Origin of the sequence: Vagococcus salmoninarum, assembly GCF_003987495.1 — a bacterium.
Lineage (GTDB): Bacteria > Bacillota > Bacilli > Lactobacillales > Vagococcaceae > Vagococcus_D > Vagococcus_D salmoninarum.
Window position 1 is genome coordinate 57,672 of record NZ_NGJU01000011.1, and the last position, 56,591, is coordinate 114,262.

49 protein-coding genes and 1 riboswitch (1 of these 50 only partly in view) are annotated in these 56,591 nt (G+C 37.0%); of the genes, 11 read left to right on the forward strand and 38 right to left on the reverse strand.

Annotation, left to right across the window (positions count from 1 at the left end; genetic code table 11):
• From CBF35_RS08285 to CBF35_RS08410, 26 genes are all read right to left on the reverse strand, one after another.
• Nucleotides 1-968: the 5' portion of a bifunctional metallophosphatase/5'-nucleotidase gene (locus CBF35_RS08285; RefSeq protein WP_126780014.1), read on the reverse strand. The gene continues 964 nt to the left of window position 1, outside the view; the window shows 968 of its 1,932 coding nt (coding positions 1-968); its start codon is at nt 966-968; its stop codon lies off the left edge, out of view.
• A 241-nt stretch (nt 969-1,209) separates the two neighbouring features.
• Nucleotides 1,210-2,004: a sugar phosphate isomerase/epimerase family protein gene (locus CBF35_RS08290; protein ID WP_126780016.1), complete on the reverse strand. Its 795-nt coding sequence runs from the start codon at nt 2,002-2,004 to the stop codon at nt 1,210-1,212.
• Complete coding sequence (locus CBF35_RS08295; protein ID WP_126780018.1) at nt 1,985-3,097, reverse strand: ABC transporter ATP-binding protein; 1,113 nt, start codon at nt 3,095-3,097, stop codon at nt 1,985-1,987. The genes CBF35_RS08290 and CBF35_RS08295 overlap by 20 nt, the downstream gene beginning before the upstream one ends.
• Before the next feature lie 9 nt (nt 3,098-3,106).
• Entirely contained in the window at nt 3,107-3,931 is an 825-nt protein-coding gene (locus CBF35_RS08300) for a carbohydrate ABC transporter permease (protein WP_126780020.1), read from the reverse strand.
• A complete protein-coding gene (locus CBF35_RS08305; RefSeq protein ID WP_126780022.1) occupies nt 3,921-4,817 on the reverse strand; it encodes a carbohydrate ABC transporter permease in 897 nt (298 codons plus the stop codon). The genes CBF35_RS08300 and CBF35_RS08305 overlap by 11 nt, the downstream gene beginning before the upstream one ends.
• A gap of 87 nt (nt 4,818-4,904) precedes the next feature.
• Nucleotides 4,905-6,230, reverse strand: a complete 1,326-nt coding sequence (locus tag CBF35_RS08310; RefSeq protein WP_126780024.1) for an ABC transporter substrate-binding protein — start codon at nt 6,228-6,230, stop codon at nt 4,905-4,907.
• 157 nt (nt 6,231-6,387) lie between these two features.
• Nucleotides 6,388-7,386 carry a DUF916 domain-containing protein gene (locus CBF35_RS08315; protein ID WP_170174756.1) on the reverse strand — a complete coding sequence of 333 codons (999 nt, stop codon included), beginning with the start codon at nt 7,384-7,386 and terminating at the stop codon, nt 6,388-6,390.
• Between the two features lie 35 nt (nt 7,387-7,421).
• On the reverse strand, nt 7,422-7,979 hold the full coding sequence (gene lepB, locus CBF35_RS08320) for a signal peptidase I (protein WP_126780028.1): 558 nt from the start codon (nt 7,977-7,979) through the stop codon (nt 7,422-7,424).
• A 3-nt stretch (nt 7,980-7,982) separates the two neighbouring features.
• Complete coding sequence (locus CBF35_RS08325; RefSeq protein WP_126780030.1) at nt 7,983-11,879, reverse strand: pectate lyase-like adhesive domain-containing protein; 3,897 nt, start codon at nt 11,877-11,879, stop codon at nt 7,983-7,985.
• A 227-nt stretch (nt 11,880-12,106) separates the two neighbouring features.
• Complete coding sequence (locus CBF35_RS08330) at nt 12,107-12,625, reverse strand: serine integrase family protein (protein ID WP_126780032.1); 519 nt, start codon at nt 12,623-12,625, stop codon at nt 12,107-12,109.
• Nucleotides 12,626-12,648: 23 nt separating this feature from the next.
• Nucleotides 12,649-13,662, reverse strand: coding sequence for a DUF916 domain-containing protein (locus CBF35_RS08335; protein WP_126780035.1), 1,014 nt, complete (start codon nt 13,660-13,662; stop codon nt 12,649-12,651).
• A gap of 16 nt (nt 13,663-13,678) precedes the next feature.
• On the reverse strand, nt 13,679-14,347 hold the full coding sequence (gene lepB / locus CBF35_RS08340) for a signal peptidase I (RefSeq protein WP_126780037.1): 669 nt from the start codon (nt 14,345-14,347) through the stop codon (nt 13,679-13,681).
• 16 nt (nt 14,348-14,363) lie between these two features.
• Nucleotides 14,364-15,035, reverse strand: coding sequence for a hypothetical protein (locus CBF35_RS08345; RefSeq protein ID WP_126780039.1), 672 nt, complete (start codon nt 15,033-15,035; stop codon nt 14,364-14,366).
• Nucleotides 15,036-15,060: 25 nt separating this feature from the next.
• Nucleotides 15,061-16,146, reverse strand: coding sequence for a WxLIP family cell surface protein (locus CBF35_RS08350; RefSeq protein ID WP_126780041.1), 1,086 nt, complete (start codon nt 16,144-16,146; stop codon nt 15,061-15,063).
• Nucleotides 16,147-16,236: 90 nt separating this feature from the next.
• Complete coding sequence (locus CBF35_RS08355) at nt 16,237-17,058, reverse strand: WxL domain-containing protein (RefSeq protein ID WP_126780043.1); 822 nt, start codon at nt 17,056-17,058, stop codon at nt 16,237-16,239.
• Between the two features lie 118 nt (nt 17,059-17,176).
• The gene (locus CBF35_RS08360; protein ID WP_126780045.1) at nt 17,177-17,983 is read right to left on the reverse strand and encodes a WxL domain-containing protein; all 807 of its coding nucleotides are present in this window, start codon (nt 17,981-17,983) and stop codon (nt 17,177-17,179) included.
• Nucleotides 17,976-18,338 carry an LPXTG cell wall anchor domain-containing protein gene (locus CBF35_RS08365; RefSeq protein ID WP_126780047.1) on the reverse strand — a complete coding sequence of 121 codons (363 nt, stop codon included), beginning with the start codon at nt 18,336-18,338 and terminating at the stop codon, nt 17,976-17,978. The genes CBF35_RS08360 and CBF35_RS08365 overlap by 8 nt, the downstream gene beginning before the upstream one ends.
• A 28-nt stretch (nt 18,339-18,366) precedes the next feature.
• Nucleotides 18,367-22,371: an isopeptide-forming domain-containing fimbrial protein gene (locus CBF35_RS08370; protein WP_126780049.1), complete on the reverse strand. Its 4,005-nt coding sequence runs from the start codon at nt 22,369-22,371 to the stop codon at nt 18,367-18,369.
• Between the two features lie 45 nt (nt 22,372-22,416).
• Nucleotides 22,417-22,932 carry a winged helix-turn-helix transcriptional regulator gene (locus CBF35_RS08375; RefSeq protein ID WP_126780051.1) on the reverse strand — a complete coding sequence of 172 codons (516 nt, stop codon included), beginning with the start codon at nt 22,930-22,932 and terminating at the stop codon, nt 22,417-22,419.
• 463 nt (nt 22,933-23,395) lie between these two features.
• Nucleotides 23,396-24,562 (reverse strand): FtsW/RodA/SpoVE family cell cycle protein, encoded by a 1,167-nt coding sequence (locus CBF35_RS08380; RefSeq protein WP_126780053.1) that lies wholly within the window; start codon nt 24,560-24,562, stop codon nt 23,396-23,398.
• A gap of 18 nt (nt 24,563-24,580) precedes the next feature.
• Complete coding sequence (locus CBF35_RS08385; protein WP_244922580.1) at nt 24,581-25,489, reverse strand: LCP family protein; 909 nt, start codon at nt 25,487-25,489, stop codon at nt 24,581-24,583.
• Between the two features lie 140 nt (nt 25,490-25,629).
• Nucleotides 25,630-25,799, reverse strand: a riboswitch (M-box (ykoK) riboswitch).
• A gap of 137 nt (nt 25,800-25,936) precedes the next feature.
• Nucleotides 25,937-27,478, reverse strand: coding sequence for a bifunctional metallophosphatase/5'-nucleotidase (locus CBF35_RS08390; protein WP_126780055.1), 1,542 nt, complete (start codon nt 27,476-27,478; stop codon nt 25,937-25,939).
• A 25-nt stretch (nt 27,479-27,503) separates the two neighbouring features.
• Nucleotides 27,504-28,313 (reverse strand): phosphonate ABC transporter, permease protein PhnE, encoded by an 810-nt coding sequence (phnE, locus tag CBF35_RS08395; RefSeq protein WP_126780057.1) that lies wholly within the window; start codon nt 28,311-28,313, stop codon nt 27,504-27,506.
• A gap of 12 nt (nt 28,314-28,325) precedes the next feature.
• Nucleotides 28,326-29,138 carry a phosphonate ABC transporter, permease protein PhnE gene (phnE, locus tag CBF35_RS08400; protein WP_126780059.1) on the reverse strand — a complete coding sequence of 271 codons (813 nt, stop codon included), beginning with the start codon at nt 29,136-29,138 and terminating at the stop codon, nt 28,326-28,328.
• A gap of 5 nt (nt 29,139-29,143) precedes the next feature.
• Nucleotides 29,144-29,899, reverse strand: a complete 756-nt coding sequence (gene phnC / locus CBF35_RS08405) for a phosphonate ABC transporter ATP-binding protein (protein ID WP_126780061.1) — start codon at nt 29,897-29,899, stop codon at nt 29,144-29,146.
• A gap of 82 nt (nt 29,900-29,981) precedes the next feature.
• A complete protein-coding gene (locus tag CBF35_RS08410) occupies nt 29,982-31,028 on the reverse strand; it encodes a phosphate/phosphite/phosphonate ABC transporter substrate-binding protein (RefSeq protein WP_126780063.1) in 1,047 nt (348 codons plus the stop codon).
• A gap of 343 nt (nt 31,029-31,371) precedes the next feature.
• On the opposite strand from CBF35_RS08410, the gene CBF35_RS08415 reads away from it, so the two are divergent.
• The 4 genes from CBF35_RS08415 (at nt 31,372) to CBF35_RS08430 (ending at nt 36,824) form a co-directional block, all read left to right on the forward strand.
• Nucleotides 31,372-33,003, forward strand: coding sequence for a peptide ABC transporter substrate-binding protein (locus CBF35_RS08415; RefSeq protein WP_170174757.1), 1,632 nt, complete (start codon nt 31,372-31,374; stop codon nt 33,001-33,003).
• Nucleotides 33,004-34,368: a Sapep family Mn(2+)-dependent dipeptidase gene (locus CBF35_RS08420; RefSeq protein WP_126780068.1), complete on the forward strand. Its 1,365-nt coding sequence runs from the start codon at nt 33,004-33,006 to the stop codon at nt 34,366-34,368.
• Between the two features lie 380 nt (nt 34,369-34,748).
• Nucleotides 34,749-35,774 (forward strand): PTS sugar transporter subunit IIC, encoded by a 1,026-nt coding sequence (locus CBF35_RS08425; RefSeq protein WP_126780070.1) that lies wholly within the window; start codon nt 34,749-34,751, stop codon nt 35,772-35,774.
• Nucleotides 35,775-35,795: 21 nt separating this feature from the next.
• On the forward strand, nt 35,796-36,824 hold the full coding sequence (locus CBF35_RS08430) for a branched-chain amino acid aminotransferase (RefSeq protein WP_126780073.1): 1,029 nt from the start codon (nt 35,796-35,798) through the stop codon (nt 36,822-36,824).
• A 57-nt stretch (nt 36,825-36,881) separates the two neighbouring features.
• On the opposite strand, the gene CBF35_RS08435 is transcribed toward CBF35_RS08430, so the two are convergent.
• The 6 genes from CBF35_RS08435 to CBF35_RS08460 form a co-directional block, all read right to left on the reverse strand.
• On the reverse strand, nt 36,882-37,274 hold the full coding sequence (locus tag CBF35_RS08435) for a DUF4809 family protein (protein ID WP_126780075.1): 393 nt from the start codon (nt 37,272-37,274) through the stop codon (nt 36,882-36,884).
• Between the two features lie 121 nt (nt 37,275-37,395).
• Nucleotides 37,396-39,054, reverse strand: a complete 1,659-nt coding sequence (locus tag CBF35_RS08440; RefSeq protein ID WP_126780077.1) for an ABC transporter permease — start codon at nt 39,052-39,054, stop codon at nt 37,396-37,398.
• A 3-nt stretch (nt 39,055-39,057) separates the two neighbouring features.
• Nucleotides 39,058-40,140 (reverse strand): ABC transporter ATP-binding protein, encoded by a 1,083-nt coding sequence (locus CBF35_RS08445; protein ID WP_126780079.1) that lies wholly within the window; start codon nt 40,138-40,140, stop codon nt 39,058-39,060.
• A gap of 24 nt (nt 40,141-40,164) precedes the next feature.
• Nucleotides 40,165-41,211, reverse strand: a complete 1,047-nt coding sequence (locus tag CBF35_RS08450) for an ABC transporter substrate-binding protein (protein WP_126780081.1) — start codon at nt 41,209-41,211, stop codon at nt 40,165-40,167.
• Between the two features lie 149 nt (nt 41,212-41,360).
• The gene (locus CBF35_RS08455; RefSeq protein ID WP_126780083.1) at nt 41,361-42,140 is read right to left on the reverse strand and encodes a response regulator transcription factor; all 780 of its coding nucleotides are present in this window, start codon (nt 42,138-42,140) and stop codon (nt 41,361-41,363) included.
• A complete protein-coding gene (locus tag CBF35_RS08460; protein WP_170174758.1) occupies nt 42,133-43,821 on the reverse strand; it encodes a sensor histidine kinase in 1,689 nt (562 codons plus the stop codon). The genes CBF35_RS08455 and CBF35_RS08460 overlap by 8 nt, the downstream gene beginning before the upstream one ends.
• Before the next feature lie 230 nt (nt 43,822-44,051).
• On the opposite strand from CBF35_RS08460, the gene CBF35_RS08465 reads away from it, so the two are divergent.
• The 3 genes from CBF35_RS08465 (at nt 44,052) to CBF35_RS08475 (ending at nt 45,959) form a co-directional block, all read left to right on the forward strand.
• Nucleotides 44,052-44,474 (forward strand): cupin domain-containing protein, encoded by a 423-nt coding sequence (locus CBF35_RS08465; RefSeq protein WP_126780087.1) that lies wholly within the window; start codon nt 44,052-44,054, stop codon nt 44,472-44,474.
• Nucleotides 44,475-44,563: 89 nt separating this feature from the next.
• On the forward strand, nt 44,564-45,205 hold the full coding sequence (locus tag CBF35_RS08470; protein WP_126780089.1) for an ABC transporter ATP-binding protein: 642 nt from the start codon (nt 44,564-44,566) through the stop codon (nt 45,203-45,205).
• Nucleotides 45,198-45,959, forward strand: coding sequence for an ABC transporter permease (locus tag CBF35_RS08475; RefSeq protein WP_126780091.1), 762 nt, complete (start codon nt 45,198-45,200; stop codon nt 45,957-45,959). The genes CBF35_RS08470 and CBF35_RS08475 overlap by 8 nt, the downstream gene beginning before the upstream one ends.
• A 46-nt stretch (nt 45,960-46,005) precedes the next feature.
• On the opposite strand, the gene CBF35_RS08480 is transcribed toward CBF35_RS08475, so the two are convergent.
• Together CBF35_RS08480 and CBF35_RS08485 are read right to left on the reverse strand one after the other, a co-directional pair.
• Nucleotides 46,006-46,950: an alpha/beta fold hydrolase gene (locus tag CBF35_RS08480; RefSeq protein ID WP_126780093.1), complete on the reverse strand. Its 945-nt coding sequence runs from the start codon at nt 46,948-46,950 to the stop codon at nt 46,006-46,008.
• Complete coding sequence (locus CBF35_RS08485; protein ID WP_126780095.1) at nt 46,937-47,593, reverse strand: TetR/AcrR family transcriptional regulator; 657 nt, start codon at nt 47,591-47,593, stop codon at nt 46,937-46,939. The genes CBF35_RS08480 and CBF35_RS08485 overlap by 14 nt, the downstream gene beginning before the upstream one ends.
• A 188-nt stretch (nt 47,594-47,781) precedes the next feature.
• Between CBF35_RS08485 and CBF35_RS08490 the strand changes: the two genes are divergently transcribed.
• Genes CBF35_RS08490 through CBF35_RS08500 form a run of 3 tightly spaced genes read left to right on the forward strand, consistent with a single transcriptional unit; the run spans nt 47,782 to nt 50,070 of the window.
• Entirely contained in the window at nt 47,782-48,549 is a 768-nt protein-coding gene (locus tag CBF35_RS08490; RefSeq protein WP_126780097.1) for a DeoR/GlpR family DNA-binding transcription regulator, read from the forward strand.
• The gene (gene nagA, locus CBF35_RS08495) at nt 48,546-49,733 is read left to right on the forward strand and encodes an N-acetylglucosamine-6-phosphate deacetylase (RefSeq protein ID WP_126780099.1); all 1,188 of its coding nucleotides are present in this window, start codon (nt 48,546-48,548) and stop codon (nt 49,731-49,733) included. Before CBF35_RS08490 ends, nagA begins: the two co-directional genes overlap by 4 nt.
• Nucleotides 49,696-50,070, forward strand: a complete 375-nt coding sequence (locus tag CBF35_RS08500; protein ID WP_126780101.1) for a YbgA family protein — start codon at nt 49,696-49,698, stop codon at nt 50,068-50,070. Before nagA ends, CBF35_RS08500 begins: the two co-directional genes overlap by 38 nt.
• Before the next feature lie 53 nt (nt 50,071-50,123).
• Here CBF35_RS08500 and CBF35_RS08505 read toward each other — a convergent pair whose 3' ends face one another.
• The 4 genes from CBF35_RS08505 to CBF35_RS08520 all read right to left on the reverse strand — a co-directional run bounded on the left by CBF35_RS08505 (nt 50,124) and on the right by CBF35_RS08520 (nt 53,960).
• Nucleotides 50,124-50,804: a hypothetical protein gene (locus CBF35_RS08505; protein WP_126780103.1), complete on the reverse strand. Its 681-nt coding sequence runs from the start codon at nt 50,802-50,804 to the stop codon at nt 50,124-50,126.
• Between the two features lie 227 nt (nt 50,805-51,031).
• On the reverse strand, nt 51,032-51,595 hold the full coding sequence (efp, locus tag CBF35_RS08510; protein ID WP_126780105.1) for an elongation factor P: 564 nt from the start codon (nt 51,593-51,595) through the stop codon (nt 51,032-51,034).
• A gap of 140 nt (nt 51,596-51,735) precedes the next feature.
• Nucleotides 51,736-52,734 (reverse strand): lipid II:glycine glycyltransferase FemX, encoded by a 999-nt coding sequence (locus CBF35_RS08515; protein WP_126780107.1) that lies wholly within the window; start codon nt 52,732-52,734, stop codon nt 51,736-51,738.
• Nucleotides 52,734-53,960 (reverse strand): carboxylate--amine ligase, encoded by a 1,227-nt coding sequence (locus CBF35_RS08520; protein ID WP_126780109.1) that lies wholly within the window; start codon nt 53,958-53,960, stop codon nt 52,734-52,736. The genes CBF35_RS08515 and CBF35_RS08520 overlap by 1 nt, the downstream gene beginning before the upstream one ends.
• Before the next feature lie 269 nt (nt 53,961-54,229).
• Here CBF35_RS08520 and asnB point away from each other — a divergent pair, with 269 nt between their 5' ends.
• Nucleotides 54,230-56,092 (forward strand): asparagine synthase (glutamine-hydrolyzing), encoded by a 1,863-nt coding sequence (gene asnB, locus CBF35_RS08525; RefSeq protein WP_126780111.1) that lies wholly within the window; start codon nt 54,230-54,232, stop codon nt 56,090-56,092.
• Nucleotides 56,093-56,591: the final 499 nt, after the last annotated feature.

A 56,591-nucleotide genomic window follows, 5' to 3' on the forward strand; every position in this document is an offset into this window, starting at 1 on the left:
TGAGAATCAGCTAATAACTTAGTGATTTCAGGATCTTCCTCATAGTCAGCCACCTTAATCGCCGATCCACTTTTCTTCGTCGCTTCATAGCCCTCTTTAGTTTTTTCCATCGTCACATCTACTCGAGAAACATAACGACCATACTTATCTGGCTCGACAATTAAAACGTCGTTAATAAATTCTTCTTCAACTAAAGTATGCATATGACCAGCAAAAATTACATCTAATTCTGGAACTTTCTTAGCCATATCTGCAACACCAGTATTCGTAATATTATTTTCATTTTCAATTCCCATATGAACAACGGCAACTAATAAGTCCGTCTCTTCTTTAATTTCTTTAATGACTTTAATCGTTTCCTCAACTGGATCAGTTAATTTTTTACCATCAAAAATATCAGTATCTTCTTTAAATTCAGCAACCATCGGTGTCGTCATGCCAATAAATCCGACTTTAATGCCAGCTCTTTCAATAATTTTATAAGATTCAAAATAGGGTGTACTGTCTTCTAACTGCACGTTTCCGCCAAGAACTGCCCCATCAAATTGTTTCGTAATATTATCTAACACATCAAAGCCATAATCAAACTCATGATTGCCCATTGTCCAAACATCGTATTTCAAAGCTTTTAAGGACTCGGTGGCAGGATGTGGTTCATCCATTTGAAAAAGTTCCGCTGAGTTATCTTGAATTAAATCGCCAGCATCTACTAGCAGCATATTCGGGTCTTCCCCTCTGACTTCATTAACGATTGTACTGATTTGAGCGAAGCTTCCATCTTTATTTTCCACATCTGTCGCATAATCCCAAGGCATATAACGACCATGGATATCAGAAGTTCCTAAAATAGTGACTTCCTTTGTTGCTGATGACTTTTCAGTTTGCTGCTCTTTCTTGGAAGTAGTACAACCAGCCAAAACAAGTGTACTTGCTACCCCAATAACTAATGAAGCTTGTAATTTTTTCATAACGTCCCCCTAAAAAATTTAGTAACACTCTCGATTGTAAACGTTATCATTTTTAAAAACAAGCTTATTTTAGTTATTCATTAGTCGTTCTAAAAACCCTTCACAACTATACTAAGCTTACTTGCCACAAGGACTTATTTTAAGGGATATCTAGCCTGCTCTTTAATTTAACCAACAATAAAAGTATTTTGTACTTTATTAAAAAACTCCAATCAAAAGTTGATTGGAGTTTGCTCGTTAGTTAAAATTCATTTCTAATATAAGCAATATCAGCAACTATCGCTGAAAAATCTGTGGCCAATTGATAGCCGTATTCTAAAACAATATCTGCTGTTGGTGTGTAAGTTTGATAGAGTCTTTGAAATGCTTTAAAATCTAAACTGCCATCAAAAATTCGCTGATGACCGTCGCCGACTCCATCATTATTATGAACATGAAAGACTTTAATCTTAGTCCCTAAAGCTTTAATGACTGCTTCTAAATTCCAACTATTGGCATGAGCATGACCAATATCAATTAAGACCTCATTTTCGATCTTTAAGCATTCGGCAATAAATTCCTCTTCCGTAAATAAGTTAGTCCCTAATGAATTGACCCCGGCATTTTCCACATATAAAGGCACACCTGCTACTTTAGCTAATTTATTTAGTTCCGCTAAATTTTTACTCGCTTCACTAATCGTTTCTACTTTGTTTTCAGGAGTTATGATTTTATTATTATGGTGAAAAACAATGTGTTCTGCCTGAGTTTCTTTAGCTAGTTCAAAAATCTCAGTAACTTCTGCCATGGCGTAATCATAAGCTTCCGTCCCTTTGGCTGCACTATGCTCGATGTTAAAGTAGGGGCCGTGAAGGCTAATCGGATGTTGTTTCAAATGAGGCATTTGTTTTTCCAAGGCTACTTGGAAAGCTGCATTTTTAAAATTCGGAAAAATTTCAATGCCAATGTCTTGATTGTTAGGTATTTCTTTTAACAAGTCAAAAACATCATCAAAACTTGTTTCAATAAAAACATTACTACTCACAAAAATTGTCATGATCGATAATCTCCTTTGGGTATCCTAATGTATTTGTTGTGACTGGATCAAAAAAGTGGAGCTTATAAAAGTTAAAACGTAAGTAAACCTCGTCAGTCACTTGCCACTTTTTATAATCGTCTAGGACAAGCCACTCACTATCACCTACAAGAACTGTAATCGCAAATGTAGCACCTAAGTTTTCAATGTACTTCACTTGCCCTTTTAAACTATTCTCTTTCGGGGTTTTCGAGAGTTTCAAATGCTCAGGCCGAATGCCTAAAACTAACTTTGCTTGCTCCTGCTCGACTAAGTAGTCTTGCCACCCTTGACTCAATTCAATGACTTGTTCTGATAGCCCCACTAAGCCTTTTTGATAAGTCACTGGCAGTAAATTCATTTTCGGGGAGCCGATGAATGAAGCGGTAAATAAGTTACTCGGAAAATGATAGACCCGCTCAGGCGTATCAATCATTTGAATTTCCCCTTCATTAAGTAGGACAATCCGCTGACCTATTGTCATAGCTTCGACTTGGTCATGGGTCACGTAAACAAAGGTCTGATGGTACGTTTCATGAATCTCAACTAATTGTTTACGAGCGGAATGACGTAAGGTGACATCTAAATTCGATAACGGTTCGTCTAGTAAAAAATACTTTGAACGTTTAACGACGGCTCGAGCTAAAGCTACCCGTTGTCTTTGACCTCCCGATAAATCTTTCGGTAGGCGATCACGGTACTTTTCTAAACGTAACATAATTAAGACTTTTTCTAGTCGCCGTTCAATTTCGGTTTTTTCGACTTTATTGGCTTTTAAACCGAAGACAATGTTTTCCGTCACAGTCATATTCGGATATAAGGCGTAGTTTTGAAAAACCATTGCCATTTCCCGTTCACCACTTGGTAAGTTAGTGGCTTTTTGACCATTTAAATACAAGTCCCCTTGGCTAATCCCTTCTAAACCGGCAATCATCCGTAGGGTTGTTGACTTGCCACAGCCAGAGGGTCCTAATAAAACTAAACGCTCCCCTTCTTTAATTTTTAAGTTTAAGTTAGTGATAACCGCTGTCTCACCATAGTTTTTTGAAACGTTTTTTAATTCTATTTCATTCATAGTCTGCTCCTATTTGATCCCTGCTGACACGAAGGTCCCAATGATGTATTTTTGAAAAATTAAGTAAAGAGTTAACGGCACAATCATCGTCACAACTGAAACCGACATCGCCACCGTAAAGTTAGTGCCGCCTTCAGCACTAATGTAATTTTGTAAAGCTAAAGGTAAGGTGTAATTTTCCGTCTTCTTTAAGATTAAGACGGGCCAGACATATTCGTTCCAAGTCGTAATAAAGAACCAGATGCCAGTTGAAGAAATTGCGTGACGGCTTAAAGGAAAGACAATCCCAGTCATAATTTTGCCATCTTTAATATTGTCTAGTTTCGCCGCTTCAATTAACGTTTTGGGAATTGAACGCATGGTTTGGGTCAGTAAAAAAATTCCCATGGCATCGGCAAGTTGAGGTAAAATGACGCCCCAAACGGAATCGATTAAGCCAACTCGGGCCACCATTAAATAATTTGGAATCATCGTCACAGTAAAAGGAATAAAAATCGTTCCCACGAGAATAATATAAAGGGGCCGTTTGCCTTTAAACTCAAAAAATACTAAGGCATAGGCGGCAAAAAATGAGGTTATTAACTTCACGACTGTTGAGACACTTGCCACGATAAAGGTGTTCATAGTGATTTTAACAATTGGTAACGTATCGAATAAATAGCGGTAATTATCCCCGGTAAAATTGACTGGAATTAAATTTAAAATAGTATGATAGGCTTCTTTTAAAGGTTTAAAAGAGTTACTAATTGAAAAAATAATTGGATACATCGCTGTTAAAATAAGTAATAGAAAAACTAAGTGCCACCAACTAAAAGTTAATTTATTAGTTTTCATAATAAACTCCCTTCTCAACAAACTTGAATTCCAGCACTAGTAGGACAGCGAAAATCACCATCGTCAAAACGGATAAAGCAGATGACATGCCTGTGTTATACATTTCAAAGGCTTGTTGATAAGAACTGTAAATCAAGTTAGAACTCCCTTGATTAGGGCCGCCTTGGGTAATTACTTTAATCGGCGTAAAAACGTATTGCAGGCCTTGGACGATGGTAATAATGAAGATGTAAATCCCGGTTGAACTACTCATCGGTAAGACAATTTTAAAGAAAATCGTTGTGTTTGATAAATTATCCAGACGTGCAGCTTCAATTAGTTCCCGAGACACTCCGGCTACTGCTGCATATAACACGATAAAATTATAACCAAAGACTTTCCAAGACGTAATCAAACTAATCACAAAAATCACCCAACCATCGAGCTTTGTCCAAAAAGGCATTGTTATGCCAACCTTACCTAAAATAATCGCTAAAGGCCCTGAAACTGGATTTAATATCCAAGTAAACAAAATCGAAGCCACGACTAAAGAAATAACTGCTGGGACAAAGAGCATGGTTTTATAAAATGTTTGGTATTTCTTAATTATTTGGTCCATTACAAAAGATAAAACATAAGGGACTACACAACAAAAGATCACGAGAAAGACAATGTATAGTAAGGTATTTAACATGATTTTATAACTATTTTTGTCTTGAAAAATCGTTATGTAATTGGCTAATCCAACAAACTCTTTAGTTGGTGAAACCATGTTCCACTTAAAAAAGCTCAGATAAACGGTATAAAGTAGTGGCCAAATCATAAAGACGATAAAAATTAACATCGAAGGTAATAAGTATAACAACCCTTTCAGACTAGCCAGTTTGTTACTAACTGGGACTTTCATTAATATTCACTCATTTCTAAAAAATAGGCTCTTTGATAAAATAAACTAAGGACAGTTCTGAGCCGTCACTTAGTTTAAGCTAATTGTTTATTTCAAAAGTTCGTTAATTTCTTTTTGTGTTTGTTCTAAAGCTTCAGCCACTGGGACTTTGCCTGTTAAAATTTGGTCACGCATGTCTAATAATTTTTGTTCCGCGGCTAAACCGGAATCTCCCGGGAAAGAACTCCATGAAACGACTTTATCCATTTGGGCAATCGCTGGCTGCATCATTTCATTTTCAGCTAAGAAAGCTTTCAGGCCGTTTTCAGCCTCCGCTACGTCTTTACGAGGTGGCACGTAACCTGTGCCTTTCGTCCATTCTGAGACACTTTCTATGCTGTATAAATACTTCATGAATTCCCATGAGGCTTTTTTCTTTTCATCTGTTGTGGCAGTAATTGCTAGCATTGCACCACCAGCCGGTAATTGTGGTGTCTTGCCTTCCCAGGCTGGTGAAGAAACCGTTGTGGCAGCAAAATTAATATTACTTTGGACGTTATTTCTTTGGGCAATCGTTGTATACAACATTGCCACATCCCCTTTAATAAAACTTTGAACCCCTTCGTCCCAACCAATGTTCGGTGCTGATTTATCGGTTAAAACCATATCCGCCCATAATTGGTAGGCTTCGATTCCTTCTGGTGAAGCAAAGGTGGCTTTCCCTTCAGTAATAAAAGTCGCGCCATTACTTTCTAATAAAGCTTGAGTCGCCCAGTTATCCATTGGCTCTTGAATGTAAACCCCATATTTCGCTGTTTTTTCTTTAATTGTTTTAGCAAAACTTTTAACTTCTTGCCAAGTCTTTGGTCCTGTTGCTGACAAACCAGCTTCTTTTAAAAGGTCTTGATTGATGTATAACACTGGAGTACTTAAAGAATAAGGCACACCAACTTGTTTGCCCTCATTATTTTTAGCCAAATCTAAGACATTTGGTAAAAAATTATCTTCTAAAAAGGTGGCGTTGTCAGGATCCATCTCTGCTGCTAATTTTTGTGGTTCTGAATACTCAAAATTAGTTGAAAAATAATCAAGAAAGGCCCAACCAATTTGAACAACATCTGGGGTTGTTTTTGAAGCGACAGCTGCTTGCATGTTTTGCATTAAGCCTTTATACATATCTGGGTTGAATTTTTCAGTCACTTGGATGTTATCTTGCGATTGATTAAACGTATCAACTAAGGCTGTTACGGTTTTACCGCCTTGGGTATCTGCATTGGCGTGCCAATATTCGATACTCACTTTTTCTTGTTGCTCTTTCGTTTTACTAGTCTCAGCCTTTTCCGCTGACTCCCCTTGACTACAACCAGCTAACAAACCTAGACTTAACAAGGCCACTGCACTTAAACTTAAAAATTTATGACTGACTTTTTTCAATTTATCTTCCCTCCACTTTTTAACTGTTTCATTAGCAAGGTTGCCCTCTGAACTTAGCACCTTACAAACACATTGTAATGAATGAATGTAAATACGTTGTAAAATTTCAGCAAGATTAGCGTTATTATTACGTAAAAAAAAGCCCTTAGGCTCTTTTTTAACTATTTTTAGCTTTTAATAAAACATAATACAAAATTCCCGTACTTATTGGTAGACAACTAGCAACTAATACTAAAGGGAATAATGACTTACTTTTTTTATCACTCATAAGTTGAGGCTCAGCTCCCTCTGTTTCTTCAACTTCTACTGTGAAGCCCTCCTCCCAAGACCACTCTTGATCGGCCCTTTTTATAGTTGTCTTTGTCAAGTATTCTCCTGCTGCTAATTTAGTGGCAGGCATTGAGTAATTAAAAATCGACATTGGGGCTAACTTAAAATCCGTTAGTTGGCTTTCAGCTAAGGGCTCCTCAGTACCAGCTTCATACAAAGTTGTCCTTAAGCTTAATTCTTTGCCAATTAGCCGTGAATCATTGGTAATTCCTAAAGTCACAAAGCTTTGATTATTGTCATGTTGATAAGTCGTTGCCAAGGAATTTAACTTTAAAGGGACTTCTTTGTGATTTTGACGTAGGGAAACTGAAAAGACAAAGGCATATTCATTTTCAACTGAAAAGCCTGAGACTTCCTCTCTTGCCCCAGTGACTTCTTGTAACTGAATCCCACCTAATAAAAGACCATCGAAATGCTCAGTTGGCATCTTTAAATCAAAAGTAACGGCTTGACTAGTCTGAGCTTTGACTAAAATTTCTTTTGGTCCTGTTAAATAATCGACTAAGGAATACCTTAAAGCTGGTGTGTTTTGCAACCGACTTTCCCCATATTCAATCAGCCCTTCAGGTGTTGTCTTGCTATCATTAATCGAAATTTTTATCATCATGTCGCGATTTTCATAATTGTGAATTCTTGTGACTAACCTTTGCTCGGCCCCAAGTTCAACTAATAAATCAAAGTAATTTCCTTCTGCAAGTTGATTTTCTGGAATCTCATTGTGGTACGTAAAGCCGATACCAACACTGTCCTTATCCATAGCTAAGCTCACATTGCTCTGATTTATCATTAACAAACTAACGCTAATAAATGTAAGTATCTTTTTCATAGTCATCACTTTCAATCATTCGTTAACTCCTCAGTTCAATATATTTCTAACTGTCCTAAAGGCCAGAGTTTGGCACTAACTTTGCCTTTAATTTGTTCCTCATGAACAAAACCAAACTCCCGACTATCTTGTGCTATCTGCCGGTTATCGCCTAAGACAAAGTAACTTTTCGCCGGTACTTTTCCTTGGCCAGTCACCCCTCTTAAAGTAAAATCAGCTGTCAAAAGACTGCTAACTAAGTCGGCTTTTCCCCTGGCTAAATAATCTTCCCCAAGTTCTTCTGCATCCACATAGAGCTGATCATTTTTATAATAAAGATCTTCACCAGCTAAGCCAATCACCCGACTAAGAGTTAGTTTGCCCTCTTGAGCCGGACTTGTAAAATAAACTAAATCGAAACGCCTAATCCGCTCATTAGAGCTAATAGCTAGAATATCTTGAGCTAAGAAAGTCGGTGCCATTTCATTACTTTGAACAACAGCTATTCGGAAAGTTAGCCCAATTGCTAATAGCGTCAAAGTGGTTCCCATAATGGCAGCCATTAACAGAATCGAAAAAGAAAATCTGTTTGGCTTTTTTCGCTTTTCTTTCATTTTCTATTCAATCGTATCTCGAAGTGTCCAACGAATGACGCCTTGATAAAACCCTTCTGTTCGAGGAATATCGACTGCTTCAAGCTGAAATTTTAAGCCCTCAGCGGTCACTTCCCGTCCCCAGCTATCAGTAATTACATGACGCTTTTCTGGATTGTTTTCTGCTGCTTGATAAATTTCTTGAGCCGAACTGCCTAAAGTTAAAAGCTGATCCTTATATAAGTACTTTAGTGAGCCTTTTTTAACGTCGAGACCATTCGTCATTTCCATCACAACTTGAGCCGTAACACTCCAAGTTCCGCCTCCTTTCCTCGTATCATCAACAACTAAGGGCTCACTAATATCTTGCTGATTAACGCCAACTTGCTGATGATAATCAGTAATTAAATGGCTACCAAAATCAACTAATTTTGGTGCTGATTCAAGGATTAAAAGTCCCCCAACTTCTCCACCAGGGTTACTAACACGGCCTTCTCCTTGGACAGTCTCATAAGTACTATCTGGATTAAGTGGTCCCGGAATAAAGGGCGTTTCTCGTGGGGTCTCACCAATTCCAAGAGCTTGATTTTCAATGACGGTGCCAACTGCTTCCCGGTTCACACTTGCCTTAAAGACAATGGTTTGAACATCCCCTGGTTCAAGTTCACCAAGTTCAATTGTTAAGAGCCGACTTTCTTCATCATAATCAACTCTTTCTTGGTGAACGAGGGCATCGTTGATTCGTAAGTCACTCGTCTCTAAGGAGAAATCCACGCCTAAAGGTAAGGTGTCTTCAAAAATAGTTTTTCTTAAGACTTTTCTACTATTATCGTCATCACTGTTTTCAATTGTGATTGAGTAAGTTAATTGACTACCAACTTGGCTAACTTCTTGCCCTTGACCATCAGTCGTGTCAGAAGAAACCGTTTTAGTAACGACTGGCGGACTAGGTAAGACATCTTCGATTTCTAATGAAGGCGCTGACTGAAAGCGTTCCTCTAAGAGGGCATCATGATAGCCCTGATAAGCTTCATAATTAACTGCCGAAACAGAAAGATTCCCTGGCACGCCATCTGGCTCTATAGTGTAAGTGGCTGGTGGGTTAGTTACTAATAGTTCTCCACTTGTCGGATCCCTCTTAAGTTCAGTTAAATCTTTAGCGTAAATCTCCACAATTTCTTCTGATAAATCAAAATACCTTGGTAAATTAATTAGCCAGTTTTTTTTCGTTGAGCTACTCGGGCTACTTTCAGTAGTAATAATCTGGGAGACTAACTCCCCTTGCTCGTCTCTTAAAAATTCTTGATTCACTTTAATAAAAAGTTTAAGCATTTCTAGCTCTTCTTGATCCCGTTCATCAAAGAGATCAATGGTTCCCTCAAGTTGTTTCGTCCCATTTGTCACCTCAGGCGTTGCCAAAACTAAACTAGCTGGTGGGGTGACATCTTCAACGATTCGTTCAGGGGCTTGAAGGTCTTCTGGTCGGCTAAAGACATTTCGCTCAGAGTCTTCAGCAAGTTCTCCTCGCCAAGCTTTAGTGACCTGGATTACGTCCCCTCTTTGCAAAAAGCCTTCCTCATCCGTAGCTCCTTTAAAAAGGCCGGCCCGAGGCTCTTCATCATAAACAACTAAGCCAGGATTATTATTATTCATCCCATAAGTTGGGGCAATAATTTCTTCCGTTTCACCAGATTTTTTCGTTATTTTGACTTTGACAAAGACTTCATCTGTCCAAGCATCCCGGCCACCTTCAGTTCCGACTGGGACAGTGGCATGACCAAAAACAAATTTGTCCGCATTAGTTGGTTGTCTTAATTCATCGATAACAGGTGGGGCATTATTACCACTCATTCGGGCAAATGCTGTGGCACCTAACCCACCTTGACTATAAACTTCGGTAAAGTTATTATCGTCACTTTCCTCTACTTGATTAAAATTAGTTCCTGATAAAGCATAACTAAAAAGTGGCCAATCATGATCCGGATCGCCATCTAAGTGACTGCCTTTCCGCCAAACACTTAAATTCGAGTTTACCGACTCTAAGCGGGAGCCCCCACTAACATTAAAAATATTCCCACCACCTGGTCGCTCGTTTCTAAAATCAAAAAAACGCACCTTATCTAAAGCGATTGTTGAGCGACTTGTGTTAAAAATACCGCTGCCTTCCGAAGCCGTTCGACCCCTGGCAATAAAAGTCGTTCCTTCGTTGGCGCTAATACTAGCGGTCTGGTTATGAGTGTCGATTGCTGCCCCAAAGTCAGCATCAATCTCAACGACTGAGCCTTCACCACTTAATTCGAATTGACTGTTATCACCTTCTGTATATAAAATCCCTTGGTTACGGTTAACACCTCCTGGATTTTGAGGTTGCCCACTGCCTTGATTATAAACGGATACTTTCCCACCAGAATTAACTATAAAACGATTATTAGGGTTACGCATCCGGACAGCTGGTGCGGTTGCTGCTGCTGAATTAGCAGTGCCACCTCTAATCTTACGAATATTAATTTTCGAGTTGCTTTCAGCTAAAAAGGTTTGGCCGCCATTGACCCTAAATCTTAAAGTAGCTGCTCGGTCATTAGCACCTCCAGATGATGTTAGATTGAGCGAACTGCCATTGCTAACACTAAAACGACCGTTTTGACTGTTCAGCAACATGGCAGGTGTTCCTGTTGCAAAAATGTCGATCTTACCGCCATTGTTGACTTCGATACGAGAATTAGGACCAATCATCGAAACTAAAGTACCATTATCACCTGCACTTTGACGATTGCCAGTTCCTTGGAGCAGACTGTTCTGACCATCGACACTAAAACTGGAAGGATTCGTCTGATTAAAGAGTAAACCTGTTTCTGAGTGGATAACTAGCTGGCCACCTTGATCGATAGTAGTTTCCGTTCCTGAAACATTGCTGAAAAAAAATCCGCCCCCAAGACGGCCATTCACTTGGGCCCCATTGGTCACATCTAAAATTTTTGCCGTCAACATCCCACGACTTGTGCTTGTATCTGTCACGCTACTAACTAAGTTACTACTTCCCCCTGTAAAAGCAATTCGTCCTTGTGGTAAATTAAAGATATTTTGAGTGCCAATACTACTGCCAAAACTAAGGCTTTCTAAATTTAGCGTCCAACTTGCACTATTAGATGTTGATGAGTTGATTCTCGAACCGCTCCCCCGACCGGCTAAAATCAAATTATTAAAAGTTAAACTCTGGGGAGCGTTAACATTTCCTAAGATTAAAGTCCGGTTATCTAAGTCTAGTTGATAACCATGTCCGTTTATTCTTAAACTGCGTGTGACGTTGGTGGGGCTCGAAGTAGCCCGGATATTATCAGTTAAATTTATTTCTGAAACACTGCTATTAGCAAGAGCGGCATTAAACTGAGGCCAAGTGCTGACATTCGTTACTAATCTAGGAGTGATTGCCCGGACCGTTCTTAAAGCGTCTATTTCTTGAACAGACACTAAAACCTCTTCTGTCAAAATTTGTGGATTATTGATTAGTGTTTTAAAAAGGTAATCGCCGGAAGAATCACTTTTGAATTTAACGTAGAGGCTTGAATTGTAAGTTTCTGATTCTTCATCTAACATTTTTCGCTTATTCGTTGTAATAATCAATTGTTGGCTACTTGCTTCAAAAACTACTTCTAGCTGGGGATCTGACTCTTCGCTAATTCCTATAAATTCAGTCTCAGCTGGAAACTGCAACCTTACTTGATCAGCGATTGTCGAACTAATTTGTAGACCTAACTGGGCAGTCTTGCCAACTTCAACAGCTTCTAGTTGAGTTAAATACACAGTTTCTTCCTGATTGCTACTACCTAAAATTACATGATTGACCTTTTGACTCGAATAGCCGACTAATAAGCCGACACTGAGTACCAACCCTAAAACAACCAGTCCTATTTTATTATTCATCACTTTATTCCCTTTCTTGTTATTAGTGCCTTCTCAACCTAGCCAAAAGCACCATTCCCTTTCGTTCATTTTTCAAACCTATTAAAAATCAGATAATTTCGGAGTTATTGTAGCATTTCACTTCTCTTTTCTCCATAATAACGCCTTGTTTTTTTAAAATAAACGCAAAAAAAGAGCTTCATTGAAAGCTCTCTTGGCACCGGTCCTTTATGACCTACTCATTTAATTTACGTATCCTCTTTTGAGGCATATTTGTGAACTGTTCCAATCGAGACACCACAGATTTCAGCAATTTCCCGTATACTCCGCTCTTGGTTTAAAGACAAATAACGAATTTGTTGAATAATGTCTTGGCTCACTTTTGGTCGTCCATAACGAATCCCTTTTTTCTTAGCTTCTTCGATGCCATCTAAGGTTCGATCACTCATAATTTCTTTTTCATTTCTTGCATAATTCAGTAGCATGCGATTGAAATTTTCATCAGATAACTCGCTACCAAAATTTTTCTCTAAAAATTTAATCTCTTTTTCTTGTTGTTTTAGTGCCTCTAAGGCTGGTAACATTTGAACTAATTGCAGACCGATATCTTCAACATTTTTGATGATGATTTCTTGCTTTTGATGCATCATAACAAATTCTAAAAATGATTTCGGTGTTAGTTTTTCAACTCCCGCATAATAGACTTCGTCACAGTAATTTTTCAAATAATTAATATGTTCTCGCTTAACTGTATACCCGACTTTCATAGAATCGCTTCACCTCATTTACTTTAATTCTTTTTATACAGTCTGATTGCTACAAATAAAACACCAGTCCCGCTGATTAAAGTTAAAATAATGGCAACTACCCAAAACAAACTGTTTTTTCCAGGTTCATCGTCTTCTAGTACTTGATTGCCCAGTGCTTGATCTTGCTCCAAAACTTCAAACTCATTTTCCCAGCGCCACTCTTGTTTGCCAGCTTGAGCTGTCGTTCTAGTAATATATTTTCCAGGAGCTTCTTTGGGAAATTCAACCGTGTAATCCATGACTGACATTGGGGCCATTTTAATTTTATCTGAGACTTTTTCAACTAAAACTTCCTTTGCATCTAATGCGGTTATAATTGTAGATAATTTTAAATCCTTAACAATTTCTTGGGTATCGTTCGTTATTTCTAGAGTTACTTGACTTCCACGTGATGTCACCTGATAGTCACTTTTAACAGAATTTAAGTCATAAGCTAGTTTCTTTTTATCTTCTCTTAAAGAAACAGAAAACGCGTAAGCATACTTATTTTGAACTGAAACGGCTTCTTTACTTACTATATTTTTAGTAACTTTTTCTAATTGAATCCCACCTAATATAACTCCTTCAAAGGATTTTTCCGGAACAACTAATTGAAACTCTAATTCTTTAACTTCACCTTTTTTTAAAGTTACTTCTGTCGGACCTGTCAATATATCATTTAGCTTAATAGCTAAGCCTTTCGTATTTTTCAAATTAGAGGGGCCATAGTCAATAACCCCTGTACCAGTCGTTTTACTATCATTGATACTAACTTTCACAGTGATACTTTCCGAACTTTCATTTCTAACTTCGGTTATTAAGGTCTGCTTGTCTTTAGGTTTAACTAATAAATCAAAATAAGACCCTTCTGTCAGTTGATTTTTCGGTATTTGATTGTAGTAAGAAAAGCCAATCCCTTCTTCTGCCTGAACTTTTGTCGTTAGACTCAGAACGGAACAACAACTAATGACGCTAAATAGCATGATTAACTTGATTTTTTTGACTAATATTTTCATTGTTTTATTTTTCCCCTTATCTAATGTTTTTTAAGTTAGATAGCGGAAAGAGAACCACTTCTACTTTTCCGACAATATCTTTTTTATGAACAAAGCCATAATCGCGGCTATCCGCGGAACTTTGCCGATTGTCTCCCATAACGAAATAGTGATCCTTTGGTACTTTCGATTGACCTGTTAAACTTTTCAAAGTAAAGTCTTCCGTCAATATCCCACCTAATAAGTCATTTTTACGATTATTTAAATAGCGTTCTGACTTCCCAATCGTATTGATTGATAATTCGTCATTTTTGTAGGATAGCTCATCCCCTGGGATACCTATGACGCGGCGAACCGTTTTTTCACCATTTTTTTTAGGAACTTTTAAATAGACGACATCAAAATTTTTAATACTAGTGACTTTATTAATACTAAAAACATCATTATTATTAACAGTTGGTAGCATTGAATAACCGGTCATTTTACCAAAAGTTGTAGTTAAAAAGATTGAAATTGCAATAATGGTTAAACAAATTGCAAAGGCCGTTGTTAACATTTTTAATTCTTTAAAGATCTTAACCTTAACCTCTTTTTGAGCTTTTTTCTTTTTACTTCCTTGGCTACGCTTTTTTTTACTTTTTTTAACGGCAGTATGATTGTTATGACTAGTTCGTTTTTTTCGCTTTTTACGTTTTTCTTTAGTCATCTGTCTTCACCTAACCTTATTTTTTCTCACTTAAAGAAGCTTCATTAATTTTATAAAAATCTAAGAGGGCTTTTTGGGCCTTTTGGACTCGGACAATATCATCCATATAGTCTTTCATTAATTCGGCTTTCGTTGCTAACTCTTGATAATTTTGGGAAGATAAGTTAACACCAAATTGGCCCATTCTTGCGTAGTAGCGATTTAAAAGATGTTGACCTTCCTCTGAGGCCCGGTCATTTCCTTTTTTAGCTGAGAAACTGGCCATGCGAACTGCTAAAGTATGAATGTTTTCACTTAGCTGTTTTTCTTCACCCTCATCTTTTGACACTTTAATTAGTTGCGCTTCCGCCTGCTCAATCAAATAATAACCACTAACAATATTGTTTGTATCAACTTCAGTCATATTAGTCATTTGATAAAACTTAGTATAGCCACCGACTGCTACTGAAATAATTAACAATAGTAAGAACAAGCTAAACCCTTTCCGACTACTACTCTGCTGCTCATCCAAAGCCTTCAGATCCCGGCGCCACTTTCGTTGACTGCGACGTTTTTTAGGTTTATTCCCTTTGACTATTTTCAGTTGACCTTTCGTACGAAGAAAAGACGTAAAAAAGATAAAAAACATGATAACTGAAAGAATTGCCAATGAGGCTGAGATTAAAATCACCCATTCAATTAGTAACATTTTTACCGCCTCGCTTTTCTATAGATTATCTTGTTTTTTTTCTGCTTTTACTACTACTTTTACTGCTGTTTTTAGTATTCCGTTTGCTTGTTTTCTTCTTATTAAGACTTTTCCTTACAAAATAAATACCGGCTATTACGAACACTAAAGCCGAAACAATTACTGCAATTAGCTTCCAGTCTAAACCACGTTCTTGAACTAAATTCACATCTTGTTGGTTAAACTTATCTGCTTGTTCTTTCGTAATGGTAAAATCACTGTCCCACTTCCATTCTTCGCCATGGGCACTTGCTAAAACATGAGCTGTGTATTTACCAGCTAACATTTTTTCACCACCAAAACTAACTGGGTAAGACATCACCGTATTCGGCGCCATCTCCATGTTATTCTTTTTGCTTTCAAACAAGACATCTTCTTTGCCTTCATTAGTAATTTCAATATCTAGCATTAAACCGTTAACTTTCATCGCTACCACATTAGCAAAATCTAAAAAGACAGCATTTCGAAAGTTAGCTTGCTCGGGATAAACTTTTTGTAAGTCGATCTGAGGTTTTAGTTCCGTCTCATCCATTTGTAGCGTTATTCCAAATAAATAGGCAACTTTGTTAATAATCGTTGTTGAGGTTACTTCTTCTTTACCTTCATCTTTTTCAATCATTTGTAGGCCACCAGTAACGATTCCTTCATAAGGAACTTTAGGCATTTTGATTGTCATTTCAATGTCTTTTTCACTATTTTTAGCTATTTGAATTTCTTTAGGAACTTCAATTAAATCAGTAATGTCATACGCCATGCTTTTATCAGCTTTAAAATCATTTGGCCCATACTCAAGTCCGCCATTACTATTAGTACGTGCGCCATTTAACGATAATAAAACGGTGATATCTTGATTACTCGTATTTCTAATTGTGGCTGTTGCTATTTGTTCTTGCCCTGGATTCATTTTTAAGTTCAAGGCTCCACCGCTGCCAATCTGATTCGTTGGGTGGTTAATCTTGTATGAAAATCCAACTTGCTTAATTTTACTTTCCGTTTCATCTGCCAAGCTCTTAGTTGGTAATAAACAAAATAAGCTTAATAATAATACAACTTTCAGAATTCTTTTCTTCATAACTAGCTCCTTTTTAAAAATTAAGGCGCTAAAAGAGTTTCTTTTAGCGCCTTGATTATGTTTTAAGTCCTATCGATACTTTACTGTTTCTTATAATTCAGCAATTGTCCAAAGGATTGTTGCTTGGTAAGCATCACCAATTTTTAATGGTGTGTTTGCTGGCACGTCTAATTTAACTGACTCTGCCATTGTTGGTTGTGTAATTACTCCTGTTGTTCCATCTTCAACAACTTTATCGTCTGCATCTAAAGCTGGACGACCGTATTCGATTGTGTATGCTCCCCAACCTTGTTTAGTTGCTGCATCAGCACTTAACATTACGGCTGAATCAACAGCTGCGCCTGTTGTATCTAAAACAACTGATGATGTTGGTGTTGGTAAGTTTGTTTTATCTGTTTGGTCACTGTTAACAAATGGGTTAGAATATGTTAATTTTGCGCCATCAAGAACGTCACCAGCTGTGTTTGTGAATGGGCTTGTTACTTTAGCTGATAATTTCCAGCCTTTAATGCCATCACCACGTTGGTCTGTTACTTGCACGAAGTTACCACGTTTAACTTCATCACCAGCTTTGTTTGTTCCTACTGTTGGTGATGCGAAGTATTCCCCAGCACCTGTTTTAATTTTGTTAGTTGCGCCAAAGTCTAAGTGTGAAACGAAATCAACACGTAATGTTCCTTTTTTATCGTTGTTGTTTGTTCCTTCTTCTTCTTCAACATCAATTTTTTCATCTGGTTTCTCCGGGTCAACAACTTCGTTGCCTTCGTTGTTTGAATCATCGTTTTCGATGTATTGGATTGTACCTTTACCGTTAAGTGTTCTTGCTTCTTCTGCTGCTAATGCTGTTGGTGCTACCGCTCCTAAGACTAATGCACTTAGAACTGCTGCACATGTAAATTTTTGTAATTTCATTATGAAATTCCTCCTATAGGTTTTTTATTTATGTCAATTTGGTGTTCAGCCAAATTAGCATTCCATTTTGTACCGGCCCTTTTAACGTTATTCCCGGTTCGAACAAGTTGACGACTCTTTATAATTCGGCGATTGTCCAAGTTAATGTCGTTGTATATTTGACCGGATCTTTTAAGGTTGCTCCCGGAACAAACAGCGAGATTGCTTGGTTTTTATACATCGGTTTGTCTTCCACCGTGGCATCCGTTAAAGGTTTGCCATCAGCATTCAGAACTGGTGTTAAAGTATTTTCAATCCCTTCAACTGAGCCTGAAGAACCAAATTCAACCGTCCAAGTCCCTGCCCCTTTGCCTTGTTCAGCAATGGCAATCGGATAAGTCGTTCCGATTTGGGCGATTTTTATCGCATCTTTGACAATCGTTGGTTGATAGTCTTTACTAAAACTTGAATTCGCCCATTGTTTATCAAAAGATAAGATCGCACCTTTTAACTCTTTGTTTTTGGTTGTCTCATTTCTAAATTGGTGTTCTTGTCGAACAGATAATTCCCAACCAGCTAATGATCCGCGACTATCTGTGACTTGAATATAGTTGGCTCGGGCTGGGGTTTCGCCTTTAAATAGCTGAGCGTTGGCGTAATACAATTGGTCTTCTTTAGAAATTGCTTGCGCCCCAAAATTTAATTGTGGCACAAAGTCCAATCTTAAAGGCCCTTCTGTTTTAACGATTTCCCCACCTGGCTCCACTTCTTCCCCGGGCTCTTCAGGATCCACAGGTTTCGTGACCCAATCGGCTCCTTCATACTGAATCGAGCCTTTACTAGGTAGTTCGGTTACTTTATCGCCAAAGTGTTCTTTTGGTAGACTAACTAACAAGAGCGGCAGAAGTCCAGATACAACTAAGAATTTCGTCTTAATGTTACTCATAAGACTCCCTCCTCTCTAAAACAACGACACTACTAGTAATCAATAACGCTCCACCGATTAGAATTGGTAACATTGTTTTTTGACTACCGGTTTGGGGCAGCTTGATGATCGGTTCTGGTTTTGGTTCTGGTTTTGGCTTTGGTTTTGGTTCTGGTTTTGGTTTTGGTTCTGGTTTTGGTTTAGGTTTTGGCTTTGGTATATCCGAGCTACTTTCTAAATAAAACTCAACTTCACCAGTCTGGCCAGCTTCGCCTTTTTCGTTGGCGTAAACACTACCAATTGGTAGGGCATATGCTAGTACGAAAAAGGTAACTAGTAAGCATGCCGTTATTAACTGTTTTTTTGACTTAATCATTACGAGTTCCCCTCCTTTTACATTCTGTTTATTCTATCGTATCACGAAGGGTCCAGCGAATAATGCCTTCATAACTGCCTGTCGTTTTCGGTACTTTGACAGGGTCCATTACTAATTTTAGACCTTCTGAATTAGCTGTTTTACCCCAACTATCGGAAATATTGAAGAGATAATCATCTGTATCAGCATCGTTGGCGTAGACTGTTTTGATACTACTATCTAAGGTTAAATCTTTGCCATTGTAACGATATTTTAATGCACCAATGTGCTCATCGTCACCATTAATCATTTCTTTCACGACTTCCGCAGTAATATGCCACGGCGTTCGGGATTTTCTCGTATCTTCGACTAGTAATGGTGTTGCCATATCAGCATTGTTAACGCTAATTTTTTTCTGGAAATCAATGACATCCACTGTTCCAAAATCAACTTCCGTTGGCGCAGATTCTAACATTAATTGACCTGCTACGGTACCACCAGGGTTAACAACTGAGCCTTTGTCCTTAATAATCACATGCTCTGAGTCAGGGTTAATTGGCCCTGGAACAAAGGGTGTTTCTTGTGGCGAGTGGCCTGTTCCCCAAGCTATATTTTCGACAACCGTATCGACAGCTTCTCTAGTAACCGTTGTTTTAAAACTGACAGTTGCCGTTTCTTGTGGTTTTAAGTCACCTAGTTTAACAATTAACTGACGATCATCAGCTTTATATGTCACTAGATCTGCTGCAGCAACTTGATCGTTAATTTTGACTTCACCTTTTTCTAAAGAAAAAGCTAAGCCAACTGGTAACGTATCATCTAGAGCTGCGTCATACCAGATTTTATTACTTGCTACTGTATCGTTGTTTTTAATCGTGATTGTGTAAGTTAACTCGCTACCTACTTGAGTTATTTGATTATTGCCCCCATCTAAAGTATCTGAAACAACTTTTTTAGTCACAACTGGTAGACTTGGGATTAAATCTGTTACTTGAACCATTTTCCCTGATTCAAAACGTTCATCTTTTGAGCCATTTTTTATGGCATCATGGAAACCTTGATATGCACCATAGTTGGCTGTTGAAATAACTAAGTTTCCATATTTTTGATTCGGTTCAAGGGTATTTGAAGTAGGTGGATTTATTAATTGATCTGTTAACTCTGATTCGTCTTTAGCATATACCTCAACTTTATCCTCTTTGCTAAAATATGCTGGTAAATCGATTTGCCACTTACCATTTTCAGAACGACCTGTCATTAAGCTGCCATCACTATTTTTCAACCATTCGTCATTCAATTTAACAAAGATATGTGCAGCGTCCTCACCTAAAGTACCTGAGATTTGCTTACTACTATTACTTAAAGTATCTACTTTTAAATTACTTGGCGGAGTAACATCTTCTGCTACAGCAGCCTCTTTAACCCATAAATCATTATCTTCTGGATACCCGATGTGTGTTTTAGCTGGATTGGGATTTACTTCTCCACCTGCTCCGCCACGCCAAGCTCTTAATACTTCAACTTTGTCACCGGTTTTGAAAAATTCATTATTTTCACTAGGAACCGTAAACATACCGCCTCTAGCCGGTTCACCATAGACCGAAAGGCCATTACTATTTCCGTCAGTTCCAATGGTTTTACCATATAACTCGTAACTTGTACCATCTGTTTTCGTTACTTTAAGAGCAACAGTCACTTCATCTGTCCAGGCATCACGAATCCCTTCAACCCCCTCAGGAACTGAGACATGCCCATATATATTTTTATCAGCATTGGTTGGTACTCTTAATTCATCTACTATTGGTTTCGCATTATTTCCACTAAATCGGGATAAATCCTCAAATCTTGATCCCCTTGTTGTTAAAACTTGACGCGCATCATTGTCACTGTAGTAAGTATTCCCTACCTGACCTGGCATTAATTCCATTTGAAATTGCGCATTAATAGTAGCTAAATTTCTTTTACTTGCTCCAATATCAATTAATGTCCAAGCTTTGTCCGGGTTTCCATCTAGTCTAGATTTATTTCCCCAAATACTAGCATCAGAATTAATCGAATTAAGAACTGCCCTATTCGTGGCGAACACATTTCTCTGGTTCGTTTGTGAGAAATCATAGTACAACATATTATCAAACTCTAGTACTGAGTCATTCCCATAATCAAACGCTGGGTCTGTTCCACCTGAAACAACTTGGAATTCTGTTCCTGATTCACCGACGATATTTACTTGTTGGCCACCTAATCCCCCTGAACGATGAGAATTTATGACCACGCGAGAATTCTTATCTTTTAAATTAAACTGATTCCCACCTCCTGAAGTATACTGAATTGCATATTCATTAGAGTTATTATCGATAAACATTTTTGATGAACCTGAAACGTTAACTATATTATTGCCACCAAACATTCTAATAGCGGCCCCTCTATTTGCAGTAGCAGCATTACCGCTAGCGTTAATATCTTTTTTGACGATACTTAACTCTGATTCATTAAGGATATTAAACGTCATATCCCCTTGGTCTCTGAAGCGAATAGTTCCACCCAATGAATAACCATCATCGGACAACGCTGTCGCTGTTAATTTTGATTTATTATCAACATCGAAAACACCATATTGACTCATCATTACTGTTGACGGTGACCACCGTGAGTTGACAATCAATTCTGACTCTTGGTCAATCTTATAATGGGCGTAACTACCTTCAACCGTAATTGCACCACCATATCGATCTGTGTACTTAGTGTTTGCATTAATTTCCACTTTGCTGGACTGACTCTTATTGTCTGGATTGTCCAAGTCCCCTTGGACATAGAAATTAAAATAAGGTGCTTTTTCTGCAATTATGAATGCTGTTTTTTTATTGCTACCAACTAATGATGACCCTTTTTCAATTACAACACTTGTGCCATTTTCGCGATTTGTACCACCTGTATATGTAGTTAAGAAGAAAATGTCGACTGTTTCAACTTCAACTTCTGTTTGATTTGTGATTAATAAATTTCGTGCCTCAATTAAGCGACTCCAGCTATCTGAAACGGTTGTTGAAGCCGATGTATTAGGCGCGGTATTGTAATCATTTTTTATTGTAGTTTTTTCACCATCAAAAACTACTGAAATCGTTGGGCCGTAAATATATCGTTTCGTACTACCGTATTTATATTCAAAGCCAGAATGATTAATTGTCCAACTGCTAGAGGTATCATTTGAATAAATCATTGCCCCTTCGCTCGCTCTTCCATTCGATAATGTGTCTCGTCCTTTAAATTCAACGTTATTTAAACTTAACTCTTTGGCACCACTTCCAGATGCTAAAGTTAATCCTGGAGATCGAATTCCTTTGGTATCTCCAAAATCAATAACTGGTTTGACTCCACCATTTACAACTCCTTGAATTTTCAAACTACGATTTAAGGTTCCAACTGTAGCCGAAGTCACTGACCCAGCTGGATTTGGATTTTTAATTGACTGTGTTACATTAATTGTTCCAACATTACTATTAGCAATCCCATCAACAAACTCTTGCCACGTTCCGACGTTGATTTCTTCTCCAGCGTATGTCGATTTCGTTGATGCTAATTTATTAATTTCATTTTTAACTTCCTCTATTTCTTCTTCTAAGACCGTCACATCAAATTCTTTAATAACTTTATCATTGCTACTGAACTCTAGTTTATGCGGTCCCACTTCTGAACTATTAAATAATAGTTTAATAGATGTATCTTTAACTACGTTTTCTGTTTTTATGATTGCGGCATTTTCTTTTAATAATTCAATGCTTATTCCTTCTAGTTCCGAAATGTTTTCAAATGTACTTTCCTGAAGGGTTAACCCTTCTGACATTTTAATTGTTAATGATTCTTGATTACCGGTTTTTATATTTAAGTCCACAATCAGGTCATCATTTGTATTTACTTCATTGTTAATTAAACTCAATTCAAAACTACTTTGATCTGTTTCAGAAGCTTTTAATTTACTCGATTCCTTAAATACGGTAAAACTTAACATAGCAACTAACCCAATAATCATAAGCCAGAATTTTTTCTTTTTTTCCACCTTAGCACCATCCTATATCTTTTTAATATTCTCATAACACCTTGTTTATTTATTCAAGTATTTATGAACTGTACCCAATGCTACATCGCACATTTCTGCAATCTGTCTCATATTCATTTTTTTATCATTGTATAGATAATTAATCTCTTTAATTTTACTTTCATCGATTTTCGGTCGGCCAGTTTCTTTTATTTCAGACTTTCCTTCTTTTGACTTCTTACTTAAGGCTGATAATTTATTAAACAACTTCAAATTATCTTTTAAAGAATATGCCAAACGACTATCAAATCGGTCATTGACACTTACAAACGTGGCTTGGCGCCTTTCAAGATCACTTAAAAACTTTATAAAGCTTTCAATATTTAAATTTAAAACTTTAACATCAACTGTAATCAGCTTATCTCCAGCTTGAATTTTAGTAATCAAATCACTTAATTTAGTTTGAGAACTATCGTTTTCATCTTCTATAACGACACTATCACATTTTTGGGTCATCAAAACTTTGATTTGTTCAAGGAGCTTTCCTGGATGATTTGATTGAACATATCCATAAATAGCCAAGTCATTCCCTCCTTATCAACTAAATAACGCTTTTATCAGCTTTTTATAATATATCTTATGTAAATTGTGAGCATCTGTATTTCTTTCGTCTACAAGTGTACCACAATGTTCATTTACTTGTCCATTAATTATTTGAAAATAAAAAAACTTTTTTATTTTTTGTGAAAAAACGGCTATAAAACACTATCATACCAACGAATATAGATATTTTTTAGTTTTTTGTTTTTTATATGTGGTGTATTTGTTCTATTAACTAGTTCAATTATTAGGCTTTACTTTTAGTTTTTTCTATCTACAGATTAACTGAAAATTAACATCCCTCTTAAATAATTTCCAGATAAAATACGATAGTTTTAAAATTGACTTATAAAATATTTTTAAACCATTCTAATTTACACAGGATATATTCTATCAAGATAAAAAAAAACACGACCTAAAAAGGTCGTGTTTTTTTTTATTCCATTTATTTTTTTTCTTCTTTCCTTATAACACTTTTGTTCTGCCAACGGCTAATGTTCAAAACAATGCCAATTAAAGATGATAAGATAATGACACTTGATCCACCGTAACTAACAAAAGGAAATGTCACTCCTGTCATTGGGATATAACCTAACAAGCTGCCCACATTGACAGATACTTGCAATAATAAAACCATCCCAATCCCAAAACAACATAAAGACTTTCGGCTATCTTCAATAATGATCGCTAAATAAAACGTTCTTAAGACAATTAAAAAGGGTAGAAAAAGAATCAGCATACTTACTACTAAGCCTAGTTCTTCAATTGTGACTGAAAAAATAAAATCCGTATCTGCTGCTGGTAAACGATTCTTTTTTTGTAAACTTTGCCCATAGCCTCTGCCCCAAAAGCCACCATTATACATCGCATAATAAGAATTTGAAGTTTGATACCCTTTATCAAATTCATCTAGAAAAGGATTTCCCATTAACTCAAAACGAACTAACAGATAACGGTATTTTGCTGGGACAAATTGGCGGTTGATGTTTAAGGCCACAAAAGTAATTAACGAGCGCAAAGCCATTCCTAGGGCGCCAACACCGACTGATAATAAAACCGGCACGCCACTTGCTAAAAGCATTGTGACTAGCAAAATCAACAACATGGCTGCCCCAGCAACGTTTGGTTGGAGGGCAACTAGTAAGATGTATGTAAAACAAATAATTAAAGGTTTACGGTACCGTTCCTTTAAGGGCTCTGAAACTGGATGTTTTGATAAATAGTTAGCAAGATATAAAATGAAAATCACATTAACAATCTCTGATGGCTGAATATTGATTCCCCCTAAAGGAATCCAACGTTTAGCCCCACCAACATCAATTCCTAATGGCGTATAGCTGACAATCAATAGTAGTAACAAAGAAATCAACATATATAGGCTGATTAGTGTTTTCGTGAAAAGGACTTCTAACTTCACACGGTAAAAAAAGTACGCTGTTATAAAGCCCATACACACAAATAAACTTTGTTTTAAAAATTTACTCCCCATGTAAGCCCCTAAGGTCATTAAATTAAAAGAGCTGGCACTAAATACCATTAATATGCCAATTAAACACAATAAGACATAAGGGATGACTATTAATAAATCAATCTTTTGTTGTTTTTTTTTCATCTTAGCTCCTCACTCGATTTAATCATTTAAAAAATCATGTAACTGACGGCTATTTTCAACTAAGTCTAACCTAATTACACTGCCGGCCTCAGTATAGTCATCAAAACTCCAAGTATCCTCTACTGGGACGGATAAATGCTCAAGTTCTTTGGTTGTTCCTAAAATAAAATCTTTACTAATATTCGTTAAGGTTTTAATTGTCAGATTAGTGTCTAAGGCGCCTAATGTTTTTCCAATCACCTTAGGCAAACGAGCTAAGGTTGTCATGTCTTGTGCTTGCTTAGCCAATTCTCCCATCGCTTGATTTTGGCGACGAATTCTACCAAAATCCCCTTCTTCATCTTTTCTAAAACGGACATACTGTAATAAAGTATGACCATCCATTTTTTGAACCCCTTTTTGAATCGTGACATTATCAACTGTTAATAGTTTTTCACTATTAATTTCAACCCCTTCTGGGAATAAGTCGTCAATGATATTAGTAAAATCAGCAAAAGTTAAGGTCACGTAGTACTCTAATGTTAGACCTAAATTGTCACTTAAGGTTTCTCGCATTAGCTCCGGTCCGCCATATGAATAAGCAGCATTGATTTTATCCGGCCAATAGCCTGGTATCTCAACGTAAGCATCGCGCATAATCGAGACTAACTTAGGGATTTTTGTCTCAGTGTCATATTGGGCAACCATTAAAGTATCTGCCCGACCTAACTCCTCTTTAGAACGGGCGTCAGACCCCACTAATAAAATGTTGATTTTATGAGCCTCTTCGGTTTTCTCACCTTGAAATTCAATTTCTGAGGGAACCTGCCCTTCACTGGCCGCTTTATATCCACTGTACATGTTATAAGCGATATATGATAAAACCAGTAAAATACTCGTTAATAGCACAATAATTACGACTTTAAGTACTGCAATAAGTTTTTTCATTTTTTTTCTCCTTTAGCTAAATTTCACACCGACCAACTCCCCCACTTTTTAAAGAATAGTTGCTACTAGTTTCTCTAAAAAAACAGACAAAAAAGACCTCACTTAAATAAGAGTCAGGACGAGAAAATAATTTAGCTATAGCTGAATATTCTTCGTTGAGTTTTAGCACTAGCCAACGTAAAAAGCGTTGCTTTTAGCTACTTTGAGAAAAGCCTTATTTCGACAATTCTTGTCCTAACCATTAGAGTCTCTCGACATTTCTGGTCAGTAGCTTATGTTTGACTAGGAGCCTCACCTAACAATTATTAATTACTGCTAAAACTATAACAAGCTGTTTCTTTTTTTTCAATTATTTTTTTGTTCGTTAATAAATTCTTTACTTGTACAGATGCAAAAAAAGACTGACTTCCGAAACTCCGAAAGTCAGCCTAGCTATTTCTTTTAATTCTAATAATTAACAGAAAAATTAGTCGTTTCTTTTGTTTTTATCACCGGATGCTTTTGTAAATAATCCGACATTAACTCGGTCATATCAACTGTCACTTCCCGAATAATCTTTTCTGGTCCAAACATCGGGTAATCGCCACCCCCAACTGCCCGGTACTGATTAATGACAAGCTCTAACTCATCTGTCGGTTGGATTAATTGCCCTTCATAAGTTAAGCCACTAATTCGCTGACCAACTGGTTCCTTAACGTTGATCTGATAGTTCACTCCTGTATAGAGATCATAGTTATAGTGTTCAACCTTTGGTGATAAAAAGGCTGGACTGACAATTAACTCCCCTTCAGGACTAACTTCGAAATAACTAGCAGAACGTTCTAAAGCAGCTTTAAATTCTGCGCCAGTCACTTTCACCACAGCTAAAGTATTCGGATAAATGTAATTCGTTACAATATCACGCATGGTAATTTCTTCACTAAAGCCTTTACCATTATTATCGAATAAGGCTGTGCCAGAAATTTTTGCGCCAGTGGCTTCCATCTGAACTTGATGAATAAACTCAATGTAAGGATGGCCCTTTGTACGAACTGCCATTGGATCAGTAATTGCCATGTTGCCTTCCACCCGACCAATCCGAGTATCAAGCCACGCTTCGACTTCTGTTAATAAAGGCGTGAATTTTTCTCGCATTCGCTGATTTTCCTCACCAGTCATTGCTAACAACTCACTATGAGCTGCCCGAATTTCTTTCGTAGGCTGATCATAGCTCAAAGTTACTTGAGCTAAAAACCGACCTTTATCACCTGGTTGGGTTGTCGGAACATTTCCTTTATTCCAAGCTATCTCTCGGTGTTGATGTCCTGTTAACAGGACGTCAATTCCCGGGACATTGTTGAGCAAGTCATAGCCTTCATTTTCACCAGTTAGGACCTCAGTTGGGGACCCTGTCCCTAAATCACGTTCAAAACCACCGTGATAACTAACAACGACAATATCTGCTAATGCTCTTAACTGTGGCAGATATTCTTGAGCCACAGTTACAGCTGATTTAAAGGTTAACCCTTTAACAGTCGCTGGTTGTTCCCAATTTGGAATGTACTGAGTCGTCAAGCCTAAGATGGCAACTTTGACACCGGCTTTTTCGATAATCTTATACGCATGGCCAGTTAGGGGTGTTCCATCTTCTTTCAAAATATTCGCACATAAGACTGGGTAATTTAAGGCTGCCAGCGTTCGTTCTAAATACTCCCGGCCATAGTTAAATTCATGGTTGCCTAAAACACCAGCATCATAGCCCATAGCATTCATCACTGCTGCCATTTCGGTGGAAGCTGGTTTTTTCGCTGCAAAATAACTAAGGGGTGAGCCTTGTAGAAAATCACCATTGTCAATTTTAAAGACTGGTTCTGTGGTTTCAGCAGCAATTTTAGTCATTAACTCTTTAACTTTAGTTGCCCCAAAAGGCAAGCTTTGATTTCTTTTGCGGAAATCTGTGGGAAAGACATAGCCGTGAAGATCACTTGTTGATAAAAAAGTTAGTTTCATGATTCTGCTCCTTTCGCTCTTTAAATTAGCCTTTAACTAATTTTCCACGTAATTTATTTGATACAACTTCGACAATCAGAATCAGACCAACTAGGCCAATTAAAATCGAGCCAACTTGATGCCAACGGTAAGAGTTCATGGCGAAAATTAATGGTGAACCAATTCCCCCTGCGCCAACTAAGCCTAAGATCGTTGCATCACGTAAGTTCATGTCGAAACGGTAAATCGTAATTGACGTAAAGTTAGCAATTAATTGGGGAATAATTCCGAAACGAATTTTTTCAAAAGTAGAACAGCCCATTGCTGACATTGCTTCTAAAATCCCAGTGTCAATATCTTCGATAATGTCGACATAGAGTTTAGAAACCATGCCGATTGATGTTAAGGACATCGTCATCACACCGGCAAAAGTTCCTGGACCAGTCACTCGGACAAACATCAAACCATAAACTAATGCTGGAACCGTTCTAATAACGATGACTAAGAAACGAGTAATCAAGTAGACTGGTTTCGGCACAACACTTGGTGCCATTAAGAACGCCACAGGAATTGATAAAATTGCTCCAAAGACTGTTCCAAGGAAGGCAATACAAATGGTCTCAAATAATAAGTAAAAGACCCCTTGATTCGTAAAATTCCATAATAAATCCATATCAGGTTGCAAAATACCTTTGATAATATTCACGGCTATCTTCCAACCACCATCATCAACGGCATTGAATTGAATTGCCGATAAAGACCAGACAAAGGCACCGAGAATAATCACGATCAAGGTTGCGTACTGAAGTTTTTTAGAGGGCTCTTGCCCTAATTGTGTTTCAATTGCTTGATTCATTGTTAGTCTCCTTTACTGTAATTTCTTACGACAATATTCACTAAGTAACTCAATCATGGCTACAGTAACGATTAGCACAACTAAAATCATACCAACGTTGTTGTACTCTCGCCAACCTAGTCGTTCATTTAAAATAATTCCTAAACCACCAGCACCAACGTAACCTAAGATTGAGGCATAACGAAGATTACCTTCAAAGTTAAACAAGGAAGTTGATAAAAACGTTGGCATGATTTCTGGAATCACGGCATAACGAAAGGCTTGAAAACGAGTAAAGCCCATTGATTCTAAGGCTTCAAAGGTTGACATGTCCAATGATTCAATTTGCTCGTAAGTTAATTTACCAACATAAGCAACGGTGAATAAGAAGATTGCTAACGTTCCTGCCATTGTTCCTAAACCGAAAACAAAGGTGGCAATTAACGCTGTTACAATTGTCGGTAACGTTCTAAGAATACTTAGAAACAGTTTGAAAAAACCTGAGATAAACCGATTTTTTATTATATTAGCTGAGGCTAACAAGGCTAAAGGGACTGAGACTAAAGCACCCACGAGGGAACCAAGTAAAGACATCTTAATCGTGTCAAAAAGTGGTTGCCAAACTCTACCGATGAATTCGAAATTTGGTGGGAACATTGCTTTTAATATGACAAAAAACTCATTGCCACGGGTAATTAACGTCGTGAAATTAAATTTAGTGACTCGCATTGCTAATAAGGTAAATAAGAACACAATCAAAACAATGAGGGGCACGAAAGATGGTTTTTCAAGAACGGTTTTGCCATTAGGCAGTTGAATTTCTTTGCCTTTTAAGAATTTTTTCATGTTCTCTATCCTTTCTCAGTCTCTGCTTCTTTTAAATAAATATCATCTAAAACAGCTTGGGTGACATTTTCTGATAGACCATCATAGACAATCTTACCTTTGCGAATTCCAATAACCCGATCAGCGTATTCCAGGGCTAAATCCACATGGTGAATATTTATTAAGACTGAAATGTTCAGTTCTTGATTAATCCGTTTAAAGTCATCCATTACAACTTTAGCTGTTACCGGATCAAGGGCTGCCACTGGTTCATCGGCTAAAATAATTTCTGGGTGTCTTGCTAACGTCCGAGCCAGGGCTACCCGTTGTTGTTGCCCACCTGATAATTGGTCAACTCGGGTAAAGGCTTTATCGAGAATACCAACATTATCTAAAGCTTCCAAACCAATAATTTTGGCTTCTTTAGGAAATATCCCTAATAATCGGCGCCACCAAGATAGTTCTGGGACTGAGGAAATCATCACATTTTTTAAAACTGTTGCCCGGGTAATTAAATTAAAAGACTGGAAAATCATCCCGATTTTTTTACGAAACTCACGAATTTCTTTACCTTTTAAGCTATTAACATCAGTGCCGTTAACTAGTAAGATTCCTTCATCAATGTCATGCATCCGGTTAATACAACGAATTAACGTCGATTTTCCAGCACCTGATAAACCAATAATTGCGACGAATTCTCCTTGTTCGATTTCCAAATTAACATCTTCTAAAGCGATGTAACCATTAGGGTATTGTTTTTGGACATTTTCAAATTTAATCATGTCTGTTCCTTTCCTAAAAATAAACTGCGACTAGTAACTAGTCACAGCTTATCTTCACTTACATTTTCGTAATTATTTAAGATTATTTTGCTAGTTCTTGGATTAGTTTTTGTGCTTGGCGTTCACTATCATAGTCTTCTGAAGTTGCTTTAACATAACCTTCATGACTATAGATGGCAATCACTTCTTTGCCTTTTTCACTTTCACCAATACTGATGAAGGCTTCTTGTAACGCTTTTTTCAATTTGTCATCCATTTGATCTGAGTTTTTACTAACTGAAATCGTGTCGTTAAAGACTGGTGGTGTTACGCCAATGACATCAGTTTCATCCCAAATACTTTCAGTCCGGTTGTATTCTTTGTTCCAGTTTTCAATGTAATCACGACGAGCGTCAGCATAAGCTAACACTACATCAACTTGACCAGCTGCTAAACGGGCAAAAGCACTACCGTATGAATCCGATTGTACAATATTTTTTAATTCAGATAAGTTTTTATCATAATTTTCTTGTAACCATAAGCTTGGGTAAATGTAGCCAGCTGGTGAAGATGAAGACATCACACTCCATGACGCGCTGTTTAACTCATCCCAAGTTAATTTTTCGCCAGCATTCACTTTTTTCGCTAAGGCTTGGCCTTTTGAAGAAGGTCCAGCAATTAATAAGGCACGATACGAACTTGCTTGTTTATCCGTTGGTTCTGTTGGTTTGTTATCGTTCCAGTCTTTCGCATCATCAGAATCTAAAGAAAGACCTGCACGAGTAGCTGTTAATAAAACTTCTGCCCCATCGTCATATAAAACAAATGTGCCACCAGGAATGAAGCCGACATCTAATGTCCCAGCTGATAATGACTCACCAACTGCTTCAAAGTTCGTTCCGACTGTAATATCAACATTTTTAATCGCATACCCTTGTTTGTCCATTTCTTCTATAATTAATTCTTTCAATGGTTCCGTTGCTGATACAATTTCTTCTGGATCTCTTGATGGTACGAATCCAACTGATAATGTTTCGATCGCTACTTTGCCATCTTCGGTTTTATCTTTCCCAGCTTCCTTAGCACCACAAGCTGTCAATGTTGCTGCTAACCCTAAAACTGCAGCGTACTTAAATGCTTTTTTAAACACTTACTTGTCCCCCTTAAAAGACTCTCTTTTTTTATTTGTATTACTTATAAAGTATATCACTGACTTTCAGAAGTTTCTATTGTTTACCCTTTTTAAAAAGTATTTTACGGGCTTTTTACATTTATTTTACTAGTAGTTCGTTTAAGTGTTCTTTTATTATAAGGTCCTCATTTAAGATTAATCGAATTACCATTTCAACTAGTAATTACCGGCTTTATCTTGCTGTAAAAGATTTAATAAAAAACAACACGAAAACTTTTTATGCGAATATTCAACTATTATTTGCATTTTTATACTTTATTGTGTATAGTTATCAACATAAATGAATAAAGGAGCTGACAAAATGAATAAAAAACCACTAGTTTCAATCCTTTTCTTAGGATTGTTAATGAGCCTAACGGCCTGTTCAACAAAAGATAACAAAATTGAGGCCGGTAGTGTCCGCGAAGTCGGAATTAGTTTAGATGCCGAACTTTCCACTGGCGATCCAGCCTTATCACAAGATTCTGTCAGCAATGAAATGTTAAATCAAGTTATGGAAGGCTTGTTACGTTTAGATAATCAAGGTGAGTTGTCACCTGCCATGGCAACTGCCTTACCAGAAGTTAGTTCTGACGGCTTAACTTATACTTTCAAGCTGAACAAGGAAGCCCTCTGGTCTGATGGCAGTCAAGTCACAGCTGATGATTTTGTCTTTGCTTGGCAACGGGTAGCCGATCCAATAACTGCTTCAAACTACGCAAACTTAATGTATTACGTCAAAAATGGCGAAGCTATTAATTTGGAAAATGCCGACCCTAAAAGTTTAGGGGTTAAAGCCATTGATGCTGAAACCTTAGAAGTCACTTTAGCTGAACCAACGACTTACTTTCTCTCACTATTAACTAGTTCAACCTTCTTCCCACTGAAAGAAGCTTATTTAAAAGAACAAGGGACTGATTTTGCGATGACTAGTGACAGTATGCTTTACAACGGGCCTTTTACTTTAACTGGCTGGGATGGGACTAACTCCCAATGGGTTTATCAAAAGAATCCTGATTATTGGGATGCCGAATCTGTGAACATCGACATCATCAACAACCAAGTCATTAAAGAAATTCATACCGGCTTTAACTTATATCAAAACGATGAATTGGCTAAAATAAACTTAACTGGGGAATATGCTCAACAAAATGCTAGCAACCCTGATTTAGTTTCTGAATTAGATGCTCGTTCAACCTATTTAGAAATCGACCATGTTAACCATCCGGCGTTAAAAAATAAAAAATTACGTCAAGCCATCGCCTTATCTCTTTCCAATGAAGAGATTGCTGATAATATTATTCAAGACGGTTCAAAAGCCTTACATGGCTTAATTCCAACTGGCTTAATGAGCAATCCAACTTCTAAAGTTGATTTTCGGGAAGACACTGGTAATTACTTAGCCCCTGATTTAGCTAAAGCTCAAAGCTTATGCGAAGAAGCCCAAAAGGAACTGAAAATGACTGAGCTTGACTTAGAAATTCTCATTGATGACGATGATACGACTAAAAAAGTCGCTGAAGCAATGCAAGCTAGCTTGGAAACTAATTTACCAGGCCTTAAATTAACATTAAAACGGGTACCGAAAAAACTCAGAGTTGAACTAGGCGACAAAGGCGAATTCGATTTGCTCTTATCTGGTTGGGGAGCTGATAAGCTTGATGGCACAGCCTTTTTAGATTTATTCACAACTGATTCCAGCTTTAATAGTGGCTCTTTTAGTAATCTTGAGTATGATGCCTTACTAGAAAAGATTCATACGACTTGGACTAATGATCCTCAAGCTCGGTATGAGGCCATGGTGGCAGCTGAAAAAATCTTATTAGATGAAGTTGGCATCGTTCCTTTATATCAAAAATCACAAACATCTCTGATTAAACCTTACTTAAAAGGCTTAGTTAATTACCCAGTTGGCGCAGTCAACTACAAATACGTAACTTTGGAGGAAAAATAAATGCTGACTGACTTAACCGATTTACAAAAGAAAGACTGTCTTAGCTTTGCCCAAGATTTAATTAGTTACCTTTCTGTTTGCCAGACTCCCACTGACAAAAAAACCCCCTTCGGTCAGGGGATTCAAGACTGTTTAGAATTTGCATTAAATTATTGTCAAGAACTTGGAATGACAACTTACCTCGACCCAGCTGGTTATTACGGTTATGCCGATTATGGTCAAGGGGAAGAGTTAATCGGAATTATTGGTCATTTAGACGTTGTTCCCGCTGGGGATTTAAGTCTGTGGCAAACACCTGCTTTTGAAGGGACAGTCATTGATGGCAAGCTCTTCGGTCGTGGCTCTGGGGATGACAAAGGTCCAACGGCTGCTTCTCTTCACGGTTTAAAATACTTAATAGCCGAAGACGTTCCTTTTAAAAAGCGCGTTCGCTATATTTTTAGTACTGACGAAGAAAGCATGTTCCGTTGTATGAAAGCTTATAACGAAAAAGAAGAACAACCAACTGCCACCTTAGTTCCGGATGGGCGCTTCCCTTTTACTTATGGTGAAAAAGGTCTAGCCAATTTTAAATTAACTGGACCTGGCATGAAAGACTGGTCTGTCACAGCTGGCGATGCCTTTAACGTTGTTCCCAGTTTAGCTACTTATACTGGCCCTAATTTAACAAACTTAATGACCACTTTGACTGAAAACAAACAGGAATTCAGTCAATTGTCAGCTGAGTCACTGTCACTTCATGGCACCGCTTGCCATGCTAGTATCAACCATCTTGGTAATAATGCGTTATCTCAACTAGCAGTTGCTGTCAATCAGCAGAGTAAGCACCCTTTATTAAGTTTTATCGCTAATGAAGTCGGCCTTGATCCCCATGCCACCTCTTTGCTAGGTGAAGTCGAAGATGAGATCTCAGGTAAAATCGCCTTTAACTTCGGTAAACTAGTCATTAATGAAGCTAGTAGTGAACTGTGGATCGATTGTCGCTATCCCTTTGCGGCTGACTATCAAGAGATTAAAGCAGCCGTTGAAAAAACCAGCCAGCTCTACGGCTTATCCTTTGAAGTCTATGATCAATGGGATGGGGCCATTGTGCCTTTAGACTCGCCCTTCTTAACAACAGTTTTAAAGACTTATCAAGACTTAACAGGTGATTTCACTGAACCAGGTGTCACGACTGGTGCCACTTTAGCCCGAACATTACCAAATGCCATTGCTTTTGGGACAGGAAGTTCTAGCTCAAAAAACGGCACTGCTCACCAAGCTAATGAATATGTCTTAGTTGAGGAACTTTATACTGGATTAAAAATTTATGCAAATGTTCTAGAAAAGTTAGTCACGATGGACGACTCCTTAACCCTGAATTAATCAGGGTTTTCTTTTGCTTCACAAAGCATTCTCTCATAACTTTCTCACCAAAATTTAAATTAACTGTTGACTTCTCTCATAATTAACTTTATGATAGGTTAACGATAAAAAAAGGAGGCATACAAGATGAATACCATGACTAATTCACAGCAAACAACATGCACTGCAATCATTCATAACCTAAGTCTTGTTATGTCTCAAACTGCTAACGTCGTCTTATTAATTATTTAACTCAGGATTTTTACTTAACTAAGTAAAGTCCTGTTTTCTGTTAGATAAAATGGGACGATACGTGATAGATTTTCTTCTAAACGCCGACCCATTACTAATGAGTCGGCGTTTTTAGTGTTATCGAAACTAAAGAGAAAGAAGGAAAATGAATGAATAAGTTTGGAGCGTATTTTAAGGAGAACATGTTTAAAGTGTCATCTGGAATTGCTAATGCCGTATTTCTGACTGTTGGTGTTGGTTTCTTATTAGCCACAATGGGAGATATGTTAAATATAGAAATATTAGTCACTATCGGCAATATTTCACGAGTCCTTCTCTGTCCAGCCTTAGGTGCTGGGATTGCTTTAATGTTAGGTGCTAACTCCTTAACAGTCTTTAGTGCTATGGTGGCGGCAACCTTAGGCGGCGGAGCGATCTCCGCTGTGGCTGAAGGTGGCTTTACGATTATCGGTGGGGAACCCATTGGCGCTTTACTAGCTGGCGTCATCGCAACTTGGGTTGGCAAAAAAGTGACCGGTAAAACAGTTCTCGATATGTTAGCTGTGCCAGTCTCAAGCTTATTAGTCGGTGGGATTGCTGGGGTTTACTTAGCTAAAATCATGACACCACTTTTAACAACAATCAGTGCCTTTATCTCCAGTGCCGTAAGTGGCAGTCCGATTATTGGTTCAATGGTCTTAGCTGTTGTTTGGGGCTTACTGCTAATGTCACCAGCCTCTTCGGCTGCTTTAGCAGTTGCTCTAGCCCTTGACCCAATGTCGAATGGTGCTATGTTAATCGGGACTACTGCTCAATACTTTGCTTATTCCGTCGTTTCTGCTAAAGAAAATGATTTAGGCGGCTACTTAGCCCAAGCCATTTGCACCCCGAAAGTCCAATTACCGAATATCATTAAGAATCCTCGGATCTTGATAGGGCCGACTTTAGCTTCAGCTATCTGTGCCCCGATTGCGACTGTTTTATTTAATTTTACAACGATTCCCGCTATGGGCGGTATCGGTTTTTGTTCTTTCGTCGCCCCACTCTTCATTATTAATAACAATGGCTTTGGGATGTTAGCTGTGTACTTATTATGTGGGGCAGTCTTACCAATTTTCATTACTTTAGGAGTCAATAAGTTCTTAATTGCTAAAGATAAATTAGTCGTTGGCGATATGACTTTAGTTGTAAACTAATCAAGGAGTGTGACGTATTAAATGAAGGCAAATGTTAATGATATTAAATGGGAAGAATTAGGTTTTTCTTATATTCAAACTGATTTACGTTATATTAGTAAGTGGCAAGATGGGGCTTGGGATGAGGGCCAATTAACAGCTGATGCCACTGTTCAAATGAGTGAAAGCGCCAATGCCCTTCACTACGGTCAAACGTGTTTTGAAGGGATGAAAGCCTATCGCCGAAAAGACGGTCAAATTCAGTTATTCCGACCGGATCAAAATGCCAAGCGGATGGCTAAAAGCTGCCAACGTCTCTTAATGCCAAGCTTTCCTGAAGAGGCTTTTGTGGCAGCTGTTAAAGCCGTCGTCAAAGCTAACGAACACTGGGTGCCACCTCATGAGTCTGGTAGCACTTTGTACATCCGGCCTTATATGTTTGCCACTGCTGGCAGTATCGGTGTGGCACCAGCTAGTGAGTACACTTTCTCGATTTTCGTTATGCCAGTTGGCCCCTACTTTAAAGGTGGCTTAGCACCAACTAACTTTATTGTTTCCGACTATGACCGGGCGGCTTCTCACGGCACTGGGGCTGTTAAAGTTGGCGGCAATTACGCTAGTAGTTTTTTACCTGGCAAAGAAGCCAAAGAACGAAATTTCAGTGATTGTATTTATTTAGATCCGAAAACACATACAAAAATTGAAGAAGTTGGGGCAGCGAATTTCTTTGCTATTACAAAAGACAATCGCTTTGTCACGCCGACTTCTCCCTCGATTTTACCAAGTATTACGAAGTATTCCTTGCTACACTTAGCTGAACACTATCTCCACTTACCAGTCTCAGAAGAGGACATCGAAATTAGTCAGCTAGCTAATTATCAAGAAGCCGGCGCCTGTGGCACTGCTGCCGTTATCTCGCCGATTGGCGGTATCCAGACTAGTGAAGATAACTTTCATGTCTTCTACTCGGAAACGGAAGTCGGACCAATCACCCGTCAACTTTATAATTTGTTAACTGGCATTCAATTTGGAACTGAAACAGGACCTGAAGGCTGGATTGTTGAAGTCTAGTATAAATCTCAAAAGAAAGGGGTCCGATGACTAATGTCACCGGACCCCCTTGCTTTTTTAGCTACTAAATTCAATCGCTGTTAGTTGAAATAATTCAGTTAAAATTTGATTGACTTGTTTGTATAACATCGGCTCATCAGCAATCACATCTTGGGTTTCGATGGTGATTCCATTAGCTGAATAAGTCAAATGGCCATATTCTTCGATGAGTTTCACTTTTAACTCACCTTTTTGGTATAAGGTGTATTCATCTGTCATCCCCATGACAAATTCTTGTTGCCAGCCTTTATGTAAGGCAACTGCCATGACTAGGGAAGCGACTCTTAAGTCATCTAGTAATAGTTCTTGCTCGTTGATAACTAAAGTATGGGAAACACTTTTTAACGTACTACAAGCGTTACAGCCTCCATCCGTTAAGTCTACGATTTTTACGATTTGTCCTTTTTCCATAGTGCTTACCTCCTTGTCATTCTTTATGTGAAATAAATCTCAAGATAAGTGTAATACGAAATATCAGCAAAGGCAAACTTTTTCGACTCAAAACAAAAAAGGCTAGAAAGCCTTTTTTATCTTACATCGTAATTGAATCACTTTTAGTTAACTTCATAAATAAAAGTAAAGATAGCACAGTAATACTTGTTAAAATTGTCGATAAAGCTGCTGCAATACCATAATTCCCCCGAATGACTTCTGTGTAAATTGCCACAGGCATCGTTCTAGTATTAACAGTGTATAACAAGATTGAAGTTGATAGCTCGGAAAGCATTGTGATCCAACTTAACACTGCCCCAGCAATAATCCCCGACAACATCATTGGTACAGTAATTTTAACAAAAGTATTAAGTCGGCTACTGCCTAAACTTTCAGCGGCTTCTTCAATTGATAAAGGCATTTGCATCAAGGCCGCCACTGATGATCGAATCGTATAAGGTAATCGTCTGACAGTTAAGGAAATGATTAAAATCGTTGCAGTTCCGGCAATTGCCATAAAACCAGAACCACCGATACCAGTATTAAAGGAAGTTAAGTAGGCAATCCCCATGACCGTTCCTGGAACAATGTAAGGAATCATACTAAAAATATCAATTGTTCCTGTAATGAGATTTTTCTTTCTCACTGCTAGATAAGAAATAAAGATTGCTAAGACGATCACTAAAACTAAAGCAATCAGAGAAATTCTTAATGAGTTATAAATGGCTGGTCCCATGCGACTAAAGGCTTCACGATAACTATTTAAAGAGTAACCTTTCTGGAAGACCATGCCTTTTGTATCGATAAATGAGGTATAAATTAAGTAAAGTTGGGGCATCATCGCCACAAAAACTACTCCATACATAACAGCATAGATCCCCACTCGTTTCATACCATAAACAGCTTTCGCTTCAACTGGATGTAAAGAACTCATACTAAAAGAATTGCGATTAGCAACATACTTTTGAATTAAGAAAATCGTTAACGCAATAATAATCGCAATAATCGCTAAAGAAGAGGCAAAAGCTGAGTTACCACCAACTTCACTAATGAACTGCGTATAAATCAACACTGGAAAGGTTCGATAGCCTTCACCAATTAACATCGGTGTGCCAAAATCTGAGAAGGCTCGCATGAAAACGAGTAAGGCTCCTGCTAGAATCGTTGGTGTTAATAAAGGTAATAAGACATGGAAAAAGCGTCTAAAGCCGGTACAACCCATACTTTCGGCAGCCTCTAGAATTGAATTATCAATACTTGAAAAAGCCCCTGTCACGTATAAGAAAATCAAAGGAAATAATTGAAGGGTAAAGACTAAAACAATCCCGGAAAAACCATAAATGTCAAAGGCTGGAAAACCTAGACTCATTAAAAATTTTGTAATGACGCCACTTCGACCTAATAATAAAATCCAAGAATAGGCGCCAATAAAAGGAGCCGACATAGAGGCGATAATAATTAAGATTTGTAAGACTTTTTTGCCTTTAAAGGCATACATTGAAAACAAGTAAGCCAATAAAATACCAATAACTAATGCAAAAAATGTCGCTGTAATTGAAATTTTAAAACTATTTAACAACGTCTCAGAATAATAACTTTTCGAGAAAAACATTGTAAAGTTTTCTAAAGATAAGCGCCCATTAACAAACAAAGCTTGCTTTAAAATATTAGCAATCGGATAGACTAAAAATAACAAATACGTAATTAAAATAAATAATGAGGAACTACTCCACATATTAAATTGTAATTTTTTTTTCATCTCTTAGACCCCCAAAAGGTTAGTCAAACCGTCTGCGGTAAAGACATTAATCTTTTGACGATTGACTTCAAGATACACGCTGTCACCTTTTAGCAAGTCTTCTTCAAAGGTCGATTCTTCGCTCATTTGAATTTTAATATCACCAGCCAAGGACATAAAGTATTCTGTATTCATACCTAAATACACACTATCTGTAATAGTTGCCTGTAAGGCTGTCTCTTGGTTTTTAACTCTTAAAAATTCTTCTGGGCGAATGCTAACTCTGACTTTTTGATCAGCAGTCCCTGCTAATTCAGGAAAAGCTATTTGATACCCATTAACTAAAGTAATGCTTGTGCCAACTTCATTACTAATTAGTTCCCCTTCAATGATGTTTGTCCGCCCAATAAACGTAGCGACAAATTCATTAGCTGGACGATGATACAGTTCTTTCGGACGACCAATTTGTTGAATTTCTCCGGCCTTCATAACGGCAATTAAATCAGAAATCGCCATGGCTTCTTCTTGATCGTGTGTGACATAGACTGTCGTAATTCCCACTTCTTTTTGAATCTCCCGAATGACTTGTCGCATGTCCACACGTAACTTCGCATCTAAGTTACTTAAAGGTTCGTCCATTAACAAGACATCTGGACTAATTGCTAAGGCACGAGCCAAAGCTACCCGCTGTTGCTGTCCCCCAGACAGTTGTTCTGGCTTCCGATCTTTAAAAGACGTAATCTGCATTAATTCTAAATATTTTTCAGCTTTTTCTTTAATCTCAGTTTTACTTAATTTACGTTGTTTCAAACCAAATTCAACATTTTCTTGAACTGTTAAATGGGGAAAGATTGCATAATTTTGGAAAACCATGCCGATGTTTCGTTTACTTGGATCTAATTGATTAATCCGGGTTGCCCCAAAATAAAAATCGCCACCTTCAATTGAGTTAAAGCCGGCAATCATTCGTAGCAAGGTCGTTTTACCACAGCCAGAGGGCCCTAATAAAGTAAATAGGGTCCCATCTTCAATTGCCACTGATAAATTTTCAATCACTGCTTTACCGTCATATTCTTTTCTTGCTTGTTTAATAACTATTTCACTCATTAGGCTGCCTCCGTTAATTCTGACTTATTTTGATTGGGTATCAACAAATACTTCATTGTATCTTTGAACGATATCTGCTGTGTGTTCAATCACATAAGCATAATCTTCTGTAATCGCTTTAATTTCAGTAATTGGTTTCATGTTTTCACTTGTATCAACGTCATCACGGACTGGGCGATTCGTTGTCGTTGTCCCTAAGACGTTTTGAACATCTTTAGAAATAATAAAATCAATGAATTTTTTTGCGTTGTCCATATTGCCAGCATTTTTAATAATCGCTGAATTAGCTGGTAAGAAAACAGTGCCTTCTTCAGGGTAAACAATTTCGACATTGGCACCGTCATTAATTAATTTTACTACTGGGTCTTCATAAGTTAAGCCCACTGCCATTTCACCATCGGCAACGGTTTTATACACATTGCTTGAACTAGAACTGATTTTACCATCAATGTTTGTAAATAAATCTGCCACATATTTCCAAGCACTTTCTGAATCATAGCCCCCTTGAGCTGCTAACATATTTGTTAGTTGAGAATAGGCACTTGATGAGTTAGCTGGATCTGCTGTCGCAATCTTGCCTTTTAACTCTGGGTTAGTTAAATCTTTATAACCTTTAATGGTCATTCCTTTAGTTAGATCTGGATTAATAACTAAGACACTGCCATCTAAAGTATAAGGTGTTGAGTAGCCATTAGTATTGCGGTACTCTTCAATGACTTGATCATTTTCAGCCGCTACATATTCTTCAAAGAGCTCAGCATTTTGAGCGTATAACGTGTAAGTTCCACCAAAAATAACATCTGCCACTGGGGCTGTTGCTTCACTTTCCAATTTTTTAAAGAGCTCGCCACTACCCGCTTGAATTAATTCAACTTTAATACCATATTTTTCTTCAAAGGCTGGAATCGTTGCATTAATTAAGCCTTCTGAGTTAGGTGAATAGATAACCAACTTATCTGACTCAGCTTTATTTCCTTTAGAAGCTTCGCCCGATTCTTTACTACAAGCTGCTAAGGCGCCTAGACTAATCACACATGTTAGCCCTAATAACATTTTTTTCCAATTTTTCATTTTGATTTCCCCCTAATTTGTTATAACTCTATCATAAAGTAACAGAAACCGTTTTCATACGGCGTTATTCTCCTAAATATGGTAAAATCCTCCACCCAACGTCAAAGGAGACATTATTATCAATAGGTGATAGTAATGTCTCCTTTGTCTTAACTTGGCTGCTTTAAATTAAGTGCAGTCAGAGCTTTTGGTGAATATCCCGTGTACTTTTTAAAGACTTTGCCAAAATAATGATAATCTGAAAAACCAACTTGTTCTGGTATCTCATACAATTTGTAACGATCAGTTTTAATCATCTTGATGGCTTGCTGAATCCGGTAAGTAATCAAATACTCATTAAAAGTTACATTAGTTTCTTCTTTAAATTTTTTATATAAAATACTATGACCGTAGCCTAAAGCGCTTGCCACATCAGCAAAGACAAATTTTGTTTGATAATTTTTTTCAATGTAGTCAATCATTTTTTTGACACTTGTATCTGTGGCCTCTGTGATTGAATAACTAGTCAGCTGTTCGTCGATTTGTTCAATGGCACAGACCGATGATAATAAGAGCTTTTGAGCTTCTAAATTTTTTATTGCTTTTTTTAAAGCCTGACCTAGCTGAGCTTCATCAATTGGCTTGACAATAAATTCTGTCACCCCAAACTGAATTGCATTTTTAGCATTACTAAAATCGTCATAACCTGAAATAATAATCGTTGAAAATAATTGATCTTTTGTTACTTCTAACATTTCAAAGGCATTCTTTTTAGGCATGGTTATATCAGTAATGACAATATCTGGTTTGATTTGTCTAATTTTTTCAATTCCTTCTTGACCATTTTCAGCTTCATCTACTACTAAACAGCCGTAACGACTATAATCAAAACCATAACGTAGCCATCTTCTAATTATTTTTTCATCTTCAATGACAAGACATTTATACATTAGTTAAATCCTCCTTTTTAATCTCCATAATAACTGCTGATTCTTCAAATTCACTAAATAAAGTGAATTGAGAATTCGGATACCTTAGTAAAAAACGCCGTTTCGAATTATATAAACCGTGATGGTTGCCTTTATTTTGATAACTTTCTTGATTTACTTTATCGACAATCTCTTTAGCTATCCCGCCACCATTATCTGCCACACTAAGGACGACATTGCCATTATCAAGTTGTTTAATTTCAATTAATAATTGTAAATCTTTTCGTTTGATTAACCCATATTTTAAACTGTTTTCAATAATTGGTAGTAAGAGTAATTTAGGTATTTCAATTTTTGCTAATTTTTCCTCCACTCGGATGACATAATTTAATTCTTCAAAACGAATTTCATAGATTTTTAAATAATGTTTCAAATAGTTAATATCATCTTTTATTTGAGAATATTCAAATTGTTCCGAAATACTGTAACGTAAAACTTGATTCAAACTTAAAATCATTTCATTGGCTAGTTTGGGATCATAGAGGGTGCTGATCCGAATGACTTCTAACGTATTATACAGAAAATGGGGATCAAATTGCGCTTCTAACTTTTTCCTTTCTGACAAGGCATTTTCTTTAACTAATTCAAGGTTGTTTTCAAATAAGCGATCAATTCGATCTAGCATTTCATTAATATTCTGAGCCAAATCCGAGAATTCATCATTTGATTCAATCTTAAAGCGGTAGTTTCGATTTTCGCCAACTTTCTCCATTTCTTCTGAAATAAGCGCCACATTTTTCGAGTTATTTTCGGCAAACTTTTTAGAAATATGTTTAATCGGAATGACTGCTGCTAGACAAATTAACAATGTGCTAAACAATAAAAACAAAGAAATCATAAAGATAGATGTTTCTTTTTTAAAAACTACTAAAGATAAATTATTTGATACTTGGGAATTTACTGCTAAGACTAGTTCTCCTTGACGATACTTGATGGGCGTTTGAACTTCATCAGATAATTTTTCTAAATTACCTTCGACAAAATAACTACTACTCATGGCAAAAATATTATCGTACTTGTCATATAAATAATAATTGACCCCTGTTAAATTAGTCGTTGGGTAAAAGCTGCGACCATCAACTAAGACTGCTAGATACCCCTTTAATTCGCCATTTTTCATAATCTTTTTACTCAAGACTAAATAGTGTATTTTTTCTTGGGAAACATAGACTCGCTCAGTAATTTCTCTGTCTTCAATGGCATGACTATAAACCGCCTTCAAATAATTAGTAAATTTATTCGAGTTATGCCACTCTTTGCCACTATCAAATAAAGGTGAATAGTTTTTATCAATAATCAAAAAACGGCCTTGAATATTATTATTTTGAACTGCCATCATCTCATAATATTTTGTGTATAAGTCTCGCTCATTTGCAGTGCCTTCAATATAAGATAGCACTAATTCTGTTGACATACTTTCAATTTTTGATTCAAAACTTGCCTTCATTTTTTCATAACTTTCAGCAATTTGCTTTCTTTCAGTTTGCATCGAGCTATAAATATTAATAAAATAAAATGACACGCTACTCAATAATACAACTAAAAAACTGCTGAATAAAATGACATAAAAGCGCTTTAAAAATTCTCGTTCCAATTTTGCTTGAAAGGTAACTGCCTGCAAGTCTTTTTTACTTTTTCTCATATTTGTGTGCCCTCTTTTTTTTGACGTCCTGATTTGAAGTATATTCATCATCCTAAAAAAAAGCAATCTCTACTTACTAATTTCGTCTAACATTAGCTCTACTTTCTATATTTATTGCTAAAAAACGCTCTTAACGATAATGATTATCATTTAAGAGTTATTGTTATCAATTAAGTGGATTTTATTCTATAATATAATTATTAACAAATAACAACTAGGAGGAATTTATAATGACTTTTGATTTTTCAGATCGCGGTAAACAACCAGTCGTAGAAAACATTGAAGAAATGACTTTAACAAACGAAAACTATCGGACAACTATTTGGACAGGTTCAAAACTTCAAGTAACGTTAATGACGATTCAACCTGGTGATGATATTGGTTTAGAAGTTCATGAAGGCATCGATCAGTTTTTAAGAATTGAAGCTGGCCAAGGTTTATGTAAAATGGGACCAACAGAAGATAACTTGAATTTTGAACAAGTCGTATCCGATGATGATGGTATTTTTGTTCCAGCAGATATGTGGCATAATGTGATTAATACAGGTGACCAACCATTAAAACTTTACACCATTTATGCAGGTCCTGATCATCTTGCTGGTACCGTTCATCCAACTCATGAAGATGCCCGTAATGATCCTAATGAGCATTAATTTTTACAACTAGTAGTTTGATTTATTTCTTAAAAGGAAGGCTGAGACGTTAGTCAAAGCCTCCCCTTTTTATTTTGAAGGAGGATATTATGTCAGTTTTAACTATTCAAGACGTTAGTTTTTCAATCGACCAGCAAACAATTTTACAACCTTTATCTTTAGAAATCGCAACTGGTGAAGTTATTACTTTAGTTGGCCCATCTGGTAGCGGTAAAAGTACTTTATTAAAAATAATCGCTAGTTTATTAACCCCTTCAACTGGCAGTATTTTATTTAATAATCAAGACATCAGCATGCTTGACCCTGTCAACTATCGTAAAGAAGTTTCTTATTGCTTTCAACAACCCTCACTTTTTGGAGAAACCGTTAGTGATAATTTAAACTTTCCCTTTGAGATTCGTAAAAAAGCCCTTGATGAAACCTTGATTCAGTCTTATTTAAAGCAAGTTGACTTACCGGCAAGCTTCTTGTCTAAAAAAATTACCGAACTTTCTGGCGGTGAGAAACAGCGAATTGCTTTAATTCGCAATTTATTGTTTCCCCCTCAAGTCTTACTACTAGATGAAGTGACTACTGGCTTAGATACTGACAGTAAAGAAATCGTCCAACAGTTACTTAAAAATTCAGCCGAGGCAGGTACTACTTTGATCCAAGTGACTCATGATGAAAGTGAAATTGCTCAAGCTCACCGTTTAATTACCATTGATAAAGGAGGGCTTTTACATGACTAATTTAGCTGTTAACGACTTATCCCTTTTCTTCGCCTTTGGCTTAGTTGTCTTGGCGATGTTCGTTAGCCAAAAGGAGAAACTTGGCTTATCAAAAGATATTATTTTTAGTGTCGGTCGAGCAATCATTCAATTAATTATTGTTGGTTATGTTTTAAAATATGTCTTCCAAATTAATAATTGGCTCTTAACTGTTTTAATGAGTCTTTTTATTATCGGCAATGCCGCTTGGAATGCTCATAAGCGTAACCCTAATCCTCATAAACAATTTAGCCATTCTTTATTAGCAATTGCCTTGAGTACTTATACTACTTTGGGGGTGCTAGTCTTAACGGGTGCCATTAAGTTTGTCCCTTCTCAAATCATTCCTATTTCTGGGATGATTGCTAGTAACTCAATGGTGGCAATCGGCCTTTGTTATCGTAGTCTCGATACACAATTTCATGATCAACGGCAACAAGTCTTAGAAAAGCTCGCCTTAGGGGCGGATTTAAAAACAGCCTCACTGCCAATTTTAAGAAGAAGTATTAAAACTGCCATGCAACCGACGATTGATTCAGCTAAAACCGTTGGGCTTGTCAGTTTACCTGGTATGATGTCTGGTTTAATTTTTGCAGGTGTTGACCCTGTTCACGCGATTAAATATCAAATCATGGTCACTTTTATGTTGCTATCTGCAACGAGTCTCGGCTCGATGATTGCCGGCTATCGTTCATATCGTAATTATTATAACCAACGTCAACAACTACGACCATAAAAATAGACCTAGACTTATCTCTGAAAGATACGTTTAGGTCTTATTTTTATTCTTTTAGAAAAACTTGTAATTCTTCAGCCATTTTAGGCGCTTGAGTATGATGTAAATAGTGATCACCTGGTAATTCAATGACTTTTCCATGATTGAGCCCTGCTACCGTATCTTCATGGAGTTTAACCCAATCGGGACGAGTTTCCTCGCTGATTGCGACAAATAAAAGGACTGGTGTTGTTTTCGGAAAGCGTTGGCTATTAGCTAATTCAAAGCTATTTCCTAGTTCACTTAGTTCACGACTAACGGTTTCATTACCAGAATTTTTCATCGTTAACATCCGCATTTGTTCAGCTGTTTCTTGATCAAGATACGAACTGTCAGGCGGTGACACTTTAGTTACTAGTCGTAATAAACCTGAGTTACTAGCAAATTTTATTAAACTATCATCAACGCCCGGCCACGCTTGATGAGAGGTGCTTGAATCAATGCCGACAAAGGCCTTTACTTCATCTGGATAAGTGTTGGCATAGTTCAAACTATAAATACCTGAAATCGAATGCCCCATCAAAATATATGTTTCTAAATTGAGTTGCTCAACGACACTCTGAATCTCAGCTACCATATTATCTGACGTTCTAGCACGTTCAGTTTGGCCACTTAAACCATATCCAAAAGGCTCGATTGTTACAACTTGATAATCTTTTTTTAGTTCTTCAATCATCGGCGTAAAATCTAAAGCTGGGGCTGCTGTCCCAAAACCAGTCAATAAGACAATTGTCTGCTTGCCTTGGCCATCGATTTTGACATTCATTTGACTATCAAAAACTGGCATTTTTTGACCGTAAGCTTTTATACGTTTCCCTTCACTAGCTAAACTTAATTTATGAGCGGTAAAACTACCAGCTAAAACTAAAGCAACTAGTGCTATAAGCGATACCACTGTTATTTTTACAATGTGTAAGGCTTTTTTCCAGCCCTTTTTTTTATTTTTTTCCATGTCGTTCGTCACTTTGTTTGATAATTGTCGCCACTTCTTGTAAAACTTCATCACTTAAAACATCAACCCCACTGTTTGCCAAAACTAATTTCGCAGCTGCGACTTTGTCTGCAAATGTTTCCGCACTGTTTGGATAAATATCAATTGTAAACCAAGTACTTAGTAAGAAGATAATAATTTCCGCCATCTGTTTAGGATAACTAACATTAACAGAACCATCTTGGTTGCCTTCCACGATATAAGTTTCTATTTCCGGGGCGATTTTATCAGTAATATGCTTCATGTGTTTTAAAAATAGCTTAGGATTATCTAACAAGGTCATTCGACTGGCCGCTTCCGCTGCTGTTTTTTGATGAAATAAAGGTTCTAGAAACAGTTGCTGAATTTTTTCTAAACCATTTAGACCTTTTTCCTGACTTAGCTCAGTCACATACTGGGTATTCGGCAGCATCCGATCAATTACTTCATCAACAATTGCCTCTTTAGAACTAAAATGATGATAAATTGCTCCTCGAGACAGGCCATCTAGTCCATTCACTATGTCTTGAATCGTCGTTTTTTCATAGCCTTTCTCAACGAATAGAGCTGTTGAGACAGCAATAATCTGATTAATCGTCTCTGTCGTATTATGGTTTTTTTTCATTAGTTAATCGACTCCTCCTAAAAAACATTCATTCGGTATGTTTTATATTACATTGCTTAGAAAGAATTGTCAACGAGTATGTCTGATAATCTTTATCTTTGCTTTTTTTCTATCATCCAGTATAATAAATTATATAAACTTACAGGTTTCCTATAAAAACCTTACAAAAACTTACGAAGAGGTGCTAAATGAATCAAAAAGAACGCTTAACGGCAATTTTAGACTTATTAGAACAAAAAAATTCCCTCTCACAAAGCGAATTAGTCAATCATTTTAAAATATCAAAAGATACGGCTCGTCGTGATATTTTAAAATTAGTAGACATGAAGCTAGTCGATCGTTACCCTGGTGGCATTTCCCAACCTATTCTCCAAAACAAAATAGAGCAATACGCCCAGCGACTCATTGATTTCCCCGTAGAAAAAAGCGACATTGCTCAAGTTGCTAATCAACTAATTACGGATAATCAGCTCTTGTTTATGGATGTTTCTACGACTGTTAATTTCCTAACTAAAGAACTTAGTAGTCACAACTTGTCAGTAGTAACCAATTCAATTGATAATGCTTTTTCAATTCCTCAAGACGTTCTTAAAGACCCAGCGATTTTACTAGGTGGTTACTTTAACCCTTCTTCTCGGACAGTCACAGGGGAAGCCGTGATTCAGCAATTACAAGCCTTTCAATTTGATTTGGCTTTTATCGGTTGTTCAGGTCTCTCTGAAGATGGCATATTTTATGATGAACTAAGTGATATTTATCTTAAAGAAACAATCATTAAACAATCAAAAAAAGTTTGTTTACTTTTAACCGATCACAAATTAAAACAAACAAGCTCATACCAACTGCCTTTAACTGGGATTGATGTGATTATTACTAATAAACATTTACCAGAAGCATTGCTGGCAGCAACTAGAAAACATCAGATAAAAATAATAACTACGAAGGAGAACTTATGACCCAAACATTGATTACTAACTTACGCCAAGCAACTCAAACAGATTTTGAAACAATTGCCCTTTTACTTGAAGACGGTAAAATCGCTGATATCTATCCCGATGACCATTTACCTGTTGGAAAAGCTGACTCAAAGATGAAGGTCGTCGATGGTCGAAATCAGTTAATTATCCCCGGCATGCTTGACGTCCATATTCATGGGGCTAATAATTTTGATATGATGGATGGCACAATTGAGAGCATTCAAGCGGTCTCTAAAAAATGTGCAGAAACTGGTTGTACAAGTTTTCTAGTAACTTCTGTTAGTTCTAGCTTAGCAGATTTATTCGGGATGATTAAAGCAACCAAAAAAGTAATTGGTCATGAAGAAGGGGCTAAAATTGTTGGAATTCATTTAGAAGGGCCTTACTTAAATGTTGAAAAGAAAGGGATGCAAAACCCGCAGTTTTTACGTCACCCTAATCTCAGTGAGATGAAAGCCATTTTCGCTGAAGCAGAGGGCCTCATTAAAATGGTCACAATTGCACCTGAATTACCTGGCGGTCTAGAACTAATTGATTATTTAGTTGAACAAGAGGTGGTTGTGGCAATTGCCCACTCTAACGCTAGTTATGAAGAAGCCACGGAAGCTTTTGAACATGGGGCCTCCCATATTACCCACTGCTTCAATGCCATGCCTAGTATTCACCACCGTTCCCCTGGTTTAGTCACGGCGGCTTTAGAAAATGATCAAGTCAGTCTCCAAGCAATTGTTGATGGGGTTCACTTACATCCGGGAATCATTCGACTGATGCATAAAATTAAAGGCCCTGAAAACTTGCTTTTGACGACTGATGCGTTACAAGCCATGGGGATTGGTGATGGGGTTTATCAATTTGGTGGTCATGAGGTAACAGTCTCTCAAGGCATCGCTCGACTGAAGGATGGCACCTTAGCTTCCAGCACAGTCACGATGAACCAAACTTTAGAGTATTGTACTAAGTACGAAATCCCCTTATTAGATGGGATTAAAATGGCTTCTGAGACTCCTGCCAGAATTTTAAAATTAACTAGTCTCGGAAAAATCGCTGTTGGGTTTGATGCTGATCTTGTTTTACTAGATGAGCATTTTAACGTCACCCAAACTTGGCTTAAAGGAGTTCCTTTTTATGAAAATTTCTCACCTAACCCAAACCCATTGGGCTAGTTATAAATATTTGGTAATGGCCCATTCCCAAGTTGAATACAATTATATTCGCAAATTATTTAAAGGCAATGAATGGTCACCACTTAAAGAAACTTCTTATCAGGCGGCTTTGACTCGAGCACTAAATACGCCACCAACAATCGGCTCATTGACTAATGCTTATCAGCACATCTGGGGCTATTTTAAACATGTGGCAACTTCTTCTGAAAAAGCGCTCTTTCAAGATTACTTAGGACATTTAACGTTAACAGAAGACTTAGTTCGACCTTTTTTAAGCCAGCTGACAATAACTTACCAAGTTCCTTATTTACTAAAAACAAAACTCTTATTTGATTAAACTAAAAGACTTCCCGCCTCGATTTTCATGGTGGAAGTCTTTTATTACTTAATTTATTTAACTGGCATCTCAATTTCATGCCAGTTAACACTTTTGACTTCTTTCAAATATCGCTGATGGTATTTATCACGAAAATAACTTAATAGAGCCATTCCTGAAGAAGTTACATATATTTTCTGTTCTTGGTTTTTTTCTAAAATATAGGACAGTTGCCCTTTTGGAAAAAGTTCACGAAATTGTTCTGAGATTTTTTGGCCTAAAGGACTGTATAAATCATGCCAACGATGTTTAATCCGACAATAATAAATCATCTCTGGAATTTTTTCTAACATAAACTCACCATTACTTTCCACATACATTTTGACTCCCCGCCGATAAGCAAAGCTTAGAACACTTAAAGCAAAATAATCGTGATAAGAAAAACGTTCAAAAGTGACTTGTGAAAAAAATGTCGACAATCCCTTTTTCAACGTCAGTTGGTCATTAAATTTTTCAATGTAAAAGGTTGGCGGTTGGTAAAAGTTTAAGCGTGATGGATGATTGCTGATTCTTAAATGATAATAGGTTTGTCGTTCCACATTAATAATTAACAAATATAAACTTGTTTTATTTTTGGCAAACTGACAGTCAATGATTTGGCTTTTAAAAGGTAAAACTTGTGTGACCAAGCGCCGTAACAGCATCAAATATTCTTTAGGATGTTCTGAGTAATCCCTCCCATTAATAATCGCCATAACTCTATCCTTTCTATTATTTAAAACGAGTGGAAAGATCAACTGCTCCGTTGAAACGAGTCAATTACATATTGTCTTAGTAGATGGCTTTAGATCTTAACTTAGGTTATGACAGACTGCTCCTTTAAGAATGCTCTTAGTATAACTTTATTTAAAATATTTTGACAAGTCACATGCTTAAAATAAAAAAACTACCAAAGGCAGAGGCTTTGGTAGTTACTAATTAATTATTTAGCTGCACGTTTTAAATAGTGACCATCTTGTGTGTTAACTTCTAAACGTTCGCCAACTTCAATAAAGTCTGGCACGTTAACTACTAAGCCGGTTTCCATGACTGCTGGTTTACCTGAGCCAGTAACCGTTGCCCCTTTAATTGAAGGCTGTGTCTCAACGACAGTTAAAATAACAGTTTTTGGTAATGTCACACCAATAACTTCTGTATCATAAAATTGAATGTTAACATTCATATTATCTAACATGTATTTTTTTTCTTCTTCAATAACGTTAGTCGGAATTTCGTATTGTTCATACGTTTCTAAATCCATAAAATGCTCAACGTCATCTTGGCTATATAAGTATTGAACTTCTTTACTTTCGATAAAGGCTTTTTTTACTTTTTCGTCTGGGCGCATTGTTGTTTCAGTCGTACCACCTGAGCGAACGTCTTTTAACTTCATACGCATAACCGTATTTCCTTTACCTGGTTTATGGTGGCTTGCTTCCATTACGCGGATTAATTTTCCATCTTGTTCGAATGTCATACCTGCTTTAAGATCAATTATTGCAATCATATTTATTTCTCCTTTTCTTTATCCTATTTCTCACTTATTGTAGCAAAAAAAAGGCGACGTTACTAGACTAATCTCAGAGAGATAGCACTATTAAACAACGTTATTGCCTTTTTTACTGCTGATTAACACAGTCATTTATTTTAATTAAATAACTCGTACTCTGTTTGATTTAAGACACGATCAATTTCACCGATGTATTCAGTGACACCTTCTGTGTGAGTAAAGCCGTTTTTAAATTTATATAATCCGTCAGAATCATCTAAGGCAAACACGCCGGCGAAGTCATATCGATGACAGCCTTCTGCCATTGCCCAGTTAATCATTTCCCATTGAAGTAAATAATTCGGCATTAAGTTCCGCTTCACATCGGAAGAACCACCGTAAGCATACCAAGCTTTGTCACCATAAACGATTGCAATGGCTGCCCCTAAAACATCTTCTTCATGACTCGCTAAGTAGACGCGGAAGCCAGCTCCAAAAGCGGCCCGCATGTTTCTAAAATACTCGATTGGGCGGTAAGAAATCCCTTGACGGGCACTCATTTCTTCATGTAATTTAAAAAATGTTTCAATCGCTTCGTCACTGTCATCCCACTTAACTTCCACATCTCTACGGCCAGCTAAACGAATGTTATAACGGGTTTTTTTATGAAATTCAGCCATTAAATCTTCTGGGGTTTTATCGACTAAGTCTAAAACCATATTAAATCTCGGTTGGATCGTTCCGTGACTATCTAAACCACCACCGCGAACGATAAAGCCAGCTGACTCTAAGGCTTTTTTGTACTCTTCTGTATAAACTGTTTCCGGGTCCATTCTAATTAAAAAGACTTGTTTATCACTTAACACATTTTCCACTTCATCGTAGAGTTTCTGCATTAGTACTAAGTCAGTCCGATCCATCATCGGTCCTTTAAGACCATAGGCGAAGGTCCAGCCTCGTTCATTTGTAATTGTTTGAATCGTAACGGCGGCTATTATCTTGCCATTCTCATCATCTAAATAAACATTGTAGCCCTCCCAATTTGATTTAACTAAAGTCCAGTCTGGGTCTTGGGTACATGTTGTTCCTTGATAATTTTTAATAAATTTACGATATTCTGCAAATTTTTCGGTTTCTGTTGACGACACAAGAGGCATTATATCTCTCCTTTTTCCTTAAAGTACTCTTTATATCTGTCGACGTAAGATTGGTAGTACTTATTAATTTTACGATTTCTCATAAATGATTTATCTTTGTTGTAAGTCAATGTATTAACTACGGCATCTTTACTAATGCATTCTTTGACAACTGCCTGTAATACCGGGTCAGTAACATATGTTTCAGCGACTTCTTTTGGCACACCTAACCACAACATTTGCTCTTCTTTATTTTCAAAAAGTTCAGTTGACGGACGGTTATAAACTAAATCTTCAATCGCTGCTTGGAGTAAATTACTACCGAAGGCGGTTGAAAAGAAGCTACTACGACCTAGACGCATATTAATTTCAAAGACTTTAAACGTCTGATCACGACTATCGTACTTCATATCAAAATTAGCAAAGCCCGTGTATTGACTGTTTTCTAAAAAGGCTTTAAATTTCAAACACGCTTCCTTGTCTTGGTTATTAATAATCGCCACATAGTTGCCTATTAAGAAAGGCGTCACGTCTTCTAATAAAGGTTGGCCCATTGATAATTTTAGGACTTCACCTTGTTGATTGGAATAGCTGTTTAATACCCGCATATTCGTATCATCACCAGGAATAAAATCTTGAATGATCATCGGCTCTTGGTAGCCTGTTTCATAAATACTTTTAAGAATTGGCAAAACCTCAGCTGCTTGATTAACGATGAAGGCTTTTTTCTTACCTGGGAAATCTAAATCTGTATAAGTAATACTATTACTTGGCTTAATCACTAAGGGGACTGTTAATTTTTTACTTTGCTCTTCATAATTGTGACTCTCAGCTATGATTGTTTTTGCATAAGGTAACTTATGGCTGTCACATAATTTATAAAATTCTTCTTTTAATTTCATTTGATTAAATAAATTCATATTAGGTAAGGGAATTAAAAAATGCTCTTTTAGTTGGTCCTCATGATTGACGATTAATTCCGAGTAGACGTCACTAGCTGGAAACAAAATTAACTGCTGGTAGTTTTCTTTTAATTTTATTGCTTTATTAATTAGTTCGCTAATAAAGGCTTCGTCTGTTTGACTGTCAATCACGTCAACATCACATATTTTTGAATCTGCCGTCATCATTAGACGGCCTTTACCGACACATAGACTTTTTTCATCATAAGCAATATGAACTGAACGCGCCATGCCATAAGCATTAACATCGGTACCTAAGATGACTGCTAAAAAATCTTTTTTCATTAATGTTCACTCCTCTAAAAATACTCACACTATCCTATTGTCAAGTATAACATAGCTGATTTTTATTTCAAACCAATACTTACGGCATTGATGTCTTCCTTTCCCTTATAAACAAAGGTTATCCGTTTGATTTAATCTAAGGCAAAGTGTATAATTAAAAAATGCTTTCTATTAAAAGAAGCCTCTGATTTTTAAACGTTTTTTCTAAATAAAAAAGAAATTTCAAAAAAATTTGTGGTACTATAATGACAATAAAGGAGGATGATTTCATGTGTGGAATTGTTGGATTTGTAAGTACAATTGATAATAAACAAGAAATTATTCAAAATATGATGGATCGGATTGTTCATCGTGGACCAGATAGCTCTGGTTTATATACGGATGATAATATTGCTTTAGGCTTTCGTCGCTTAAGCATTATTGATTTAGAAGGTGGCACCCAACCGATTTTCAATGAGGACAATACGAAAGTTATTCTTTTTAACGGTGAAGTGTATAACTACCAACCTTTACAAAAGGACTTAAAAGAAAAAGGTCATGTTTTCACAACTGATGCGGATACAGAAGTTATCTTACATGGTTATGAAGAGTATGGCGCTGAGATTGTTAATAAATTACGAGGGATGTTTACTTTTGTGATTTGGGACATCGCTGAACAAAAAATGTTTGGTGCCCGTGATCACTTTGGAATCAAACCTTTTTACTATGCGCAAATGAATGGTACCTTAATGTTCGGTTCTGAAATCAAATCATTTTTAGAACAACCGGCTTTTGATAAAGTCTTAAATGAAGACGCCCTACGTTCTTACATGACTTTCCAATACCCAGCCACAGAAGAAACGTTCTTCAAAGGTGTCTTCCGCGTACCTGAAGGCCATTATTTCACTTACGAAAATCAAGAATTAACGTTTACTAAATATTGGGACACTGAATTTGCTCCAGAAAACATGTCTTTAGAGACTGCCATTGATATGATCGATGATGCAGTTAAAGAAAGTGTTGAAGCTCACGCAATTAGTGATGTTAAAGTTGGCTCATTCTTATCTAGTGGGGTCGATTCTAGTTACGTAGCTGCTGTCTTAAAACCAGATATTACTTTTTCAATCGGTTTTGGTAGCAAAACCTTCAATGAGTCTCATGAAGCAAAACAACTAGCTGATAAATTAGGTCTTAACAATAAATCCAAGTTAGTCACTGGTGACGAAGCTTTTGAAGCTTTTCCTAAAATCCAATATCACTTAGATGAACCTGATTCAAACCCTTCATGTGTGCCTTTGTACTTCTTAACAGAAATGGCTCGAGAAGATGTGACTGTGGCTTTATCAGGTGAAGGTGCTGACGAATTATTCGCTGGTTACCAATACTATGGCTTCCAATCTCGTTCAAAAGCAATCCGCGTTGCTGGTGATGTCCTTAAAAAATTACCAAAAGGCATGAAACATACTTTAGGTCGTGGCATTTCGAAAATCAATTCTTTCCCTGGCAAGACTCACTTAGTCAACGTCTTAGCAACACCAGAAGAGTTCTTTATCGGTCAAGCCCGGGTCTTTGAAGAAGCTGATGCTTTAGCAATTTTACAACCTAAGTTCCATACTGGTCCTTCTGTTGCGGAAATTCTTAAAGAAAAATTTGCCGCTGCTGGTAATATTTCAGATTTGAAAAAAATGCAATACGTTGACTTACACCAATGGATGACGAAAGACATTTTATTGAAAGCTGATAAATTAAGTATGGCCCACTCACTTGAGTTACGAGTGCCTTTACTAGACCGTAAGCTTATGGAAGTCGCTGCTAAGATTCCTGATAAATACTTAATGAATAGCAAAAATACTAAGTATGCTTTCCGAAAAGCTGCCAACAAACATCTCCCAGATGAATGGGCAGATCGTGAAAAACTTGGTTTCCCTGTCCCAATCAAAGATTGGTTGCGAGATGAAAAATATTACTCACAAGTCAAAGAGCTCTTTTCGCAAGACTTTGCCAATGAGTTTTTCGATCAAACAAAAATTCTTAAAATGCTTGAAGATAACTTTGCTGAGAAAACCGATGACCGCCGTAAATTGTGGAATATCTATACCTTCTTAGTTTGGTATCAAGTTTACTTTATCAATGATGGAGTTGTTCCTGGGTAAATAGATTTTGGAGATGTGACTTTTGTCACATCTCTTTTTTAAAAGCTAATCTTCCGTCTGGTGTGATTTAAACAGCACACAAAGATAAAGATACTATATAAATATGTATGCACCTCATCGCTAGTTTGTGCAGTAACATCATCACAATAATTATTACAATACTTTACTCTTTAAATACAAACCTATATATTCTAACTAATTTAGTTATATTAACCCAATTTTCGTACAAATTTCGATAGCAAAATGTACCACGTCTATGATGTGGTTGATAAAGAGATTCTAATAGACATTTCACCTAGAAAATATATAAAATAAAAAGGGCTGTATAATTTTTGGTGTGGATGAAGAGATTCATTCACACCTATTTTTACGCAAAAAAATAGAAACATATGAACTTTCCAGTTAGAATAAAGTTGCTAAGACCAATTCAGGGAGGAAGATTCATATGTTTCATAACGATTATATCCGATTATCACTTAATTTAAAAGACCCCAATGTC

Coding starts and splice junctions, on each gene's coding strand:
- CBF35_RS08455 (WP_126780083.1), bottom strand. CDS start 42,140: ATGTATAAATGTCTTGTCATTGAAGATGAAAAAATAATTAGAAGATGG.
- CBF35_RS08330 (WP_126780032.1), bottom strand. CDS start 12,625: ATGAAAGTCGGGTATACAGTTAAGCGAGAACATATTAATTATTTGAAA.
- lepB (WP_126780037.1), bottom strand. CDS start 14,347: ATGACTAAAGAAAAACGTAAAAAGCGAAAAAAACGAACTAGTCATAAC.
- CBF35_RS08505 (WP_126780103.1), bottom strand. CDS start 50,804: ATGGCGATTATTAATGGGAGGGATTACTCAGAACATCCTAAAGAATAT.
- CBF35_RS08360 (WP_126780045.1), bottom strand. CDS start 17,983: ATGAGTAACATTAAGACGAAATTCTTAGTTGTATCTGGACTTCTGCCG.
- CBF35_RS08470 (WP_126780089.1), top strand. CDS start 44,564: ATGTCAGTTTTAACTATTCAAGACGTTAGTTTTTCAATCGACCAGCAA.
- CBF35_RS08445 (WP_126780079.1), bottom strand. CDS start 40,140: ATGAGTGAAATAGTTATTAAACAAGCAAGAAAAGAATATGACGGTAAA.
- CBF35_RS08380 (WP_126780053.1), bottom strand. CDS start 24,562: ATGAAAAAAAAACAACAAAAGATTGATTTATTAATAGTCATCCCTTAT.
- CBF35_RS08365 (WP_126780047.1), bottom strand. CDS start 18,338: ATGATTAAGTCAAAAAAACAGTTAATAACGGCATGCTTACTAGTTACC.
- CBF35_RS08295 (WP_126780018.1), bottom strand. CDS start 3,097: ATGAATGAAATAGAATTAAAAAACGTTTCAAAAAACTATGGTGAGACA.
- CBF35_RS08420 (WP_126780068.1), top strand. CDS start 33,004: ATGCTGACTGACTTAACCGATTTACAAAAGAAAGACTGTCTTAGCTTT.
- CBF35_RS08300 (WP_126780020.1), bottom strand. CDS start 3,931: ATGAAAACTAATAAATTAACTTTTAGTTGGTGGCACTTAGTTTTTCTA.
- CBF35_RS08490 (WP_126780097.1), top strand. CDS start 47,782: ATGAATCAAAAAGAACGCTTAACGGCAATTTTAGACTTATTAGAACAA.
- CBF35_RS08515 (WP_126780107.1), bottom strand. CDS start 52,734: ATGCCTCTTGTGTCGTCAACAGAAACCGAAAAATTTGCAGAATATCGT.
- CBF35_RS08325 (WP_126780030.1), bottom strand. CDS start 11,879: ATGAATAATAAAATAGGACTGGTTGTTTTAGGGTTGGTACTCAGTGTC.
- CBF35_RS08335 (WP_126780035.1), bottom strand. CDS start 13,662: ATGAAAATATTAGTCAAAAAAATCAAGTTAATCATGCTATTTAGCGTC.
- CBF35_RS08390 (WP_126780055.1), bottom strand. CDS start 27,478: ATGAAACTAACTTTTTTATCAACAAGTGATCTTCACGGCTATGTCTTT.
- CBF35_RS08425 (WP_126780070.1), top strand. CDS start 34,749: ATGAATAAGTTTGGAGCGTATTTTAAGGAGAACATGTTTAAAGTGTCA.
- efp (WP_126780105.1), bottom strand. CDS start 51,595: ATGATTGCAATAATTGATCTTAAAGCAGGTATGACATTCGAACAAGAT.
- phnE (WP_126780057.1), bottom strand. CDS start 28,313: ATGAATCAAGCAATTGAAACACAATTAGGGCAAGAGCCCTCTAAAAAA.
- CBF35_RS08435 (WP_126780075.1), bottom strand. CDS start 37,274: ATGGAAAAAGGACAAATCGTAAAAATCGTAGACTTAACGGATGGAGGC.
- CBF35_RS08350 (WP_126780041.1), bottom strand. CDS start 16,146: ATGAAGAAAAGAATTCTGAAAGTTGTATTATTATTAAGCTTATTTTGT.
- CBF35_RS08475 (WP_126780091.1), top strand. CDS start 45,198: ATGACTAATTTAGCTGTTAACGACTTATCCCTTTTCTTCGCCTTTGGC.
- CBF35_RS08450 (WP_126780081.1), bottom strand. CDS start 41,211: ATGAAAAATTGGAAAAAAATGTTATTAGGGCTAACATGTGTGATTAGT.
- phnE (WP_126780059.1), bottom strand. CDS start 29,138: ATGAAAAAATTCTTAAAAGGCAAAGAAATTCAACTGCCTAATGGCAAA.
- CBF35_RS08465 (WP_126780087.1), top strand. CDS start 44,052: ATGACTTTTGATTTTTCAGATCGCGGTAAACAACCAGTCGTAGAAAAC.
- CBF35_RS08385 (WP_244922580.1), bottom strand. CDS start 25,489: ATGAAAAAACTTATTGCAGTACTTAAAGTCGTAATTATTGTGCTATTA.
- phnC (WP_126780061.1), bottom strand. CDS start 29,899: ATGATTAAATTTGAAAATGTCCAAAAACAATACCCTAATGGTTACATC.
- CBF35_RS08345 (WP_126780039.1), bottom strand. CDS start 15,035: ATGTTACTAATTGAATGGGTGATTTTAATCTCAGCCTCATTGGCAATT.
- CBF35_RS08430 (WP_126780073.1), top strand. CDS start 35,796: ATGAAGGCAAATGTTAATGATATTAAATGGGAAGAATTAGGTTTTTCT.
- CBF35_RS08305 (WP_126780022.1), bottom strand. CDS start 4,817: ATGAAAGTCCCAGTTAGTAACAAACTGGCTAGTCTGAAAGGGTTGTTA.
- CBF35_RS08520 (WP_126780109.1), bottom strand. CDS start 53,960: ATGAAAAAAGATTTTTTAGCAGTCATCTTAGGTACCGATGTTAATGCT.
- CBF35_RS08460 (WP_170174758.1), bottom strand. CDS start 43,821: ATGAGAAAAAGTAAAAAAGACTTGCAGGCAGTTACCTTTCAAGCAAAA.
- CBF35_RS08440 (WP_126780077.1), bottom strand. CDS start 39,054: ATGAAAAAAAAATTACAATTTAATATGTGGAGTAGTTCCTCATTATTT.
- CBF35_RS08480 (WP_126780093.1), bottom strand. CDS start 46,950: ATGGAAAAAAATAAAAAAAAGGGCTGGAAAAAAGCCTTACACATTGTA.
- nagA (WP_126780099.1), top strand. CDS start 48,546: ATGACCCAAACATTGATTACTAACTTACGCCAAGCAACTCAAACAGAT.
- CBF35_RS08355 (WP_126780043.1), bottom strand. CDS start 17,058: ATGAAATTACAAAAATTTACATGTGCAGCAGTTCTAAGTGCATTAGTC.
- asnB (WP_126780111.1), top strand. CDS start 54,230: ATGTGTGGAATTGTTGGATTTGTAAGTACAATTGATAATAAACAAGAA.
- CBF35_RS08485 (WP_126780095.1), bottom strand. CDS start 47,593: ATGAAAAAAAACCATAATACGACAGAGACGATTAATCAGATTATTGCT.
- CBF35_RS08315 (WP_170174756.1), bottom strand. CDS start 7,386: ATGAAAAAGATACTTACATTTATTAGCGTTAGTTTGTTAATGATAAAT.
- lepB (WP_126780028.1), bottom strand. CDS start 7,979: ATGAAAGAAAAGCGAAAAAAGCCAAACAGATTTTCTTTTTCGATTCTG.
- CBF35_RS08500 (WP_126780101.1), top strand. CDS start 49,696: ATGAAAATTTCTCACCTAACCCAAACCCATTGGGCTAGTTATAAATAT.
- CBF35_RS08290 (WP_126780016.1), bottom strand. CDS start 2,004: ATGACAATTTTTGTGAGTAGTAATGTTTTTATTGAAACAAGTTTTGAT.
- CBF35_RS08415 (WP_170174757.1), top strand. CDS start 31,372: ATGAATAAAAAACCACTAGTTTCAATCCTTTTCTTAGGATTGTTAATG.